This window comes from Gimesia maris (assembly GCF_008298035.1).
Lineage (GTDB): Bacteria > Planctomycetota > Planctomycetia > Planctomycetales > Planctomycetaceae > Gimesia > Gimesia maris.
Genome location: NZ_CP042910.1, coordinates 6,106,654 through 6,164,324, shown reverse-complemented (window position 1 = coordinate 6,164,324; position 57,671 = coordinate 6,106,654). Strand labels below are relative to the sequence as shown.

Here is a 57,671-nt window from a genome sequence, read left to right as displayed (position 1 = left end):
TCACCTAGTAGCTCACCCTCGCTTGAGATTACAAAATGTGGAGGTTGGATAGTTTGACGCTCTCCAGTCATTCGCCGAGTGCTCCAAGTAGTTCAAAGAACCAAAGCAGGTAACTTCTGTTCTTTTGTTAAGGTTGAGAAGTGATTGGCCCAGTCCCGATTAAGGCTGGTAAAGATTACCTGTTAAATAATCTATCGGCGTAGATTTATGTCGGTATTAAATTTCTCTAGTCTATCGGAGCAAAATGAATCTTGTTTTTGCGTTTGCCAACCGGGTCAAGGCCATGTTGGCACGGCTAGGTAATCTAGGATGAGATTTGTACGGTTCAAGAGCACATTGTTTTTTAAGTACTGGATTGCAAATTTGCGGTTTATCACATTACATGTGTGAGGTATTTACCTGCAGTAAAATCGGGCAGCCAGATTTTTATGGGGAAATTTCCCCAGTCCTGGAACACTTGTTGAGGAGTGAATAAGCCTACTCAAGTACGATCAACAGATCACCCGATTCAACCTGCACTCCAGGTTCAGCAAGGACTTCTTTGACCACCCCATCCTGTTCTGAAATAACGCTCGTCTGCATTTTCATGGCTTCCAGCATCAGCAGCTGATCACCGGCTTTCACTTTACTTCCTACTTTGATGCTCAATGAGACGATCACGCCGGGCATCACCGCACCAATCTGTTTGGGGTCGGAGGAATCAGCTTTACGTCGCGCACTGTCCTGTGGCTTCAATGCTTTATCCACAATTACGACTTCACGCGGCTGGCCGTTCAGTTCGAAGAAGACCGTGCGACAGCCATCCGTCTGTGGCTTGCCGACTGCCAGGAACTTGATGATCAACGTCTTTCCGGGAGCAATCTCAACAGCGATTTCTTCTTCCGGCTCCAGGCCATTGAAGAACGCGTAGGTCGGCAGACCGCTCGTATCGAAGTAGGCTTTCTGATGCGCGGCGAAATCTTCGAAGACTTTGGGGTATAACAGGTACGAAACTACTTCCTGATCGGTGGGCGTACGGTTAACCATCTTCTGAACCGTTTTTGCAGCATCCTCGAAGTCGGCGGGAGGCAGGATACTTCCCGGTCGTTCGGTAAGCGGCTTTTCTCCCCGTAGAATCTTTTTCTGAACATCTTCCGGGAATCCACCCGGAGTCTGTCCCATTCGGCCGCTGATCAGATCCAGTACGGATTCCGGAAATGCCAGATCGCGATCGCCGTTCACGACATCATCACAGCTCAGGTCGTTCGCAACCAGGAACAACGCCATATCACCAACCGCTTTCGAGGTGGGGGTTACTTTAACAATGTCACCCAGCAGTTGATTCACTTCTGCATACACATGACAGACTTCGATCCAGCGATCTCCCAGACCCAGTGACTGTGCCTGCTGCAGCAGGTTCGTATATTGACCGCCAGGCATTTGATGTTCATACAGATTGGCACCGGCGGGCAGAACCGGACTTTCAAAAGCGGTGTAGTAATTACGAACCGCGCGCCAGTATTCAGAAATGTCGTCCAGGTAACTGACCTGCACGGTTGGCTGGTGATCGGTGAACCGCTGGGCTTCGATGACGGTAGTCAGGTTAGGCTGTGACGTTCCACCTGACATGGAAGGCACAGCACCATCGGCAATATCCAGTCCGGCTTCTGCAGCTTTCAGAATGGCAGCCGCCTGGCCTCCACTGGTATCATGAGTATGGAAGTGAATGGGAATGCCGATTTCCTGCTTCAGAGTTTTCACGAGTAACTCAGCAGCATATGGTTTACACAATCCTGCCATATCTTTGATGGCCAGAATATGAGCACCCATCTTCTCCAGCTCTTTGGCCATGTTGACGTAATATTTCAGATCGTATTTCGACTTCGAAGCATCAAGAATATCACCCGTGTAGCAGATACTTGCTTCACAGATAGCGCCCTGCTTCTGAACTTCTTCCATCGCCACTTTCATGTTGGGCACCCAGTTCAAGGCGTCGAACACGCGGAATACATCAATGCCCGCTTGAGCGGCTTCTTTGACGAACGCACGGACGACATTGTCAGGGTAGTTGGTGTATCCCACCGCACTGGAAGCACGAATCAGCATCTGGAACAGGATGTTTGGCACCCGGGTTCGCATCTCTGCCAGACGCTGCCACGGAGATTCCTTCAGGAACCGCATGGAAGTATCGAAGGTAGCACCGCCCCACATTTCCAGTGAAAACAGTTCCGGACAATGATGGGCATAAACTTCGGCGATCTGCAGCATATCATGTGTGCGGAAGCGGGTGGCATACAATGACTGATGCGCATCGCGGAATGATGTGTCCGTCAGCAGGAGTGGCTTCTGTTCCAGAATCCATTTGCTGAATTTCTCGGCACCCAGTTCCAGCAGTTTCTGTCGCATTCCGTCTGGCGGCGAGATCTTTTTCTTATTGTAAGCGGGGACCGGCGCAGGTGTGCGACGGACCGATTTCGCACGGTCTTTCACCAGCGGGTTTCCGTTGACGACCGTTTCTGCCAGGTAGGTCAGCAGTTTCGTTGCACGGTCATGCCGCTTGGGAAACTTGAACAGTTCTGGAGTATCATCAATGAACCGGGTATAACAATCGCCGTTCAGGAATGTCGGATGTGTGATCAGTTTCAGTACGAAGGGAATGTTCGTTTTTACGCCACGAATTCGAAACTCCTGCAGACAGCGTTCCGTGCGGGCTGCCGCATCTCTAAATGTTCGTGCCCATGTGGTGACTTTCACCAGTAGTGAATCGTAATAGGGAAAGACCATCGCTCCCGAAAACGCCGTTCCCGCGTCCAGACGCACACCCATCCCGCTGGCAGACCGGTAATGCGCTACGCGTCCATAGTCGGGCATAAAGTTATTCGTCGGATCTTCAGTCGTCACGCGGCACTGCAGGGCAAAACCGTGTGTCTGCAGTTCTTCCTGGGAATTGATGCGGATTCCCGGATCATTTAATTTAGCACCTTGCGCCAGCAGGATCTGCGATTTCACAATATCCACGCCGGTCACTTCTTCCGTTACCGTATGCTCCACCTGAATTCGAGGATTGACTTCGATAAAGTAGAACTGATTCGTGTCGGCGTCCAGCAGAAACTCGACGGTTCCCGCCAGTTCGTAGTTCACACTCTGACCAATTTTCAATGCCGCTTCGCACAGTGCGTCTCTTACAGCCGGGTCTAGATTGGGAGCCGGTGCAATCTCCACTACCTTCTGATGACGTCGTTGAACCGAACAGTCGCGTTCGTAAAGATGCACCAGTCCGCCGTGCTTGTCACCCAGTAACTGCACTTCAATGTGGCGGGCGCGTGAGATAAATTTCTCAACGAATACATCTTCACTGCCAAATGCTGACAGAGATTCACTTCGTGCCAGTTCATAAGAGGCTTCGAAGTCTTCCTCTTTCTGCACCACCCGCATTCCGCGACCACCGCCGCCATGTGCTGCTTTCAGAATAATCGGGAAACCAATCTCGTTGGCTGTCTTCCGACCCGAGGCGGCATCGACTATCGCTTCGCCACTTCCCCCCAGCACGGGAACGCCGACCTGCTGAGCAATTTTGCGCGCCGAGATTTTATCACCCAGCGCTTTCAGCGTTTCGACACGCGGACCGATAAAGATGATGCCGGCATCTTCACAAGCCTGTGCGAAATCAGCATTCTCTGAGAGAAATCCGTAGCCCGGATGGATTGCGTCAATTTTCTTCTGCTTGGCCAGAGCGATAATCGCCTCGATATCCAGATAGGATTTCACAGGGTGACCCGGTTTTCCAATCTGGTATGCTTCATCTGCTTTGGTACGGTGTAAGGCGTACCGGTCTTCATGGGTATAAATGCCGACCGTGCGAATTCCTAATTCGTGTGTGCTTCGAAAAATTCGAATGGCAATTTCACTACGGTTAGCGACGAGCAACTTTTTGATTTTACCCTCAGACATGAATTTCCCTAACTCTTTGTATACTTTCGGCTTGAAGGCTGGATTGCCGGTTCATTCTAGTTGACTTTTTTATCAGTCCAATGGTCATTAGGGTACAGGCATGAGCCCGGAAAAACAATGCAGCGCAGCGCTTTAGGTAGAATCTCATTCGAACACAATCTCCTGGTCGCTCCGAGCCCCAATGTTTTTGCTAAATACCCCTCAAATACAGGTTTGGAATGATTCATCTTGACCTGATTTCATGCTCCGATTAGTGTTCACGCCAATCTGACCTGTTCTATAGCCCCCGGTTCGAGTTTCAAGGACCTGAAGCAATAGAAATCATTGAATTCTGGCGAATAAATGTGGTGAACCCAATGGAACAAAAACAGTGTGATCTGTGTGCAGGAACCGAGTTCGAACAAATTGGTGATCGGGATCGGCACGGAAATTCGTTGGAGTCTGTCATCTGTAAAGCCTGTGGTCTGGTCGCGCATGGCAAAATACCGACAGATGAGGAACTCGCCCACTACTATGCCACTGAATATCGTAAGAGCTATCATGGCGAATTGACGCCATCGGATCGCCGCGTCATGCGTGCCTGGAAAAATGGTGAACGAATTTTCCGTCAGCTGCAACCACATATCGAACCCGATGCGGGTGTTTTCGAAGTCGGAGCCGGGATTGGCTGTACTGTAAAAGTCTTCGAACTCAACGGCCATCAGTCGACAGGCATCGAGCCAGGTGAAGGTTTTCAGGATTACTCGCAGCAGCGTCTGCTGACCAATGTGGTACGCGGGGACCTGTTTGAACAACCCCGCGATCACAGCCGCGAACTGGTGCTGCTGGTCCATGTCATCGAGCATTTTAATTCGCCGCGTCGCGCCCTGGAATACATTCGAGGCATGATGGCGGAAAACGGATTGTTCTATGTCGAGTGCCCGAACATCGCGGCTCCCTTTGCCCGTCGCAGTAAAATGTTCCATTACGCTCACATTCATAATTTCACTCCGTCCAGTCTGAAAATGCTCGCGGAAAGCTGTGGATTCAAACTGGAGGTGCAGTTCGGCTCAAAAGAAGATCCCAATCTGCAAATGCTCTTTTCCTGCAGTGACAGCACTGAGCTCAATATCGATCCCGATAACTTTAAACAGACCATGCAGGTCATCGAACAGGCGACCCCCGTCCGCTATCATCTGCGGCCCTGGTATGTCTCAACACGCTTTTCTAAAGTCGCCAGCTACCTGCGCGAGCATCTGACTGCGAAGCAGTTTGTTGCCGACGTCGTACAGGAATGCCAGCAGTTCGCTTCTGATCACGAAGACGAACAACCCGCTGAATTGCGTGCTGCTGCCTGAGCAACTTCGCTAAACTATCTGGTTTATCTCGTCTATGTTTTGGTGTTGTAGAAATTGTTTCTATCTACTGGCTGACTGCACCCCGGTGGCAAATCAGCACTGCGAAAGCTCCTGTTTTTCAGGGACCAAAGTCTTCTTACTGAAAAATACGACTCTGGTTTGAGCACTATTTTCGCTTGCGCAAAACTGCGTTTTCCGTCACTTTTAGACCACTTTCTACGCAGATTTATACCTGTCTCGCGACACGCCCCGTCCCATCTTGACCATTTTCGGGCGGATTATTTCTCAGCTTCTCTGCAAGATCCAGAAACGACAGGGCAATCACATCCTACTGAAAAGTGACGGGAGCTGAGAGAGGAATATCGGACACCAGTCAAAACAACCCCGTTAATTCGCAGCCGGTTTCAGATTTCCGGGGCGGGTCAGCTTCGCTGCTGGACCCAGTGGGCGTTCTTCCTGATGGGGAAAGGCCCGGATCGTGGTCACGATCTGTTTCTGCTGTTCGAATTCTTTCCCACTGGCCAGTTTCACGGTGGTTTCCAGGAAGCGTTCGATTTTCGATTCGAGGGGCAATCCCGTTTTGCGATCGATCAGGCAGGAGCCGAACGATTTTCCTCCCCGGATGTAGAGTTGAACCGATTTCCCGTGCTGGTTGATCGGGCTGCTGATTTTCGACGCGGCAATATCACCGGCGATGTTGATGCGGGCGATATTGTCGTTTAACTCGCGGAGCGTGTATTCGGTTTTGAGAACCATCGGGATCGGTTGTGTCAGGCGGCGAGTTTTGATCCAGGTCTCTCCCACGCGGATCGCACCTCCTTTGTGATTCTCGTCAATGTTGTATGGCAGCAGGCCAATACTGTCGTCGATGAAATTGGCGACACCATCATCGCCCGACGATTCCGAAATCTTCGCCAGAACGGTTTCCCGCTGGCTGGCAGCGGTATTCTGCAGGCAGCGTTTGATAAACTCGTCAAAGCCCACCAGTTCTACGATTTTGTTATCGGGGCCAATCCAGAATGAAAACCCGTTATTCACCAGGCGTTGATATGCCTGAACTTCCGGAGGTACCGGTCCGGAAGTGTGATTAGAGTCATAGTGTACCTGTTCGCCGGCAATATCGTGCGAGTATTTTACCCCGGTATATCTCACTTTGAACCGTTTATGTCCATCTTCACGCAGTTCTTCCACCGTCAACGCCAGGATCAGCTCCAGTTTTGATGTACTGTGGATAATGCCGGCTGACGAAGCCTGGGACAGTTTCTGTTCTACGGTTTTTATCATCGGAAATCTCTGGTTGACCTCCAGGTTCAATTCCAGCACCTCCACTTTTTCATCTTTCAGCGAAGCGTTCTGCACCTGGACCGGGTTGTCCAGAGGTTTGACGAGTTCTGCTGGAGGGGGAGAGTCCTTCTCTTTAGCGACTTCTACAGCCTCCTGGCGTTTGATCCAGAAAGACCAGCCAGTCCACGCCAGTATCATAATTCCCAGCATCCAGCTGATATAACGCTTGCCCTGCATGGCGACATTGTCCAGAATAGATAAAGAAAGCTAACGAATGAAGAATTTCCAGTGATTTTGAGTTGTAAAACTTATCAGTAATACGGATTTAGTGAAAGACGAATTCGGCCCCTTAAACGCCGAATCCTCTTGAGGTGGGAGATGTCAATGTCGACTGTAATTCGCACGTTTTGGGCAGTTTTATGCCTTAGTTTCTGTGGTTTCAGCACCGCTGCTGACAAGAATGCAGACACCGGAACCACTCAACCGAACATCGTCTTCCTGCTCAGCGACGATCAGCGTCCCGATACGATCGCAGCCCTGGGCAATCCGATCATTAAAACGCCGCACCTCGATCAGTTGGTCAAAGCGGGGACCAGCTTCACCCGAGCGGTGTGTGCTAACCCGATCTGCACTCCCAGTCGAGCCGAAATACTCTCGGGTGTCAGTGGTTTTCATAACGGCTCCATGGATTTCGGCAAGCCGATCAAGAAGGAACTTCCCACCTGGTCCCAGACCCTGTCAAAAGCCGGATACAACACCTGGTACGTCGGCAAATGGCACAATGACGGTAAACCGGTCCTGCGAGGATACGATGAAACGCTGGGCCTGTTTACCGGCGGGGGAGGACGCTGGGCGGTCCCCTCGTATGATGGAAACGGTGTACTGGTTACCGGCTATCGAGGCTGGATCTTTCAGGATGATGAACGTCATTTCTTTCCCGAGAAAGGGGTCGGGCTCACTTCGAATATCAGCGAACACTTTGCCGACGCCGCAATTGAATTCGTCGAGAGAAAGCATCAAAAACCGTTTTTTCTCCATGTCTGCTTCACCGCACCCCATGATCCGCTGTTGATGCCCATTGGTTATGAGCAAAATTACGATCCCGACCAGATGCCCGTCCCCGCAAATTTTCTGCCCCAGCATCCCTTTGATCATGGCAATTTTGATGGCCGTGATGAAGCGTTACTCCCCTGGCCGCGCACGAAAGAGATCGTAAAGAACGATCTATCCCTCTATTATTCAGTCATATCACATCTGGATGCGCAGGTCGGACGAATTGTGAAAGCGTTGAAAAAAACGGGCGAGTGGGAAAATACCATCCTGATTTTCTCCAGCGATCATGGCCTGGCGATGGGCAGCCATGGCCTGCGGGGGAAACAGAACATGTATGAGCACACGGTTAATGTCCCTCTGATTATGGTCGGGCCCGGTATTCCTGCTGATACACTCTCAAATGCACAATGCTACCTCCGCGACCTGTATCCCACCAGCTGTGATCTGGCGGGGGTCCCCATTCCGAAGACGGTCGAAGGCAAGAGTCTCAAACCGGTACTCTCGGGGCAGCTGGACGCCGTTTATGATGAGGTCTACTGCTACTTCCGCAACTTCCAGCGGATGATCCGTACGGATCGTTGGAAACTCATCTACTATCCCCACCTGGATCGGGTGCAGCTGTTTGATCTCAAAAATGATCCGCTGGAGCAACACGATCTGTCAGGCGAAGCCGCACTTCAACAGGTGCGTGGCAAACTTCTGGATCAGCTGAATGACTGGCGTAAGCAGCAGAATGATCCCTCTTTAAAACAAACGGCAGAAAATTCCTGAAATTGCGTGTATGCTGCCACCAAAATGAGTGTTCCTTGAGATCATTATGATGGCGCTGTAGCGCGTTGTGCGGATTTTACAATCTTCCCTGTTGGACAGTCTGTCTGAACAGAAAAGAGGTAACTGTTTTTTATTATTGCCTTTAAGGGGTTCTGTTTTCGGTCTCTGACATCAAATCGATATAATTGGCATATTTTACGCTCTTCTCTCAAACCGTTCACATCACAACGCGGGCAGCAACGGTTTTACCAAAGGGGAGAGAGTCATGATGATCCAGAATAATGTTCGATACTTCAAACGGCCGTTTCGCATGTTACTGTCATTGGCACTAGTCGGGGGGATCTGCAGTGCTCCCCTGATGGCGGCTGATAAATCATCAGATCGTAAAAGTCGGAGTTCCAGTCGCAGCAGTCAAAGCAGTTCACGAAGTTCGTCAAAGTCCTCGCGGCCACAACGTTCCTCCAGTCGGCCACAAAGTTTGACACGCCCTCAAACTACACAACCAAAATCTTCTTCGATCTCGAAGAGACTGTCACAGCCTTCTGGAAAAAGTGTCAAAAACTTTTCAGGAAAATTCAGTCCCAAAGTGATTGACAAAGGGAGCAGTCGACCTTCGAAGTCATTCAAAGTCGCTCCTCCCACAAAGCGACCTGACTTCAAAATGCCGCAGTTCGGAAAACAGAACGGCATTAAGCTGGATACAAAAAATCTAAATCCACGGATTCCCGATCGTAAAGTACCCAATCTCAAAATTCCCGAGTACAAAAAACCAGACAGAAAAATTCCGGATCGCAAGATTCCCGGACGAAAAGTACCTGATCGTAAAATCCCGAACCTGAAGATTCCTGATCGGAAAGTCGATCCCGGTAAGTTTGTGCCGAAACCTGGCAAGGTCACAAGACCATCAAAGCCCGGTAAAGGTAACAACGTCTTTAAACCAGGAAAAGGAAAATTCGATCCGAAGCCTGGTAAAGGTAACAATGTATTCAAACCTGGAAATAATATTCAGAAGCCCGGTAAAAAACCAAACCAGATCGGCAAACTACCCAAGGGTATTGATCTGCCTGGTCACAAAGATTTTTCCAAAGGCAAAAAGTATGGTCCTTCCAAGAAATGGCTCGGTAAAAATGGCGTGCCTTTGGATAAAGATCTTTTCAAAAACCATAGCATCAAACCGCTCAAACTGAATCTGGATAAACAGTTGCAGGCCGGAAAATTTAACGCTCTGATTAACAGTAAGAACAACAAACAGTGGAAACTGAAAAAGCAGTTCGAACTGCACAAGAAAGGCGATGTCGCCCGTCAGTTGCATCTGAATCAAAACCTGCTCAAGCATGGTGGCTGGAGAAATCGAACGTTGTTCGGCAATATGGCAAATTCTTTCACTCACACTCACTTTGGTTGCTGGTACGCCGGACCTGGCATGTATCCCAGCTACTGCTGGAGCCCTCACTGGTCTGCCTGGGTTGACTGGTGCTGGTGGGACTGGTGTCACCCCATCTGTGATCCTCGTCCACTGATCTGTCGTCCCATCATCTGTGATCCTTGTGTTCCCTGGGTCTGGTATGACTGTCCTGTCTGGCAGCCACTCCCCATCGTGACCTGTGGTACCTGGGTCGATATTGAACCAATCGTAATTGACAGTGGGCTCGATCTGCAGATGCTGGCAGTCCGCTTTGTTGACTCAGGTCATCCTGAAGAAGAACTGGGACCTCGTTTCCGCGTCTGGTTCCGCAACAACAGTGTGGTTGATATCAACCAACCCTTCAATGTCATGCTGCTGGCGTCTAATTCACGCGAAGCAGTCGCCGGAGTGCCTGAAGCAGGAACACGCGTCGATAATATCCCTGCAGGACAGATTCAGTCAGTCGATATTCGTCTGCCCTTTGCTGCCAGTACTCTCTCTTTAGATGAAGAAGGAAATCAGGTGCCCTTCGAACAACTGCATGTGCTGATCGATTCACACCGGGAAATTCCGGAAGCCTTCGAAGAGAACAATGGTGCGGTCGTAGCTCGTGTTGATGTGCTGCCCGTCGATCCGGCTCTGTTCTCTGCTGATTCCGATGTTGTCTTCAGTGGTGGTATGGTCAATCTGGCTGGTGAAGGCCTGGGGCCGGAACCGGGTAAAGTCCTGATGTCTCTGAATGGCATGAACTTCGAAGCGGAGATCCATGGCTGGTACGACCTGGGTGTTCGCATCCAACTGCCCGAACTGCCGCTGCTGGACGCAGCAGATGCAACCTTCGTGATCGTGCGAGGCGATGGTGCCGCATCGAATCCGCTTGATATGCAACTGGCACCGCAGATCGCTGCTGTCAGTGCTGAGTAACGGAAGTGTGCGTGGGATGGCTTGGAGCCATTCCAGGTTCCGAACAGGGAGCAGGCAATGTGTCTGCTCCCTTTTTTTATGGAGACTTTACCGCTGTTGCAGTACAATCGGCTTCTCAATAGCAGTTCTTCAGTTCTCCCACAGGCAATGGATTGAATCTCCTGAAAACCTTCCTCCATGAATTCTGGCTATTCGGTATCAAGCAGGCGTCCGCCTGTATCTTCGGCGGGTTTCTGCTGGCGCTGATGATTATCACCCGCTTCTGGTATCCAATCGATTTTCTGTATCGCTACGACTTTCTGTTTCTGGCGGCGGTCGCTTTTCAGGTCTTCCTGCTCTGTTTCCGGCTGGAATCTCCGCGCGAAGCGGTCGTGATTCTGGTCTTTCATATTGTCGCAACCGTGATGGAGCTGTTCAAAACCTCGGATGGCATTCGTTCCTGGCAATATCCGGAACCATTTGAGATCGGAATCGGCAATGTGCCCCTGTTTGCCGGCTTCATGTACAGCGCGGTCGGCAGTTATATTGCCCGGGTCTGGCGGATCTTTGATTTCGGCTATTCCAGTTATCCGCCCTACTGGAGCACGGTCGTACTCGTGACGCTGATTTATGCCAACTTTTTTACGCATCACTATGTACTGGATATTCGCTGGGCCCTCATTGCCGCCAGCCTGTTGATGTTTGGCCGGGTGATGATCTATTTCAAAATGAACCGGGTCCATCGACGCATGCCGCTGGTGGTGGGCTGGCTGCTGGTCGCATTGTTTATCTGGTTTGCGGAAAACCTGGCGACGTACGCCAATGTCTGGATCTACCCTATGCAGAAACACCACTGGCAACTGGTTTCGCTTTCGAAACTGGTGGCCTGGTATCTGCTGATGATGCTCAGTTTTGTGCTGGTATCACTGGTGAATCGGCCTTTGAAGATCGGTGATCCGGCCAGACAAACTGGCAACCCGGACTGAGTAATGCGGATCGTCTCGAAGTCAGTCGGTCAGTTCCAGTTTGATTTCCGGGTTCGATTCCGACACCGTGATCTTGAGTGGTGTCGTCGTCGGACTGCTGTATTTGATCGGAATGGCGCTTTTCATCGAGACCCCTTCGGGTGTTGACTCATAGGCATTCACGGTCACCTGGTGTGCGCCGGGAATGGCACCGTCAGCGTTCTCAAAAGTACGCAAAGTAAATTTACCCTGGGGATCCGTTCGTCCCGTTGCCGGTTTTCGTCCCTGCAGGGGATAAAACATGATCGATGCATCGGGCACTGGCTTTCCCTGGTAAGTTACGACTCCATTCACGGCAACCGTTTCCGGCAGATCTTCATCCAGTCCGCCGCCACAACCGCTGCACCAGAGAACAAGGAGTAACAGGATTCCCGTTCGACCAGAATTGTTAGTGATCAGCATTTTTCGCTCCCGCTTGGAATGACTGAGAATTTTCAGGTGTCATATTAAGTCGTCATTCAATACGTGAAACCACCCACGGGCAGACCATCCATCGGGTGTCCCAACTGCTGGTAGGTGAGAAAATCCATGTTTTCACTGAAGAAGTGCACGCTGCCATCCACCATCAGGAAATGAGCGCCCCCTTCGTGGTAGCTGGATGCAGCGAAGCCGTCGATCCAGCCGTGGGCGCCGGAACTGATTCGAGTCTGCGCATCTCCCCAGACGGCAAACGGGTGGTTGATGGGAAAGGCAGTCGTCATCGGAGAATGCCAGGCAGCCCAGGATGACCAGGCATGGAATCCGGGAGAATTCTCACCCACAAACAGTACGTTCGACGTGCCATCGAGGACATCGCGCATCTTCATCGTCCGGTTTGGTGTAATCAGACTGTTTCCACCTCCACTGGCCTGCAGTCCCATCCGGCGGTCAAACATGCCATGCGGCATCGGGGATGCAGTCAGTGACTGGTCATACGCGCGACCATCCACTCCTTTGTAAGTGGTTACGGCAATATTATTACGCGAAGCAGCAGGACAGCTGGCCGGAAAACACCAGTTCGACCAGACCTGATTTCCGCCACTCACATTGTTCGCCGATGGATCACTGGGGCAGTGAAAGAGGCCCAGGGGGGTCTGTGCGACTTCCAGGTTGCCGGCGTCGACAATATTTCCATTGAAGTTGATCTTGTTATACAGGGGAGCCTGGTCTACGTAAGGCAGAATCATGGCCCGCCAGCCAAACGAATTTCCGGTGTCGCCGTGACTGATGGGAAATACATTGTGGCTGTCATGGTAGTTGTGAGTGGCCAGTCCCAGCTGTTTCAGATTGTTTTTACACTGGCTCCTGCGGGCAGCTTCCCTGGCTTGTTGAACCGCAGGCAATAGCAGTGCAATCAGGATCGCAATAATGGCGATCACAACCAGGAGTTCGATGAGCGTGAATCCGCGATTCTTAAAGATGGAATGTTTCATCTTTGGTCCCTCTCAAACAGTTTAAATTGACTGCACAGGCCCGCCCGGGGAGTGGCGCGAGATCAGACGTACCAAAGCCTGGCAGCGCTGGAATTAAAAAATATGATTTCAGGTTTCAATAGACTGTATTCTCTGATTCAGTGTTTCCTGGTTCGGTGGTTTTATCATTTCCGGTACCGGTCCCAGTGTCATGCCCGTATAGACTTCTGCCGGCATGATGCTGGTCTCGGGGGTTTCAATCGGAAGTTCGCCGCTGCGCATCTGGTTTAACAATTGCACTGCGCGATGTCCCAGCTGCGTTTCGTTGACGGTGACTGAAGCGATCTGCTGCTGCAGTACGCTGTGTCGAATCTGGTCGCCCACACCAATCAGGGAAATGTCGTCCGGCATCCGCAGTCCCATTTTTGTCAGATGCAGGTAAATGCGTTCCGCCATCGAATCGAAGCTGGTGAAGATGGCTGTAGGGCGATCAGGCTGACTTAATATGCGTTTCAGTGCCGCTTCGATTTCATTGTCAAGTTCCTGCATGTCAATGGTCCCGTCGGTACCGAAGTAGCAGTGATCGGCTGGCAGCTCACAATCCACGTTGGCAAGTGCTTTGCGAAAACCTTCCAGGTAAAGATCGGTTGTCTGTGTGCAGTGTGGTGCGAAAAAGGAGACGCGTCGATGCCCCTGCTTGACTAACGCTTCTCCCGCCATTCCGCCAATCTGTTCAAACGGAAGTCCCAGTAACGGTGCCGTAATCCCCTCAACAGGGCGGTGGCACAGGACGACGGGAATACCCGCTTTCTGCAACTGACGAATCTGATAGGCGGGAGTGGGGGGCGTACTGGCTGGTACGATTGCGACGCCTCCGACCTGATTGTCGATCAGTTGCAGGATCGCATTCCCCTGTTTGTCGATATTGTTTCTTGTGCAGCAGACCAGCATCTGGTTCTGCGACTGACTGGATGATTCTTCAAAGCTGTGCTGTAGAGACGGGTAGTATCCCGATAACACTTCAGGAATCACCAAAGCCAGAATATCCAGTCCGCTCGCCAGCCGTTGCCGCGCATTTTCATGCACGAACGTCCCTTTTCCCTGAACGCGGCTGACCAGTCCTTCCCGTTCGAGCATGCCCATCGCCTGGCGAATCGTACTGCGGGCACTTTCAAACAGGGTCGCCAGCTGCTGCTCGGAAGGGAGAGCCGTGCCGGGCGGAAGACTTCCTTCCAGAATCTGTTTCTTGAGATGATCCTGAATGCGTTCGTATTTCGCACGGGACGAATTTGATTCGCGACCATCGGGCAGGGAAGTTGACTCGAGTAATTCGCTGGCTGATAACAACTTGAATAGATCCCGAAAAGGAGAATGAGGTGAATAGGTACGTACAATATGGTACAACTGAATTTATGTCTGTCAAATAAAATCTTATGATATATAGACTTTAAAATAAGTGGTTTAAAAGCAGAGACGTAAATGAACGCCCGCCAGCTTTCTGAAACAAGGTCCATTCAGAGACGGGCAGGTAGGTACTATAGCCATACATCGTGGTCCTGTTTTTCAGGCGGTTCACAGGGAAGTGTGAGAAAGTCGTTGTTTCTGCAGGGAAAAGTGGAGGCTTCTGCCTATGATAGAGACAGGCTTGGTCTGTCACTGCAGTTGGTTGATATCGCTTGCGTTAAAACCATGCCCACTGCTGTTCAGTGCAGAGTCTGCGGAGTCTCTGGGAGAAAATTATTCGATCCCGATATTCATAGCGAAATCCTGCTTGCATCCCGTGAATAAACTGTTTCTACTATTTAAGTAGTGTATATTGCGAAAATTCCTGCCTTGTCTGAATCTCTGGTAAAACTCCCGTTTCTCCTTGGGTTTAGAGCAAAACTGACCCCCAGCAATTTGAATCATGCCTGACGATCTTGTCTTTATGATGGGGAATTTCGAAGCCCGAATTCCCCAGGACCGTGTTTATAGTAAATCACACCTGTGGTTTCAGCAGACCGCTGACCACTGGCGCGTGGGCTTTACTGCCTACTCGGTGCGGCTGCTGCAAGACGTCTATTTTCTGGACTGGTTTATCGATCCGTTCACGAATGTGCAGGAAAAACAGAAAATAGGTGAGATCGAAAGCTCGAAAGCACTGTCCGATCTCTATGTTCCCGCCAGTGGCAGGATTCTGGAATTTAATGGGGAATTATTAAACGATCCCTCTGCCATCAATCAGGCTGATAACTACGATAAAGGCTGGCTGTTTGAAATGGAGTCTGATGCACAATGGTTGACGCCAACGGAATATCTGCAAGTATTAGATGACGGCTGGGAACAGACCCAGCGGATTATTAAGGGACAACTCAACTAGAACTCATCACATTTAACCATAGCGTCTCTCAAACTATTATACTCGGTTCAAATGACCCTGGAGACGCTACAGTAAAACTGGACACAGTCTAGAGCGGTTCAGCATACAGTTGCTGCAGTTTCATGTTGAAAAAGGTTTACGGAATGGCTGAGAAAAAATTGACAGTGGTGATCTCGCAGGCTCAGGGAAAAAATCCCGCCAAACGTGAGCTGGAAGAATCCCTGGCAGCGGCGCTCCTGATGGAACCTGATATTGAAGTTTCTCTGGTTCCCCATCTCTACGATCTTTCCGCCGACCATACCGGAACACTGTTTCTGCAGGCACTGCGCGGCAATCTGGTGGTTCTCTCCTGGCTCTATCCCCGCGCCAATCACTGGATCCTGGATCGCCTGGGAGTCCGTGGTCAGGAAGGGGTCGTCCTGCTCAAAGAAGAAGTGGATGAAGACGAAGAGGAAGCACAGAAGGAAAAGGCACCCCCTTTCGAAAATCCCGAACGACTCAAAACGATTCCTGACCGCAAAATTTACTCGATCGATTTGCGCGTCAGCTCCAGCACTGAAGATTACCTCACGGAAATCAGACGTATTGCCAGTGATGCACAGGTTCAAACGTTTCAGCTGATGGACATGATCCAGCAGAGCCCGCGTCCCGCTCAGATTGAGAAATATCTCAAACCGCTGGATATCCTGCAGGGGCAGAAAAACAACACCATCGCGAAAGAAGAAGCACCACAACTGGAGCCCACCAAACGTCGCTGGTACCCGGTCATCGACTATGGCCTGTGCACCAATTGCATGGAGTGCATCGACTTCTGCCTGTTTGGCGTGTATGGCGTGGATCAGGGCGGTCAGATTCTGGTAGAAGAACAGGACAGTTGCAAGAAAGGCTGTCCTGCCTGCAGTCGCGTCTGTCCTGAAAACGCCATTATCTTTCCGGGACACAAAACCCCGGGGATTGCCGGCGCGGATGGTGAAGTCGCCGGCCTTAAAATTGATCTTTCCAAGCTTTTTGGGGCCCCCGACGCACTCGAGATGGCTGCCAGAGAAAGAGATGTGGAACTTGTCGCCGAGGGTCGCGATGCCGTCGGTATGTCAGTCGGCATCCCCCAACGCACTAAGATATCACAAGAGACCAGCGATGAACTGGACGAGTTGATCGACAGTCTTGATGCCCTCGACTTATAAGCGCCAAAAATAATAATCCAGACCCCGTATCCCAGAGACCTGTATGAGTGAGACCATCTCCTGCCAGCGAATTCAGGCAGCGTACCAGCGATCACGTGCGGAATTACTGTCGTTACGTAACAGCACGGGGCACTGGACGGGAGAACTTTCCACTTCCGCGCTCTCTACAGCGACTGCCATCATGGCTCTGGAAATGATCCGTCGAAAGCGACTTCCCGCGGACCTGTCCCTCAACACTTACATCGATAACGGTATCCGCTGGCTGGCGGAACATCAAAATTCCGACGGCGGCTGGGGCGATACCGTCAAAAGCTTCAGTAATATCTCAACCACGATGCTGTGTCATGCTGTCTTTCATGCGACCAAAAGTACGGAACAGTACGTTTCGCATGTTGTCAACGCCCGACAGTACATCGACCGGGTCGGAGGAGTAGAAGCGGTTGTCGCCCGTTACGGAAAAGACAAAACCTTCTCGGTTCCCATTCTGACCCATTGCGCTCTTGCCGGCCTCGTTAAGTGGAAGACGATTCCTGCACTCCCCTTCGAGCTCGCCTGTCTGCCGGCCCGATTCTATAAAACGGTGCGACTTCCGGTTGTCAGTTATGCGTTGCCCGCGCTGATTGCCATAGGGCAGGTCAGGCATCATTTCTGCAAACCGCGCAACCCGATCACCAGACTCATCCGTAAGCTGGCAGTCAAGCGCAGCCTGAAAAAACTGATTTCGATCCAGCCTTCGAACGGTGGTTTTCTGGAGGCGGCACCGCTTACCAGTTTTGTGACCATGAGTCTGGCCGGCATGGGCTTGACCGACCATCCCGTTGTGCAGAAAGGATTACAGTTTCTGCTCGACTCGGTCAGACCCGATGGCAGCTGGCCCATTGATACCAACCTCGCTACCTGGACCACCACGCTCTCTGTAAATGCCCTCGAAGGCACACTGGCGGAGTTTGAGAAAACACCGATCCGCGAATGGCTGCTCCAACAGCAATACAAAGAACTGCATCCTTACACTTCGGCAGAGCCGGGAGGCTGGGCCTGGACCGATCTGCCCGGCGGTGTACCCGATGCCGACGACACCCCCGGCGCCATCCTGGCTTTATTAAACCTTCAACCGGATGAACCCGATACGCAGCAGCCAGCTGATTTACAGGTGGCACTTCGCAATGGTGTCAAATGGCTGCTCGATCTGCAGAACAGCAACGGGGGCTGGCCAACGTTCTGTCGAGGCTGGGGTGCGCTCCCCTTTGATCAAAGTGCCGCTGATATCTCGGCGCATGTGATTCGCGCATTGCAGGCCTGGTTACAGACGGAACCTGAGTCAGCAGAGGCCGAATTACGTCTTCGAGCGGAACGTGCTGTCAGAAAATGCTTTAAGTATCTGGCGACGGTCCAGCGTCCCGATGGGTCCTGGCTCCCGCTCTGGTTCGGAAATCAGCATGTCGAAAATGATGAAAATCCGGTTTACGGTACCGCGCGGGTCCTGGCTGCCTACGCCCAGGGAGAACAATGTGGTTCAATTCAGGCAGAACAGGGCATCCTGTTTTTGAAATCCGTCCAGAATCTCGATGGAGGCTGGGGGGGCGCAACCAGTGCTCCGTCCAGCGTAGAAGAGACGGCACTTGCCGTGGATACGTTACTGGCACTGGGGTTGGAACCTGCGGACCCCGTGGTCGCTCAGGGGCTTAACTGGCTGTCAGGACGGGTTGAGAACGGTACCTATACAGAAACAACGCCGATCGGCTTTTACTTTGCGAAGTTATGGTATTTCGAACAACTTTATCCAATTATCTTTACTGTTTCAGCCCTGCATCGTGCAGAGACCGTTTTGAAAAAATCTGCGGATGACAATTTAAGATTGTCGCTTGAGGAGGAGGATTACCCTATAATGAGCGTTAAGGAAAAATAGATCCCCCCCGTTTCCAAACCAATTTGAATTCAATCCTTCAACGATCGCTCGATTGAGTTATTAACCATAGAGGAGTGTTCCGTGTCCATTGCACCTTTAGACCAGGAAAGTTCTGAAGATAAAATTGTACCCGGCTCAAGCAAAGCTGAAGTACGCTCTTCCGATAACAAAAAACCGGTCAAAAGAAAACGCCAGAGTACCAGTCATCTGAAAGCGGTACCGGAAACCTCTGCGCTGCGCGAAGAAATGAAGGCCGAAGCGGAAAAGTTCGTCGAGAAGCTCGACTGTTCCAATCCCTTCAACAAAACGACGCTGGAAGCCTGGTCGCGTGAATTGCTGGAGCATATGAATCAGCCCGAAAAGTTTCTGGGCTTCATGATGGTCCTGATCGGGAACTTTTTCTGGAAACGGCAGTTCCTGGCAATTCCCTTCGAACGCCGCCTCCTGCTGTTGCCTCACTGCCTGAAGCACGCCGAAGGCTGTCCTGCAGAATACGATGAGTTTGGTCTCGATTGTGAAAAGTGCGGCGCGTGTTCGATCGCCGACTACAAAGTCAGAGCCGAACAGTTGGGATACAAAGTACTCGTTGCCGAGGGCTCACCCGTTGTCCTCAAAATCATCGTCGGCGGTTACGTGGACGGCATCCTGGGAGTCGCCTGTCTGAACGTCCTGGAAAAATCGATTGATAAAGTGCTCATCGCCGGCGTTCCGTCCTATGCGGTTCCCCTGCATTCCGGCGACTGTAAAAATACGAAAATGGATGAACCCTGGATCTGGGAAGTCCTGGAAGAATACCGTCCTCTGGAACAGCCGCTGACACGCAGCTATCTGCCCACCATGCGGGCCGCCAATGCACTGTTTGAAGATAACTTCGATCAGATTCTACCTCCGCTGCGTACAAAAACCGAAGCCGCCGCCCGGACTCCACTGGGTAAGACAGAAGCCATTTCCTACGACTGGCTCAAGCATGGCGGAAAACGGTTCCGTCCCTTTATCACTCTGGCCGCTTACGATGCACTCATCAAAGCACAACAGGCGGATGACACAGCAGAGACCACCTATCCCCTGGGCGTGCAGAAAGCCGCCATGGCCATTGAAGTCTTCCATAAGGCTTCACTGATTCACGATGACATCGAAGACGATGACCAGTACCGATACGGTCGTGAAACCCTGCATCGTCAGCATGGCACCGGCATGGCCATTAATATCGGCGACTACCTGATCGGTGTCGGGTATCGCCTGCTCAACGAAGCCCGGGCCGATATCGGCGCTGAAGCTGCTTCCGACCTGATCGAAAAAATGTCCGCTGCCCATATCCGACTCTGCGAAGGGCAGGGGGCCGAGATGGCCTGGCAGGAAAGCGAAACCTTCGAACTGGCACCGCTTGATGCATTACAGATCTATGCACTCAAAACATCACCGGCTTTCGAAGCGGCTCTCTACGCCGGCATTCGCATGACCGGTTCGGTGGGCGAGTACGAAGAACTGATCTCTTCCTTCTCAAGGCATATCGGCGTTGGGTTCCAGATCCTGAATGACCTCAAAGACTGGCAGGGAGACGACAATAACAAGCTGATCTCCGGACAGGATGCCCTGGCGATGCGACCGACGCTGCTGTTGGCACTGGCACTCCAGACCGCCGACGATCAGCAGAAGGCCGACCTGAAAGACATTCTGCAGGGACATCCCAGCGATGGGGCTCGCATCGGTCGTCTGCGTCAAATCTATCAGGACTGCGATGTCTTTAACAAAGCCGAAGCCCTGGTCGATAAATCACGGGCCCGGGCCGAGGAACTGGCGGAAAACGTCGAGAACGAAGACTTCAAACAACTGCTGATGTTCTTCTGCGATACCGTGCTGGCCGAAGAAACTCCCGAAGCCAAACCGGAACCCCAGGTGTTGATGCCGACTGCCTGATCGATGAAAGGTACTCTCGCTGTTTCGCAATCAGCGGGTGGGCCCGAATAAAATTCGGGCCGAGCGCAGCGAGCAGGAGGTCGCAGGGAAAACGGACAATTTATTTTGCATCTCACATTTCACGTACAGAATGGCACTAGTCACCGGTAAGTGTGAAAGCATCGATTTCATCTACCGGTTTCCAACGCTTACCCACTCACAGGAAAGCAGTTCTCATGCTACAGGATTTGCTCATCAAACTGTGGTTTGTTCTGCTGATTCTTGGTGTCTCACTAGGACCGACGACTCCCCTCCTGGCGGAAGAAGGCAAGGCTGCAAAGGAAGCCGACCGCTTTCCATTTCCGGTCAAAGTCGATTCTGAAGCAGGGCAAACAGACGGCTTACCGAATCGGGTGCAGAATCCCTCTTCAGGAATGTGGTATGCGCTGGTTCCTGTCGGCACTTACACCATCGGCTCAGATCAGATTTGGGATTCGAAAAAAATCCAGATACAACTGAGCCCCTATTATATTTCTGAAACGTGCGTGACCCGGGCTCAACTGGGGCAGGGATTGCTGAAAAACCTGTTACAGAAAGAATGGTTTGGCGAAGAAATGCGCACACTGATTCGCCAGCTTCCTGAGGAACAGCAAGCCGACTTTCGGTTGTTGGATTTTATGATTAGTTTCTATACTGAACGAGATGAATGGGGCGATCTTTTGGATCTGAATCCAGAGTTAGCAAGTGCCTTCAAAGATGCCTATGACAAGTTCTTTACTGAGCCTGAAGACAGCGCAAAGTATGAAGAAGGGGAAGAACGCACCCTGGAAGAAGACATCAAGAGTATCAGGCTCACATCCCGACAGAGACAGACATTAACAAAGGTCAAAGAGGTACTCACTGCGAAACTGAAGCATCTGCCGCAAGGTCAAGCTCCCTATGTCCGTGCTTCGTACAGAAATGCAGTCTCTTATGCTGAGTGGCAAGGAGTCAATCTACCGACTGAGGCACAGTGGGAAGTGGCAGCAAGATTGTCAAGTGCTGGCAAACTCAATGTGGATAGCATGGTGGGAAACAGTCGAGAATACTGCTCAGATTCTTATGCATACGATTATTTCCAGAGAAAGAAGCACTTTAAGGATCCAACTGGCCCTCGTCGTGGAAAATTAAGTGACGAGCAACTTGAAAGAGAAACTCAAGTTTCCAGTCTCAAGGTGATCACTCAAATTGTTGCTTTAAATGCCGTTGTGATACGTGGAGAAAGTATATCGAAACGCGAGTATTCTCTCGCTCACTCGAATTCAAATAAGTCTCGGCGGATCCGGCTTGTCATTAATCCAAATTAAGTCTATTGATCAACAGGGAGCGAGTTTCTGATGTCACACAATCTCTCCGGAATTATCTTTAGGTTTTTTGGTTTCGTTATGTGCTTGGGGCTCTTCTATGTGATGTTGACTAATGCGAATGATCTGCTTGCCGAAGAACTCACACCGAAACTCGAACCCCACCCCGACGCGGTCGCCAATACCCATGCCCCAGGCGAAGTCGATAAGCCGGAACTCGTCCCCTTCATTGTGCCCGATCCTGCAAAACTGAAAGGCATCGTCGTTGATGAAACCCAGGCAAAGCTGATTGGCGTCTGGCAGTATTCGACGCACACGCCCCCCTACGTCGGTCTCGGCTACCTGCACGATCAGAAAAAAGGGAAGGGGGAGAAAGCCGTTATCTTCACACCCGATCTCCCGCAGCCCGGCCGCTACGAAGTCCGACTCTCGCACTGTTACAATATCCGCAGGTCGACCAACACCCCGGTCACGATTCACCACGCCGAGGGTGAAAAAATAATCCGCATTAACCAGCAGCAGATCCCCGCACACCACAAGCTGTTCCGCAGTCTGGGCACCTTTCGCTTCGACAAAGGGAAAGCGGGCTGGGTGAAAATTTCCACCGACGGCACCGACGGGAAATACGTGATTGCCGACGCCGTGCAGTTTCTGTTCGTCGGCGAATGAACGTTTCGTGTGGTCTCCTGTTGTCTGCGACAACCCCGGATTACATCCGGGGGCACCCTTTCTTTCACATGAGCCGTACAGAGTTGGTCGCAGTTTCTGCAGGTCGGGAGACAACCGGCGCTAACGCTCTGCGGCTAATAGAGAATGCTCTTCGGTTTATTGCACTGCCACCACCCACTTTTACTTTCGTGCTTTTCGTGGTAGTAAAAAAGAGCCAGATACAGCAAATTCACAGGCGAGTCTAGTGAAACAGAAAGACGGGCTTTTGTTGTAAATATGACAAAATGAAATAATTCCTCGATCAAAATCCTGTCTTGTACTATAACATGATGATCCGCGCGGATCCCACCTGCTCTTCTCATTGCGTTCTCTGCTTTATCAAAACTGATGTCACGGACGACTGATGTTCTTGTTACGCTTCATTTTCATCTTCTCGATCATCGGATATGGCCTTGGTATCCAGCAGAGTTTGCTTGCGCAGACTGAAACGCCGGGCCATGTTTTCCTTTCAGAACCGTCGGAAACCGTACTGGCGGGATTTCTGCCCCTTGATCGCAGCTTGCGGGTGGAAGATGGCCTTCCTCTGGATGAGGTCCTACCACCGGCGGAAGAACCATTTGAGGCAGAGAGCGATGAACCATCGATTACAGAACGACCACTTGATTTGAAATCTCTCATGAGACCGCGGTTTGACAGCTCAGCCGAATGGGAACCAGAGGTGGGCGGAGTGGGAATCAGTTCTTATGACTTGTCGATGAAGATACCCGTCTATCCGATTTTCGGGCCTCCGCCTCCGTTTCTCAATTTCGGTTATTCATTCACACAGATCGATGCCCCCGCTGCGCTGGATTTACCCCAGAGCCTGAATGAATTTTCGTTTGGGATGTCATGGATGCGCCCGATCAACGAAAAATGGATGGCCCGATATATGCTGAATGGTGCATTCGCGTCGGATATGGACAATACCAGCAGTACCGCCTGGCAGATCCGAGGCGGTATGTTTGCCATGTATCGTCCCAATGAGACCTGGAATTTTGCGTTTGGGGCGCTTGCCACCGGTCAAAGTGATCTTCCGGTTCTGCCGGTCCTGGGAGCTATCTGGCAGCCGCGTCCTTCGCTCAAAGTCGATTTAATGCTGCCTAGTCCAAGAATCTCTCTGCTCTTATCCGAGTCTGAGTCGCGTCAGCACTGGGCCTATGTTGGCGGCGGATTTTCAGGAGGCACATGGGCCTATCGGCGCGCCAACGGATTGGGAGAACGACTCAACTATCGCGAGTTTCGCTTTGTATTGGGTTGGGAAGCCACGCCCCCTAAAAAGCCGGGATCTTTTGGCTCCAGTGGCACGAGGGTCAACGCAGAGATCGGCTATGTATTCGGCCGAAAGTTTGAATTTGACAACAACGTGCCTGACATCAAGGTTGGTAACACACTCCTGCTTCGTTCCGGAATCAGCTTCTAGACTGTGTCCCGTTTTAGAGTAGCGTCTCTAAGGCTATTTGGAACAAAAATCATAGATTGAGAGTCGCTCTAATTAAATGTGAAACGCTCCATGCGGATCGATAAAGATGGGGCTCACTTCTCCTGGTCTACTTGACGGTTCAATCCACCTGAGGTGGCAGGTTCCCGTATTCCCAGGGATTATTACTGAAGGCGGGAGCCGCAGGGCGCTCAGGTAGTTTGTCGGGCGTCAGCTCTTTTGACAGTTCCACAGCAGCCTCGACCATCTGCGGGCCGGCAGTGATTTCCAGGTTACTGTAACTGGAGAGCCGGGTTTCGTATCCGCCGCCGTTTTTGTCGAAGGCTTCTTTGGTAGGCACATATCCGACACAACCGTTTGCCAGTGAAACCGGGAACGTGATCGGGAAGGGGCTGCCCTCCTTGATGTCCAGGCCGAGCTGACAGAAGAATTCGGCAGGGTCGGTTAACAGCACGACGGGTCCCAGCTGGACTGCTTGTACCTCGACGTCAGCAACAGGCTCTTTTTGCAGACGGGCATCCAGCAACACGGTCTCTTTCGCGAAGATCCAGTTGGTGGCTCCCGCTTTGCCTGGTCCTGCTTTTACCTGTTCCAGCGCTTCTTCCAGATGTTCCCTGCTCGGCTTGCGACGGGGAATCTTTAACATTTTCGTTTTACTGGCAATGGTTTCGAAATTCCCGCGCGGCATCGAGACCAGAACCTTAACTGCTTCCGCTCCTACGCGACCGCCGACAAAACGCGATGATTCTTCACTGGGGCGACGTTGAAATTTCGAGAGGTTATCGACCTGTGTTACATCTCCCGATGCCCCTGCCAGGAAAACCACGACCGTATCTTTTCCAAAGAAACCACGAATCACCTGTTCGACATAATAAATGTAATTCGCTGAGATACCACCCGGGTTGGTCGTGGCATGACATACGAAATTCACAATGCAGCCTTTGAGTTGTCCCTGCTCATCCCAGACGCCGATCACACCGACTTCGGGATCAACGGGGCCGGCCGGTTTGACGATATCCGGATTCCCAGGCCGGGGATGCGTATAGGTCAGACCGTTCCGCATGAAGAATCGGCGGTTGAAGGCCACCTGTTCTTCGATGCCCACGCCCGCTCCACATTCGGACGCGTTTCGTTTCTGATACGCTTCGCAGATTGCCTCCACACTCTGATCAACGACCGTTTCCAGATATGCAGTATCAGCCGTCGATGATTTCTCATATGCCAGTTCCTGTACGAATTTTGAAGCGTGATCGTATTCGCCGGGCAGGATCATGCCCATCGGCCCTGAAGAGTGCGAATGCGTCGCATGCAGCAGGATCGAGTTTGCTGGAATCTTGCATTTGGCTTCGACCCGCTGGCGGATTTCATCCACGGTGACCCGCCGAATAAATAATGCGTCCAGGCTCACGACCGCAACGACATTCTTCCCGTTGTCGAATACTGCCACTCGCACCTTGCAGGGATCGTGAAACGAACGATGAAACGATTTCCCGTAACCGCCCGGCTGTTCCATCCCGATCTCGGGCGTGATATCGCGTTCGGCGAAACCGACTTTGACTTGAGGCGTCTCTGCCGCCTGGAGGTTTGTTGTAGTAAGAACCAGGACACAAAGTGTGACAGCATGGCAAAGCAGGAAGCGCATCTTCATGGGAAAACTCGATCTTGATCAGGTGGGAAAACAGGAGGAACGTTTTCCTCATTGTAAACAGAATCAAAATCGGGTTGCTACTGAAGAAAGTTAAGAAATTCGAGCTGGGTTGAAATTTCTCTGAGGAAATGAAGTGATAGAGCGATCACCGTTGGACGAGCCAACGGTGCCACCCCATGTCTTCACTTCATTTTCTAACGTGAGCGTAGAACCTACGCCAGTTCGTAAGGCTTGCGGTATTCCTTCGAGAGCCATTTCGCGGCGTCTGCATCGCCTACGATGGTTTCCTGTTGCGGATCCCACTGGATCTTTTTACCGGTCCGCACGGCGATGTTACCGAGGTGGCAAACCGTGGCGGAACGATGTCCGATGCTGATGTCGGCGGCTGGTTTCTGGCGGGTCTTGATACACTCAATGAAATTGTCGACGTGCGCGATGTTCGCATCCCGGTTGACAATCTTTGGTACGTCGACTTCTTTCAACAGCTCAGGTGGATTCGCGATGATGCCGCCGCGATAGACAAACAGGCTCCCCTTGTCGCCGACGAACTCGGTTCCCTGTTTTTTACTGGGAGTGCCGGGTACCTGTCGGCAATTGAGAACAACGCCGTTGTCATACGTGTATTTGATGTTGGTGGAGTCGGGTGTTTCGTACCAGCCATCGGGATTAAAGGTCGCCGAGCCTTCCGCACTGACGGGGCCACTTTCGTCCATGCCGAGTCCCCATTGGGCGATGTCCAAATGGTGGGCACCAAAGTTGGTCTGCTGACCGCCACTGTAATCCCAGAAGAAACGGAACAGGTAGTGCACCCGGTTTTTGTTGTAGGGACGCTCTGGTGCCGGTCCCAGCCAGCGGTCAAAATCAAAGCCCTGCGGAGGGGCACTGTCGGGAACTGGTTTGCCGGCGCGTGCGATCCAGTTGGGGCCGGGCAGTGTCACGTTCACGGTATGGATCTTGCCGAGCAGACCGGACTGCACCAGTTGCGTTGCCAGGATGAATTCCTTTCCACTACGCTGCATGGTGCCTGTCTGGACGACCCGCTTGTGTTTCCGTGCCTCATCAATCATGAGGGGGCCTTCATCCACGACGAGTGTCAGTGGTTTTTCACAATAGACATCTTTGCCGGCACGGCAGGCTTCGACGGTCATCTTGGCGTGCCACTGATCGGGAACAGTGACAACGACGGCATCGAGGTCTTTGGAATCGAGCAGTCTGCGATAGTCGTCGGTCAACATTGCCGACTTGTTGGCATTTTTCTTCAGGAAGGTGTCTGCTTCTGCGAGGTAGTTCTGATCGAGATCACAAAGTGCTTCAATATTATTCAGGAAATACTTCATGTTATTCCGCGGACCACCCTGGTTGCCAACGCCAATCATACCGACCCGCACGCGTTCGCTGGGAGGGACTGCAGCAAAAGTGGAGCGATAGCTTTTGGCACTCAGCCCCATGAACAGCCCGCCATAGACAGATTTTTTCAGAAAGTTGCGGCGTGACAGATTGGACATAAACAGACTCCTCGAGCGACGAAATAAATAATATGGATGACTGGTGAAGTTCCCGTAGAAATCTCGCCTGATAGTACTTTCACGGGGCACTTATCATAGCAGCACCCGGACCTGAGTCAAACAGATTCAGATCGGACAGAACAACCGATTTTGATGCGACGAGGGGGGCGCGGCTAGTGAACTCGGGATTCTATTTTCGGGATTACTTTTTATAAAGGTTGTTCACGATTTGATTATCCTTGCCGCCGATGATCTGGACGGCTTGAGCGTCCTCACTGTCCGACAAATCGGTGCGAATCAGGCAATCGGAAACGCGGCTGTCGGACACGTTTTTCAACAAGAGTCCAATCGTGGAATAATCGAGAATCGTACAAGCGGTGATATTCATCCGCCGGGAATCACGAATTTCCAGCGCCGGTGTTTCATCACCCGTGCCATTAATCAGGTTACCGTTTAAAGAGATACCATCGCAGTCGGTCAACAGCATACCTACCTGGGCCGTCGCCCCATCGGCATAATGATAGCGGGGGCTGCGATCGAGTACATTATTCGCGATCAGAATATTATGGCAATCATGGATGCGGATGTTGTGGGTGTAACCTTTCCACATCGTATTTCCAGTGACTGTGACACCACGGGCGCTGGTGATTTCAATATTGGTCTGCACGTCGGAGAGCACGTTATCGGCGATCGTAATGTTACCATCACGGTGTTCGGTGGAATGCGGCCGGATATATGCGTTCTCATTAATGCGAATATTGGCAGAGCCCGGGGCGAAGTGATCGTGTTGAATCGTGCAACCCACGATGGCAATCTCGCCCACCATCGCACCTTCGGAATCGATCAGCACATTCGCCGTCGGTTTGGAATCTTTGTCTCCCATGTTCCCCTCGATATCACAGGTGCCAATCTGAAGATTGCGAATATCTCCCTTATTAACAACCACTCCGCCACCCGCGTTATAGGAGATGTGGCATCCCACGACATTCGACTGATGAATATTGACGTGATCATAATAGACGCCGACACCCCGGTTTTCATAAATATGACAGTTGGAAACAATCACATTCCGGTTGCGCTTTACAAAATGAATCGCATGCAGAGTACGACGGATAGTCAGTCGCGTGAGCGTGATCTGCATTGTGCCCGTCGCTTCGATTCCGCAGGCCTCCGGATGATCGCCGACAATCTCCAGGCCATCCACCATCGGGGAACGCTGATTGAGCCAGACGTTTTCCTTGACGGTGTGGGGGCTGGCAGTCCCCTCATGTGTGCCGATGAAACGAAATGCGGGGCCCGCGCCAGCCATAATGATCGTGGCGGTGCCATCCGAACTGAGTGAAGTTGGTCCCAGTTGATCCAGATCAATGTTAATCGTTTTAGTGATCCGGTAGATTCCTTTGGGAAACGTGATCTGTCCGATCTTGGAATTGATGGCCCGCTGGAGTGCGGCTGAGTCATCGGTTTTGCCATCTCCGGTTGCGCCAAACGATTTGACTGTCGTTATTTTGGATGGTTCGACAGACACAGGGCTCGTTTGTGATTTACTGTTCTCAGCAAAGTAAATCAGATAACCCAGAACAAGCAGGGTTGAAATACAAATCAGAATTCCACGCATGTGTCATCGCCTTGTTGCAGAGCAGGGGGGACTGAGAAGTTATTGTTGTTTTGATATTCTAAGCAAGTGAACCGTTGAATCACAAATGGTTCGTTATTATTCGTGGAAAGAATTCAAAAGAGAAAGAGCGGGTTTGCAGGTTTCAGCGGGAACGAGGCAACAGCGACTTTATTTCCTTTCGGTTCTGGATTATGTTGTGCAGAGATGTCCTTCCTTTTTCTGGTAGAAATGTAGCGTGATGATTGATCGACCTGATGACTCTGAAATTTCGCCCGGCGACCGTGACCTGTTGCAGTTGCATACGCGCTGGATGCGTTATGCCTACGATGAAGCCCGCGCTGCTTTTGAAGAAGATGAAGTCCCCGTCGGTGCCGTCATTGTGTACCAGGATCGGATCATCGCTGCCGCACATAATCAGCGCGAAATGTTGAGTGATCCCACGGCGCATGCGGAAATGATTGCCATTACGCAGGCTGCCGAATCACTGGGAAGCTGGCGTCTGTCAGACTGTGTGCTGTACGTGACCCTGGAACCCTGTCCCATGTGTGCAGGGGCGATTGTTCAGTCACGCCTGCCGCTGGTGATTTATGGAACCCGCGATGAAAAAGCAGGCGCCTGCCACTCCCTGTTTCAGATTACCAGCGATGCACGATTGAATCATCAGAGCACGGTGATCAGTGGTGTGATGCAGGAAGAGTGCCGCGGCATACTTCAGGAATTCTTTCGCCGTAAACGCGCAGAAGGAAAAAAATGAGCGTCTGGTTCGTGATGGTTTCATGAAGTTCATCACAAATTGAAAACAAGTTTTCTGCGACAGAATGATACACAGATAATCAAACAGGATTGAGTCTCACTCGTCCTCTGAAAGTAAAATAAAAGCGTAACTCATTTGTCAGATACGATGAAATGGATTTTGTCAAGTGAGATTCAGAGAAAAGAAACCTCATTAAAAATCGTTTCATTTTTTGATAACTTTCAGCTTGTCCTTCTGATTCGAGTTCGTCAGAATGTCCTTCACAATAACTATTCACAATTCACAGATTCAATTCTGAAATATCTTTGAGGCGAGCGAATGCATATTATCTCTCGTGGTGCGAATGAGAGTATCCTCATTGGGGAACATACCGTTGTTAAAGTACTTGAAGTATGTGAGGATCGCGTCAAACTGTCCATTGAGACACCGGGAGCGGAACCTGCCTATTGGGAGGAAACGGTGTACCTCGATCACTCTGAAGAATTAGAGTCCCTGGAAATCGGTGGCTAAGCCACTCTCTTCAAGAGACTTTCTGACCAGAGCTTTCTCTGGAGCGTTTATCCTGAATATCAGGTTCGCATTCTTTCTCTTAAGAAGCTGTGCTTTCCAGCCGCGCAGCCTTGGCGTTTGAGCCGAAATTTCTCACAATAGGCATGGCAGAATTTGAATCTGTCCACGCTGGTTGTGAAGTCAGCTGCCAGCAGGTGGAAACGTCAGTCCATTTATCTAGCAATCACTGTGAGGCTAATTGTGCCCGCCATATCGGAACAGGATGGGGAGTCGCTGGGGCTGGAGTCTCAGCAACTGCCACGTCACATCGCGATTATTATGGATGGCAATGGCCGCTGGGCTTCTCGTCGGGGATTTCCCCGCATTGAGGGACATCGCCAGGGCGTAAACAGTGTGCGCACCGTTGTGGAAGAATCCACGCGCCTGGAAATCGAACAACTCACGCTGTATTGCCTCAGCAGCGAGAACTGGAAACGTCCCGCGCTCGAACTGAATCTGCTGATGCAGCTCTTGAAAAAGTTCGTCATCGGTGAACGTGAAGAGATTATGCGGCAGAATATCCGCTTCACGACCATCGGGCGTCGTGATGATCTTCCCCGCGATGTGTTGATCGAAGTCGATAAAACGATTCGAGAGAGCCAGGATAATACCGGGATGCAGCTTTGTCTGGCGTTGAACTATGGCAGCCGTTCCGAAATTGTAGACGCCGTCAAATCAATCGTGGCCGATGTCGAACAGGGAAACCTGAAACCGGAAGCGATCAATGAAGAAGTGATCTCCGCACACCTTTATACCTCTGGCATGCCCGACCCTGATCTCGTGATTCGTACTGCGGGCGAAATGCGTGTCAGCAACTTTCTGTTGTGGCAGATCAGTTATGCCGAGTTATGGGTGACCGAAACTTACTGGCCTGACTTCAAAGTCGCCGATTACTGGCAGGCACTGCGTGACTTTGCCGCCCGTGACCGCCGCTTCGGTGGTTTGAAAGGATAAACGCAGCATGCTGGGCTGGCGGTTACTCGTTTCAGTGATCCTGATTCCTCTCCTGTTCGGTCTGTTTTATCTGGATCAGCGCGCGGGAACTACTGCTCCGTATCTGTATGGTTTGTGTTGCCTGATTATTTTTCGCGGCTGCTGGGAACTGACTCAACTGCTGACCGTACGAAATCTGAAACCCGGATACGCAATCGTCAGTCTGCTTTCATTATTGATTTGCTCGCTGGCCTGGTTGCCTTATTTCAGTGATTCCGATGCGGGCAGCGCACAAGAGAGCTCGCTGGCGCTGATGTCAGTTGGCTTTTCGATTTCAATTCTGCTCATCTTCCTGAAAGGTGCAATCCGATTTCAGGAGCCGGGACAGAGTATGGAAAACATCGGTGCAGAGATTCTCTCTGTATCCTACCTGGGATTTCTACTGGCGATACTGGCCGAACTGCGCTGGGTGGCGGGACCCGAGACCGGTTACCTGGCTTTAGGTTCCCTGATCATTAGCGCAAAAATGGGAGACATTGGCGGCTACACTTTTGGCCGATTATGGGGGAAGAAAAAACTGGTCCCACGACTCAGTCCGGGAAAAACCTGGGTGGGGGGCTTCGGGGCGATCTTTGGCGCGGCACTGGGATCACTGCTCTGGTTTCAATTCACGCCTGCTTTGTTTAATCCGCTCTGGTCTGGCAGCAGCTGGTTGTGGACGATTCTGTTTGGCGCCATCATTGGACTGGTCGGACTCGTAGGTGATCTATGCGAATCGCTCATCAAACGGGACGTCGGAAAAAAAGATTCCGCAGAACTCCTCCCCGGTTTTGGTGGTCTGCTCGATCTATTGGACAGTCCGCTTTATGCCGGTCCTGTTGCGTTTGTACTCTGGAAGCTACTGCCTCTGATTACGGTAGTTGCCGCGACCGGCAACTGATCTGTTCGCAAATTGCACCAGCGCAAAACGGGGAGCTGATCTGCAATCACAGGCAGGTAAGCATCTACGACTCCCTCGGCAGCCAGTGTCTCGACTGTAGAATCAGCGGGTAGATCCTTCGACTTCAGCAGGATCAACTCATCCGCGGGCCAGGTTAACGTCACCCACGCCGCGATGGAATCGCTGGTTATATCCCAGGAAGCAGGCAAGGGGGCGAAGTTCGCTGAGGTCGTTGCTTGCAGGTAATGTTCTGCGCAGAGAACGGGAATCTGATGCTGCTCCCAGGCTTGTTGTGCCGCATTCTGATTTGAAACCAGGCACGCGTCCGGTATTAGCTGGCACAACAGTCGTTCATTCAACTTCATCGCAGCAATCGCCAGCCAATGTGCGGTGGTAGCATCCAGTTGGTGAATTTCATCCCAGTGACGTACCAGATCGGCGGCGCTGCCACCACCACAGATCAGCAGCGGTCTGCGATCCTGTAGCTGTGCCAGAAACTCAGAGAGCCTGTCTTTCAGATCGGGGAGATCCAACAGGCTGCCTCCGAGTTTTAAGACACAAATCTTCATTCAATACAATCCAGCGAAGCAAGGGGCCAGGTACTCGCTTTACGCGCGGTTATCAGTCGATGATTTTGGAAATCTGATATTCCACGATGCCACACGCGCCCGCTGCTTTCAGTTTGGGGACGATCGTACGGACGACTGATTCTTCCATGATTGTGCTGATAGCGACCCAGTCCGGATCGGAGAGGGAAGAAACGGTCGGCTTCTGCAAGGCCGGCAGCAGGTTGAGCACTTTCTCCAGATCGGTGCGGACCACGTTCATCATTACGCAGACTTTGCCTTCCGCTGCCAGACAGGATTCCAGCATCATCGCGATGTTTTCCAGCTTTTCGCGTTTCCAGGGATCTTCATACGCCTGTTTGTTGGCGATGAACCGGGTTGTGCTCTGCATCAGTTCTTCTACAATCCGCAGGTTATTGGCCCGCAGTGAAGAACCGGTTTCGGTGACTTCGACAATCGCGTCGGCCAGCTTGGGAGGTTTGACTTCGGTCGCGCCCCAGGAAAATTCCACACTGGCTTTCACGCCATGCTTTTCCAGATAGCGTTCCGTCATGCCAACCACCTCGGTGGCAATGCGTTTACCCTCGAGGTCTTTGACCGACTGGATTGGTGAATCTTCCGGCACACAAAGTACCCAGCGGACCGGGCGGCGACTGACTTTGGAGAACTGCAGTTCACAGATTTCCTGCACGTCGGCGTTGGTTTCCAGGATCCAGTCGTAACCGGTAATCCCAGCATCCAGGATTCCCTGATCGACATAACGGGCCATCTCCTGTGCCCGGATCAGCAGGCACTCGATTTCGTCATCATCGATTGTCGGGTAGTACGAACGGGATGAAAATTTGATGACGTAACCGGCTCGTTTGAAGAGTTCAGCCGTCGATTCCTGTAAGCTTCCCGCGGGAATACCGAGTTTTAAGACCTTGTCGGACATGGTTCCTGTGTTTCTGAATTTGATGGTTTAATGCGTAATGTGTATGATATTAACAGTTTAAGTTTATGATCCATCACCAGTCGGGAATGAAATCGCAGGCAGATTCTCACCAGACGGTAAGAGAATTCTCACCCGCAAATTATCCCTTGCGCGTACTCTAACAGCTAAAAAACCGCAGTTCCAGTAGCCCGGAACGAGAATGTTCATAGAAAATCCCAATCAGTGGGCTTCCATCAAGAGTGCAGTTTCTCTAGGATCGTGCAAATACGCATTCAGGATACCCGATTCCAGCCCGATTTTCATTGCTGGAACCCGTGTGCATTCCCTGGAACGCCCCGGTATCCCTACGGAGATTTGAATCCGAACAGCCACAGAGACGTATGAATCGGCCTCTGTTCCGGCTTAAAGATAGATTTCGTTTCCACAGATATTTTTTAATGAGCAAGGAGAAATTCCTCGATGGCCGAGCAAAAAGCCACTAACGTGACCTGGCATGATCACCGTGTAACTAAAGAAGAACGCTGCAAACAAAATGGACACAAAGGCGCTGTCCTGTGGTTTACCGGTCTCAGTGGATCCGGCAAAAGTACGATCGCCAACACCGTCGATCACAAACTCTTCGAAATGGGCAAGCATACGTTTGTTCTCGATGGCGATAACATTCGCATGGGTTTGAACAAGAACCTCGGCTTCTCACCTGAAGACCGTACCGAGAACATCCGCCGCATCGGTGAAGTTTCCAAACTGTATACTGACGCCGGCATTCTCGTGATGACCGCTTTCATTTCCCCTTATCTCGAAGACCGCGATCAGGTTCGGGAAATCATGGGTGAAGGCGAGTTCATCGAAGTTTTGGTGAAAGCCTCTCTGGAAACCTGCGAAGAACGCGATCCAAAAGGACTCTACAAAAAAGCCCGCGCTGGCGAAATCAAAGGGTTCACCGGAATCGATGCTCCTTACGAAGCACCAGAAAAACCAGAACTGGTTCTGGATTCCGACGCCAAAGGCATCGACGAACTCGCTGACGAAGTCGTCGCTTACCTCGAAGCAAACGGATATCTGACCTACGCGTAAGTCGCGTTTGCAGTCAGATGCTTGAAAAACAAAAACCTCAGCCAGCGTATCATGCCGGTTGAGGTTTTTTCTATGCACATGAGACGAGTCCTATTCTTACTCGTCTTTCTTACTTTCAACTTTATAAGGACCCAGAGCCGCGTCTCGCAGGAACCAGTCTTGCGGACGGTTCTTGAGATTGTCCGAATACACGCGAATCGCCCGTTCGTCCCAGTATTGGGGAATGGAAGGATCTTCCGGGATGCGTCCTTGGTCATCGATTTCCTCCATCCAGGTATTCAAAGCAGACGCCAGTCGCTGCTTGACTTTCTGGTAGTCAGGGGAATCGGCCAGGTTGCTGGTCTCCCAGGGATCCTGTTTTAAATCATACAGCTCTTCTTCCGGTCGACTGTCCGCCATCAGTTTGAGAGACGGCCCGGTCAGTGCTCCTCTGCTGTGCAGATCTCTTAAAAGTCCAATTATCGGGTAGGACTTTTCCTTGTAGCGATTGATCTGCAGGAACGGGCGCTCGGGGTACTTGTTTCGCAGGTAGCGATATTGCTTGTCCCGTACCGTGCGAATATGGAACACCGTTTCATCGCCTCGATCCCGTCCGCCAAACAGATACTCGCGGGGGGGCTCTGCCTGTGCGCCCAGAAAGACCTGTCCCTGCATTTTTTCAGGTTTGGAGATGCCGGCGACTGCTAAAGAGGTGGCACTCAGATCGATGGAAGAAATCAGCTGCTCACTTTTTTGACCCCGCTGATACTGTGCAGGTGCAGGCAGGTTCGCGTTGCCTTCGGGCCAGTAAATGATCAGCGGAATATGCAGACCACTGTCGTAAGGCCACTGTTTGCCGCGGGGCATTGCCCGGCCATGATCGCCCAGAAAAACCACAATCGTATTCTTGTCGAGCTTGTCCCGCTTCAGTAAATCCAGAATGAAAGCAACCTTCTTATCGACAGCCATCACCGCATTCAGATACTGTGACCAGACGCCGCGGGTGACGGGGTGATCGGGATAGTAAGAAGGGATCTCAACTTTGGCAGGGTCCGCCTGGTAGCCGATGTGTTCGTGAGACGTATTCCAGGCTCCGCCTCGATGGGTTTCTGAAAAATTGATCTGGGCATAGAATGGCTGATGCTGTTTCAGTTCGTTCCAGTCCTTGAGGTCAAACGGCTGTTTGCCTTTGGGATAGGTGAAATTCCAGTCGGTCTTACCGGTTCCTTTATAGAACTTTGCCAGTTTTTTATCGTCTGTCAGATTTTTAATGTTCGCCGTCGTATAGCCGGCGGGACGGAACCAGTCGGTGATGACCCGCACGCCATCAGGCAGCGGGTTGGTGCCTTCACGGTGCGAACGATGGTTCTGCGCATCAATGGCCATCGCATACATGCCCGTCATGAATGAGGAGCGACTGGTCGAACAGACTGGGGTTACCGTGAATGCGTTCTGAAACAGCATGCCTTTTTCAGCCAGCTGATCCAGTGTCGGCGTTTTGACTTCCGGCGTTCCATAACAGCCCAGCTCGGGCCCCATGTCTTCCGCAATGATCCACAGAATGTTGGGCCGCTGGTCTGCGGCCTGCACATCATGGCTATGACAGAGGTACGAGAGAAGAACAAGACTGAGCGCGAACAGAAATCGATGCATGGATGAAACTCTTCACTACAGGAACCAGGTGAGAAGATTGAAACGATATTGTATGGTTTATCATCAGCGATCAAACAGGGATTGTCAATTATCTGCTGGCTTTAAGTGAACAGCTGCCACGCAAAGCAGCCTGAAACTGATGTTGCCCGCATCGATTGATGCAAGAAGTTCTGCCGACCCCCTGATCATTTTCGACTTGACCCCGCCACGCCAACAGCGATAAGCGTTGTTTTGGGTCGCGCGCGTGCCCAGTTTACAGAGCACTGAAACACGGGCCACTTGTTCGCAGTCATCACTATAAAACAGCCGGTTTTTTCCAGATAAGCAGTTCGCAGAACAGCACCTGTTCCGAATGTATGCCTGCGGGTCGCCGCACTTCGCAGCCTTTCACCCCGGAACCGCCACTGCTCACACCAGCATCGTCCCTGTATCAACGCAGATCGCCACCCGATTCGGTTCATCCCCCCTTGACACTCCCGCGCCTCTATAGAAAATAGTTCACCATGCAACGGTATCACAGTCACCAGACACCCCGGATAGAAAAGCAGATTGAACACTACAACAACGAACATAACTCAACGTCCTCTCATGCCGGTGGCACAGCTCGCTTGCCTGACGCTGCCCGAAAAACCAGTTCCCGCTCCTGATGCAGGGGTAAGCCCGAATATAATTCGGGCCGAGCGCAGCGAGCAGGAGGTCGCAGCTACCACGCACCACCCGGAACCGGGATTCCTATATCCATTCGGCACAGCCTCACAAGCCAGATCGTGGCTCACGGTTCCCTGACGTGATTCACCACAAATTATAAAGATCGGCTCCCACCCCCCGCAGATGAAAATCCTGCACCACTGGAAGTTTAAAAGGTGTCATTACTATTCACCGTAGAACATTCCAGATTAGCCGCAGAGCGTTAGCTCCGGTTGTCTCCCGATCTACAGAAACCGCGGCTAACGCTGTACGACTCATGTGAAAGAAAGGGTGCCCCCGGATGCAATCCGGGGTTGTCGCAGACAACAGGAAACTGTCAGTGAAATCGTACAAGCAGTTTCCAGATCACCAACCTGCCCAGCCATAGGAACGGAACCCACGTGTCCGTCTGACACGGTTCGCACCACAACGAGAACCGATGAACCTCTCGAAATCGATTTTTCTACCACGAAAAGACACGAAACCACACGAAAGTAAAGATGGGTAGTGGCTATAAAAATAAACCATAAAGCGTTCCCCATTAGCCGCAGAGCGTTAGCTCCGGTTGTCTCCCGATCTGCAGTAACCGCGGCTAACGCCGTACGGCTCATGCGAAAGAAAGGGTAGCCCCGGATGCAATCCGGGGTTGTCGCAGACAACAGGAAACTGTCAGTGAAATCGTACAATTCAGAACAACGTATCCCACCTGTTCATCATACAGCGCCCCATGTGTCCGCCTGCCTGGTGAGTATCGCCCTGGTATCACACACAATGGGAACAGCATGAAACATCTCAATCAGATTTTTCTACCACGAAAAACACGAAACCACACGAAAATAAAAGTGGGTGGTGGCTATAAAAATAAACCATAAAGCGTTCCCCATTGGCCGCAGAGCGTCAGCTCCGGTTGTCTCCCGATCTGCAGAAACCGCGGCTAACGCCGTACGGCTCATGTGAAAGAAAGGGTAGCCCCGGATGTAATCCGGGGTTGTCGCAGACAACAGGAAACTGTCAGTGAAATCGTACAATTAAGTTGCACGTCACCAACCTTCTTAACCGCAGGAACAGTCCCCACATATCCGCCCGCCTGGCAAGGTTCGCCCCCGTTTCACACCGTCATGGGAACCGATGGAACCATCGAAGTGGATGTTTCTACCACGAAAAACACGAAATGACACGAAAACAAGACAGTGGGTGAGCCCGGATGCAGTCCGGGCCGAGCACCGCGAGCAGGAGGTCGCGGCTGAAGCGTACCATTACAGGGCCGGTCTTCCGATACCTGCTCGGCACGTTCGGACACATGGGTAACACTCGTGTAAACTGCGATGTGTCTGCATTAGGGGCATAAAAAAACGCCCTGAACCAAAACTGATTCAGGGCGTTTCAAGTTGCCCGACTAGGATTCGAACCTAGACTAAGTGAGTCAGAGTCACTCGTGCTACCGTTACACTATCAGGCAAGACTTTGTGCCCGGCAATATTGACGTTGCCATTTCGTTGATAAGCTCAGTGGATAGCATCACTTGCAGCTTTCTCTGGCCATTATAGGGAATTTTTTCTGTACGCCAAGTCGATCAGGTAGAGAATTTTCTATTCTTTTCGGTCTGTTTCACACTTTCAAGCTGTTTGCGAGTATGACAGTATATAAACAGGACCGGTTCACCGGAAACGGCCTGCCAGCGTTGACTTTTCCCGGGAAGTGAAGTTTTGATGCGAAACTGGAAATTACGTAGTGGTCTCTGTTTGTGGGGCTGCCTGGTTACTTTTATGGTAACAATTCAGGCAGAGGAACTACCCGTCGATCCGAAAAAGGCTCAGGAAACAACCCGGTTACAACTCAAATTGAACCAGCTGATCGAGCAACTCACGGAGCAAATCAGCCAGCAGCCCGCAGAGACAACCCTCTATTCCCGACGCGGTGATGCCCATTTCTTCAACGGAGATTTCAAGGCAGCAGTCGCCGATTACAACAAAATGGTCGAATTGAACCCCGCCATCTCCGCCTCTCACTGGAGACGGGGAATCGCCTGTTACTATGCAAAGCAGTATACGGAAGCCGCGAAACAGTTTGAAAATTATCACTCATTTGACAACGTTGATCGCGAGAATGGCATCTGGCGGTTCTTTTCTCAATACAAGGCCAAAGGTGCCACTGCGGCGCAACAGGGCCTGCTCAAATATGAAAAAGATGACCGGGAACCCTTTCCCGATCTGTATCGGATGTTTCAGGGCCAGACGACGCCCGAAACCGTCTTGAAAAATATAGAGACGGCGGAGATCGATGCGCAAGAACGCAGCAAACGTTATTTTTATGCGTATCTCTATATCGGCTTAAATGAATCGCTGCTCGGTCATCATGATCAGGCTCGGTTGTATCTCAAAAAGTCTGTTGAGAATGACTGGGGCCCGGCTGCCGGTTTTGGCCCCAATTATATGTGGCATACCGGACGGCTCGAGTTACAATTGCTGTCAGAACAAAACCGGAAATAAGTCCAGAAGAGTCAGCTCTGTCTGTTGTCTTAACCAGAGTGATTCAACGCCAGAATTGCAAAGTACTTGAAGGGATCCCGTCGCGATGAAATGGAACCTGTCTACCCGCTGTCTGAATCTTTCTCTGGCGATTTTGATTGTCCTGTTGCTGCATTCCGATGTTTGTCTGGCGCAAGATGTCAAGCCGGAAACTCCGTCTGCCGAGACGCTGGAAAAACGAAAACAAGCATTGGCCCATGCCCAGCAGGGGCAGGCATTGCTCAAGCAGAAAGACTGGAAAAGTGCGATTACCGAATTCGAAAAATCAATAGAATTGCAGCCGGAAAACAGCATGCTGCATTACCTGCTGAGCGTCGCCTTTCTGGAGGATTCCCAGGCCAGCAGGAGTTGGATTGAGATCCGCAAAGCGGTGCTGCTCGATGCCGAAAACAAACGGGCCGCTCAGGACTTCCTCAAATTCTGGAGCTTTTTCGATCGCAAGGGAATTCTGAATGTGGGGACACCCGAAGTGGAAGTGCTCAAACTTCTCGGGAAACCTGACAGCCAGCGCGAGAAAAAGGACGAAACCCAGTTGGTTTATGGTTTCATGTGGCTCAACTTTCGCAATGCCAGCCTGTACGCCGTGATTGATACACGGAAATTATCGGCGAAAGATATGGTCGCAGAGAAGTCAATGAAATTTCACCTGGGAGATCCCTGGCGAGAGGGGTATCGCATGATGAATTCAACGAATGCATTGACCGAATTTGTAATTCCCCCTGAAACGGTCCAGAACTATCAGCAACTGTTCTCCACGCAACGACTGTTCAAACTCGGCGAGCAGTTATCAGCCAGGGATTTCATGAACCGGATGAAGTCCCTGGTTGAAAAGTCTTACCAGTTGGAAGAGTGGAATGTGATAGAGGATGGCGAGGATGATATCCTGTATGAATGGCGGGTCGCAAAAGGTGACAAAACGCCCGCACAACATGAAATCAGCAGAGTCGTGCGCGGCAGCCGTGACATGCACCGACTGGCATATGTCATTCGAAAGCAGCCGCTCAAATCAGCCGATCGTGAGCAGTGGATCAACAGGTTGAAGTCAGCGCAACTTATTTTGGCTCATCCTGAAACTGCAAAACTGACGGCTACTCAGAAACAGGAACTGGCAGATCAGCTCAAACAGAAATCGAGAGAAATTATCGAGAAGCAATTGCAGTATATCCTTGACGGGGATGTGGCGGCGATGAAGCCTTATTTTACGGAACGGGTCAGAAAGTTCATCACAAAAGCATCACTCAAACAGGCTACTGAACAGGCTGAATCCGCCAAACCAGATGAACTTGTCCACGACATCGAAATTCTGGAAATCGACGGATCGCTGCAGGCAAAAATCAAAATGAAAAACGGTCGCACTCTGACAACCCTGCTTCCCGTCAACGGAAGATGGGAGGCTGACACAATCTGGTTTGAGTGAAATTTACTGTCGATCGTAAAGTCCCTAAGTTTACTAAGTTGTGCCGAACGGTGAATCGCTACCAGAGATGGTGTTCGTAATTTCATTTGTTGATCGCTGGTAACCACGTTTTTCGCCCTAAAATTATTGATTAATTTTTTAATCAGAATCCTCTCGGCCCTGCCTCTCAAGGGCTCGCTTAAAAAATCTATAAATCCTTGAATCATATGTGCTTGCGCTTTGTTAAGGACGGCGTGATTTGAGTTCTTCCCCTCTGCGTTTTCTAACCGTACTTGCGATTAGCATATTTCGTCTCAACTTCACAATGCGATTATTCCGAAAGATCAGAATAACCGCTTGTACCCGGATAATCGGAATAGCTTTACAGCCGACCGGGGATGAGTGGCAGAATGGACCGGGTTTCACCCGCCCGTTCGCTTCGACCGGTTTTGCACACTAAAGGATCAGATATCCTGAGAGTGGCAGATCGGAAGAGGATAAGGAACGAAGTTGATCGTCTGAAATCGTAAGAGACGAGTTATACATCGACGTTGGAGCATTCGATGAAGAAATTAAGTGTCAGCCTGGCCTGCTTCTTTTTAGCCTCTCAGTACGTACTGGTGTCTGCTTTTGCAGATCCAGCCCCCGCTGAAGGTAATCAAACAGAGGGACATGCGACGATTGGTGAGCCAGCAGGTTCTGCTATCGTGGGGAACGTTTCTTCCGGTGTGTTCAGGCATGATTTTATTCCTGCGAACACAGTCCAGAGAAATGATGTTCCCGGTTTTACTAACATGAAGGATGTCAGTTACCAGGACGAATTACAGGGGTATGCTCCTTACAGATATCCTGATCCCCGCACCATGGAAGTGAATGAATTCGTCGATAACGGGACCGGCTATCAGCCTGTGGACGTCGATGAGTTCCATCCCCTCTTCCGCCTGGATAAAGGCATTGGTGGTGGTATCGGTTACGACGATGGTTATTCAAACCTGGGCGTCTTAATGCCTTTCACGATCAATCCTGAGCAGAGCATGCTCTTCCTTGATCTGCGGGCCATGGTGACAGACCAGGGTGCCGGCGGTGTCAACCTGGGTGCTGGCTGGCGTGCTTACAACGACAATCTGGATAAAATCTTCACGGTCGCCGGCTGGTATGACTATGATGACGGGCACTATCAGGATTACCATCAGCTTGGTCTGAGTGGTGAAGTCATCGGCCAGTATCTGACAACACGCGTGAACGGTTATTTTCCCATCAATAATAACGAGATCATCATCTCGAACAATCTGTCAGGCAGTGCCTACTTCCAGACAGATCGAATTTATCTGAATCGCACACGACGTTCTGAATCGTCATACGGCGGTGTCGATGCCGAAGTCGGCGGTCCGCTGCCAGTCCTCGGGAAATTCGGCATTGATGGCTATGTCGGCGGTTACTATTACAACTCAGATCACGACAAAAGCGCCGCAGGTGCCAAGTTCCGTGCAGAAGCCAATATTAATGACTGGTGGCAGATGAGCGTCAGCTATGCCAAGGATTCCGTATTCGGTTCCAACGCATGGATGAATGTGACGCTCTCCATTCCAGAAGGTCGTTCCGACAAGTGGATGCGGCCAAAAACTCTGCAGCAACGTATGTATCAGCCTATGAATCGTAATTACCGCGTCGTGGCAAACGTGAAACAGACAACGACCAATGAACTGGCGATCAATCCTGATGATGGCCTGCCATACACCGTAGCACACATCGACCCGGATTTCGGTGCCGCCGGCGATGGTACTTATGAAACACCATACGGTTCAGTGGCCGCCTACAACGCGTCACCGCCTACTGCAGCAACAGATATCATCTTCGTGCAGGACGGTAACGAACTGAACCTGAATGGTCAGATTACTCTGCTGGACAACGGCGGGGGAATCGGTGGAACTACCGGTCAGCGTCTGTTGAGTGAAGCAGTCGTGCACAGCTTCAATACACTCGACAACGATGGAAATGTCGTCAGTATCACTCTGCCAGGTTACAATCCTGCTGCCAGTCTTCCCACACTTACCAACCTGAGTGGGGCTGGTGGATCAGCGGGCGCAGTGGTCGTCGGACAGGGAGGCGCCTGGGAAGTATCCGGTTTCAACATCAGCGGTGTGCGAACGGGTGGTTTACCGCATAACTACGGTATCTATTCAGCGGGAACACGTGGTTTTGATATCAACCGCAATACCTTCGTGCTGTATAACCGCGGTGTGGATGTTGTCAATACGGCCAGTGAAACCGGTGTACTCTCCAGTAACACCTTCACAGGTGACGGTGCCAATTCCTTACACGGTGCCCGCATCACACAAACAGCAGGGACCATGGAACTGGCATTCCATGACAATACGGCCACGAATAATCTGGGAGTTGTTCCGCCAGGAACAGGAACCGGGTTCGAAATCATTGCAAATGGCGGAAGCTCGATTGATGGCGTAGGGACTGCCGCCGATGGAGTGACCACCCTGGGTATCACCGGTAATACTGCGACCAGCAACGGTACCGGCATGATCATGACTGCCGATGGCGGGGCGACAATCAACACTGATTTTGCCCGAAACACCTTCAGTAACAATACGAACGCCACCACAAGTGGTTTAGTAGTCAATTCCAATGCAAGTACCGTTACATTTAACAGCTTTGATACAGTCACAGCCAGTAACAATGCCGGAAATGGTATTGCCTTCAATACCACTGCAGGTGGTACGTTGTCTGCTTTATCAGATGGCGGAGACAACCTGGGAATGACAAACATCAACGCCAGCAACAACGGTGTTGACGGCTTTGTCGCCACATCGGATGGAGCTGGATCTGCCATCAATCTGAATATCGGTAATGCCAACTCAACCACCAACGTCTTCAGCAGTAACACCCAGAACGGTATCAGCCTGAATACAACAAACGATGGTGCCATCGGCGGGAGTATCATCAATAACTCCGCGACCGGCAATACGCAGGATGGTCTGGCATTTACTTTGACCACCGGTTCGATTGACCTGACCGGCTTTGGTTCACCTTCCATCGGCAGCAATAACTTCACCGGCAACACCCGACACGGGATGAGCATTGTGAACAACACCGGCGGTGTCTTCACGACCTCGCTGATCTCTGAGAATGACTTCAGCAATAATACCGAAGCCGGGATGTTTATCGGGGGAGCCGCCCTGGGCGGAACCGATACTGCCGTCAATACGCTGGGTACCATTGATTCAAACAACTTCAATCGTACTACGACTGGAACGGCTGGTATCCTGTTTGGTTCCAGCGATGTCCGCACGACGGCATCCATCTACAGAAATACCTTTATCGGTCGCGCTCCGGATTTACCAGATGATGACGGTGCCAGCTTTGGTGTCGGTGGTACCGTCGATGGTACAACGACTGTCGGAGGTAATGGCGGTGTGACCCTGTCGTTTGGAGACCTGGCAGCCATTGATAACTCTCTGACCAATACGTTCCAGGACAACGGCGATGCCCATATCGGACTGCTGTTAATCGGGAACACAACCAACCGGGTTGACATTGATCAGCACAACTTTAATACCACTTATGACACCACTTTAAACAGTGAGTTTACCGGCGAGGGTGTCGGATTTATCGTGCGGGATACTGCCACCTTAACGAACAGCACCATTCAACGCAGCATCATCCAGAACAGTGCTGCATCCGGTCTGTTGATGACCGTCACCGGGAATAATCTGGGTGACTTCGGTACCATCAACAACATCACAATCGGTGGCAGCACATCTGACTACGGAAACCTGTTTACAACCAATGCAGGCCACGGTATTGAGATGGCGCGGACCTCTGATGCTGTGATGACCAATATCAATATCAGGTACAATACATCCACAGCAAACACATTGAATGGTATCGATCTGACCGCCTCTGCAGCGAATAAGACCGACACCTATACCGTTAATAACAACACCGTTACAAACAATGGTCAGTCGGGGATTGATCTCCGGGTCGAAGCGGATGCTATTCTGTCTGCCAACATGGACAGCAATACGATCACGGGTAACACTCTGCATGGTATTATGACAACAGAGCTTACCAATTCCGTATTTGACACACGTGGAATAACCGGAGCCTGGACCCGCAACTACATTGCTGAAAACGGCGGAGACGGTATCCACCTCGAAGCGGCTACCGACTCACTCGTCATCGGGGATGCGGCAGATTCTTCGCTGGGTAACGTGATTGTGGACAACGGTGTAGACGGTATCGCTGTTGAAGATGCCGGAACACTTACAATCGCCCGCAACTACATCGCAGAGAACACGGTCGCCGGTATCGATCTGGACCTGCTGGGTTATAATAACACGACGATCGCGAACAACGATATCACCCGGAACGGGGGAGACGGTATCGAATTCATGAATGTCCTGTCAGGTACTTTTGACCTGAATATTGATGGTAACATCATCGACTTCAACGGCGGGCGTGGCTTCGATGTTCTGGCCCGACCTGGTTTAGGTGGCTCAGCTTCGACCATCAACATCGACTTTAACAATAACATCGTGAATGAAAACCGCCTCGAAGGGGTGTATGTGGTCTACACGGCATCGCTCACACAGAATCAGACGGATCCTTCTACCACGACCCTGGCTTCGGACGGAAGTCTCTTCCAGGATGTCTATCTGAGAATGGATATGGATAATAACCAGATCATCGACAACGGTCGCGACAGTGGCTTTGGTACCACTGGTCTGGTCGTCCGCGTCGGTACGACTCGTTCCTTCACCGGAACTGGTGGTTCGCAATACGGCGGGGGCTTTGCCAGCGATGGTGCGGGTAACTTTGTTACATCAGGTGTGATCATGTCTGTCACAAATACCACCTTGACGGGTAACCTGGGTGATGATGTCTACTTTGAATCATTTACCTCTACGGTTGATCCCGCTGCAACAGCCGGAACCTGGGGAGCGACGACAGATCCGACCGTCATCAATACTTTCCAGTCAGATGCGCTCGCTCGACTGGACCTGTTGTGGGATAATAACACGATCATCTCATCCGATACAACAAATGTCGGTGCCTTCTATGCTAATGCTGATACCTTCAAATCTCGTTTGAATACGACCAGTGTTCCGTTCGACGGGCCATTTACTTCGACAACACGTCGTCGTAATGCTCAACGTCTGGCTGCCCGTATTCCAAACCTGAACGATCCGGGGGCAGGAAACTTCCTCTACTCCGGTACTGGAGCCAGCACCTTCCGTGTTGACAGCTCGGGAGACACTTCGATCTTCACACTGGACGGGAATCCTTACACGACTACCGGCGACGCCAATGGTATCTACTATCCCGGTATCATTGTCGGCGAACTGCCTTACGGCTGGGGACAGTACTAAGATCACAACCTCTGGTCTAATCTGAGTATCAGTGAAAACAAAAACACCATCCTGAGGAATCGGGATGGTGTTTTTTTATGGTGTCAGATTAAATCATCTGATGATTAAGCGGGTGACAGGAACTGCTCGATGCGATCCAGGCCGGCTTCCAGTGTTTTCAGATCCGTCGCAAACGACAGGCGGACATAACCGGGTGCGCCAAAGGCATCGCCGGTTACCAGCGCCACGTGTGCTTCTTCCAGTAACGCGGTACAGAACTCGCTGGAGTCGGTGACGACTTTGCCGCCTCCCAGTGGTTTGTTGAAGTGGGCACTCACATTGAAGAAGGCGTAAAACGCACCCCCTGGTTCGGCGAAGCTGATGTCCGGGAATTTACGCAGGCGTTCGAGGACATAAGCCCGGCGTTCTTTGAACGCGGTCAACATGTCGGCGACGCTTTCCTGGGGACCGCTCAACGCGGCAATCGTCGCGGCCTGGCTGATACTGCAGGGATTGGAGGTTTCCTGGCTCTGCAGCTTGGTCATCGCGGCGGTGAGTTCGGGGCTCGACAGTGTCCAGCCGATACGCCAGCCAGTCATCGCGTAAGCTTTGCTGACGCCACTGACAATAATGGTTCGTTCTGCGACTTCCGGACCGAAGGAAGCGAAGCTGCGGAATTCAGAACCTTCGTAGATCAGTTTTTCATAGATCTCGTCTGAGAGCACCGCCACATCTTTTTCCACGGCGACTTTCGCCAGTGCTTCCAGTGTTTCCACCGGGTAGGCGGCTCCGGTCGGGTTGCAGGGATTGTTGAGCATCATCAGTTTGGTTTTGGGAGTGATGGCGGCAGCGAACTGTTCCGCGTTCATGCAGAAACCGCTCTCTTCTGATGTTTCCACCATCACGGGAGTCGCACCGGTCAGTTCGACCAGGGCACTATAGCTGACCCAGTAGGGAGTCGGGATGATGACTTCATCCCCGGGGCCACACAAGGCGGTCAGCACATTATGAATCGAATGCTTGGCACCATTAGAAACGACCACCTGATTTGGTTGATAGCTCAAACCATAATCGCGCTGGTAAGCATCGCAGATTGCCTGTTTGACTTCGAGAGTACCCGCTGCCGGGGTGTAATGCGTCTGGCCGGCGTCCATGGCGTCTTTTGCCGCCTGGCAGATATGAGCGGGGGTGGTGAAGTCTGGCTCTCCCAGGGTGAACTCATACACTTTGACGCCGGTACTTTTCAATTCCTTGGCTTTTGCTGCAGCGGCAATGGTCGCGGATGGCTTGAGTTTCTGAACAGTAGCTGAGAGCTGCATCGACATAATGGTGATCTTTGTTCTCTGAATGAATAAAAGTAGATGGATCTGAAAACCGATATCAGATCTCGAAAGTTCCCCCACGCAGACACGCGGGAAGCAAAGATGTTCGTAAACATCTGATTCTTTTCACCTGTGAGGACAGCGTCAAGTCTCGGGTGGCATAGTTTGCAAATCGAACAGGAATCCGGCCTGAAATCGGGTCAGGCAGAACAGGGCAGCGTCAATCTGGGGTGGGGCCGCCCGTGTTCAGCGAGAAGCCGGCAGTTCGCTCTCGGCGTTCTTACCCACTTCGTGAGCTGACATGTTCACCTGAATCAGGGATGTCTGCTTGAACTCGGTGCGAGGCCGGGTTCCCCCCTTTGTTTCGCGGGTAATCACAACCGACCATTTGGCGATGCCGAACGGAATTTCGGAAGTACGCCAGATTTTCCCTTCGTTTTTTGAGCGGGTTGTGGTGCTTTCACTGATGAAGGTCCCCTGGTACTCCCGCGCGGAGACAGTTGCAGCCGGTGTTTCCACGCTGCCAGGCTCTCCGACAGAATCCCATTGGGTATAGTGTTCCAGCATCGTGATCATGGGGTAGAAACGCAGTACATTGGTTTTGAGTGGTTCGACAGGTCGGTCACCGGTTTTGCGATAGCCGCGGACGATCGGCAGAAATGTAATGGGCAGTTCATTTTTGCCAATCGTTTCTTTGATGTCACCGCTGATCGCTTTTTCAGGAACCAGCACTTTATAAATGCGCGGGCCGGAAACCCCGGGAGCCACACCCGATTCCGTTGATTTTCCGGTGATGCATTTAAATTCCAGCCAGCGACAGGCGGTCTGTGCGCCTTCGTATTCTGCCATCTCAGAGCCTACAGAACTGATGACCAGATGTCGCGTCCACTGCAGTTTGATGTTCAAATCGTTCGATTCCGGCCCTGGCATCTCTTTTTCATAGGTCCCTTCAAAGCGGACCCAGGAGCCATCAGCGGGCAGTTCCCAGATCAGTCCCTGTGCAGAAAGAGAACTCGAGAGTGAAACAACGCAGATCAGTGACAGCAGAAAAGTACGTACGGACATGTTTGTAAAACCACAGTGAGTACAGGGAACGGAGCAGTGACCAGAGATCACGCGAGAAACCAGCGGTTCCAGTGTGACAAATCAAGCATCCTCTGACAACACTTTTTGGTTTTTCCCGCAGGAATTTTCTGAAGCAATCACATTTCAGTGCGTATAACGGGAGCATCAGTCAACTCTTTCTTGACCGTAGCCTGTTGTTCCACTTAGACTGCTTATAGCGGTTAATCCGAATTTAACGTTTTCCAGAGTGATCTCTCCTGCTGCATCACAACGATTCTGGTTCTGCAAACAATACATACGTCCCTGTTCTGGAGATTTCTGATGTCGATGCCTGTTCATAAAAGTCGCTGGTTCCTCGTGGCATTGCTTCTTGGCTGTGCGCTGATTCTCACTCAAAATTCTGTTTCTGCTGCAGAAGAAGAGGAAGCCAAGCCGACCCGTGAAAACTGGGCCCATATGGTCATCAAAGGGTCCTATCCCGAAGGACCGCAGATGCCCGGCCTGTTTGGCGATGTCACCGAGTCACTCTCCAAAGTCGTTTCCCGGCTGGAAAAGGCGTCGGAAGATAAATCGCTGACCGGCGTTGTACTGCATTTCAAAGGCACCGAACTTGGTTGGGCCAAGCTGAACGAACTGCGACAGGCGATTCAGAAAGTCCGCAAGAGCGACAAGAAGGTCTTTGCCTGGATTGAAACGGGCATGACCAAAGATTACCTGATCGCGTCTGCCTGTGATCAGATCGTGATGCCCGAGTCGGCTTCACTGATCCTGCTGGGACTGCGTGCGGAAGTCAGTTTCTATAAGAACCTGTTCGACATCCTCGATATCAAACCGGATATCCTGCGGGTCGGAAAATACAAGTCGGCTGCCGAACCCTATACACGTACCGAAATGAGCGAAGCCTTTCGCGAAGAAATGGAAGCACTGCTCGATAATTACTTCGGACAGATCACCGGTATGATTTCCGCATCCCGGGGGTTATCCGCTGAAAAAGTCGAGGCGGCCATCAACGGCGGTCCATATATGGCTGCCGAAGCAAAGAAACTCGGACTGATTGATCACATTGCCTATGAAGATCAACTCCCCAAACTGCTCACGGGAGAGGACAGTAAAAACGAAGTCAAGCTGATCAAAAAATATGCGAAAAAACGGGCCGACACCGATTTCTCAGGCATCGCGGGACTGATCAAACTGATGGACCTGCTGGCCGGCATCGATTCCTCACAGCGCATCGGCTCCGGACCGCGGATCGCCGTCATCTATGCCACGGGGGCCATCATGTCCGGTTCCTCTGCACAGGGAAGTCTGCTGGGAGGCAACGTTCTGGGCTCGGATACCTTTATCAAAGCCGTTCATAAAGCAGCCGACGATGACCAGGTCAAAGCGATCGTGGTCCGCGTCGACAGCCCGGGAGGCAGCGCCCTGGCCAGCGATCTGATGTGGCGGGCACTCGAAGAAGCCGGCAAACCGATCGTCGTCAGCATGGGTGATGTCGCCGCCAGCGGAGGCTACTACATCTCCATGGGCGCAGAACGCATCTTTGCCGAACCGGGGACCCTGACGGGGTCGATTGGCGTTGTTGGCGGCAAACTGGCGATTGAAGGTCTCTATAAGAAAATCGGGATTACGACCAGCGTCATTTCACGTGGCAGCAACAGTGGAACCTTCAGCCCGCTGAATGGTTTTACGGAATCGGAACGCGTCGCCGTCACGGGCATGCTGAACGCGATCTACAAACAGTTTACCGAAAAAGCCGCCGCTGGTCGCAAAATGGATTACAACAAACTGGAAGCCCTCGCACGAGGTCGGGTCTATACTGGAGAGATGGCGCTGAAACTCGGCCTGGTAGACCAGTTGGGAACACTCGATGAAGCCATCGATCATGCCCGCAAACTGGGGAAAATCAAAGAAGGCGAGAAGTTCGAAAAACTGATTCTCCCCCGACCGACCAGTCCGTTCGAGCAGATTTTCGGCCCTGTGGACGGCGATACGCAACAACATCAGCAGATCTCCCGCATGCTGGATTCCCTGGCTCCGGGGTTGTCTGAACAATTGAAAAAAATGGACCTGATCAATTTACTGGCACGGGAAAAGTCACTCACAATTATGCCTTTCGAGATTCGCGTCCAGTAATGATTCTGGTTATGCTGATCGAAACTCACAGGCAAACTTGAAAATTCAACTCGCCGCAGTTTGGAAATACCGCAAGGAGACAGGATGTTAATCGGCTCAAGCAAATCAATCAGAATGCTCTGCCTGACAATGCTGGCAGTCTATTGTATCGCAGGTGCACAACCGCCTGTTTACGCAGAGGATAAAGCGAAGCTGGGAGATTCTTACGGCTTTAAACCACTGGAACTCTTCAAGCTCTCCGACCGGTCCGCCAATATGCTGGCACAGGATCTGAACGGAGATGGGCTGAATGATCTGATTCTGATTGACAACAGCAACAGCCGCATTGATGTCCTGCAGCAACGTGCTCCCGGCGAAAAAGTCTCTCCCGATGAAATGACAGACGAAGTCAATGGGATTCCCAGTGATGCACGTTTAAAACACATCAAAATTCCCGTCGATGTCTCCATTTCAGCACTGACAGTGGGTGACTTCAATGGAGACGGGCTCAATGATCTGGCCTACCTGGCCCTGCCGGACCGACTGATCATTCGCTATCAGACCAAAACAGGAGAGTGGTCCGACCGCAAACGTATCCGGCTGGCAGATCTGCAGTCGACGCAGTGGACTATTGCCGCCGGCGATCTGAACCACGATCAGAAAACCGATTTGATCGTTCTGGGAACGAACCATACTTATGTCATTCTGCAGGATCAGAACGGCGTATTGAAAACGCCGCGTCCGATTCTGAATACATCACCCAAGCTCGGGCTCGCGGCCATCGCCGATCTGAATGGGGATGGACGCAACGATTTTACTTATGCCACACGCGACGGCAAAGATCAGATGCTCTGTGCCCGTCTGCAAAAACCAGATGGCAACCTGGGACCGGAAATCCGGTTTGAACTATCCAATCCCCGCTCGGTCACTTTAGCAGATATCGATGGCAAAGCAGGTTCAGAAATTCTCACCATCGATTCGCAGACCGGCAGAATGAGAATTCAGCAGCTGGAAAAATCGTCGACGCAAAATGGAGACCTTTCCAAGCGACTGACGATGTACGGTTTCGGTGAAGAAGGATCGGGACGGAATCGCGGCTTCGATCTGGGAGACATTAACGGCGACGGAATTACCGATGTCGTTGTCTCCGACCCGGAAACCGCACAGATGCTGGTCTACCTGCAGGCCAAAGATCGTGGCCTGGACCTGGGGCAGACCTACCCGGGACTTCTCGGAGTAGAACAGTTACGCGTTGAAGACGTCAACGGCGACGGACGGGCAGAAGTGTTCGTCCTCAGCGAACGGGAAAAGATTATCGGCGTCAGTTCGTTTGAAAATCAGCGACTCTCGTTTCCCAAAATTCTCCCGGTGAAAGGGGAGCCGGTTGCCTTTGAAATGGCCGACCTGGACGGCAACCAGTCACCCGAATTAATCTATATCTCCAGGGTGGACTCCAATCAGTATAAACTCCAGGCATTGAAACTGAATCCGGATGGAACCTGGGCCGATTATTCTTTTCCCAGCAATCCGCCCAACCTGGAAAACCCGAAATCATTAGTCAAACTCGATGCCAACGGCGATGGGGTTTTTGAACTGATGGCCTTTTATGGGCTCTCTCGTTCTCCCAAAATGATCACCCTCACACCTAAACAGACGCCGCAGCTGATTACCCCCTCCGGGGGAATCAACCTGGATGAGATCAAGCCGGAATCCATTTTTATCGGCGGCCCGAAACGGGACTGGATTCTGACCGCGCAGAACAATTTTGCCCGCAGACTGGTTTTGAATTCCGATAATCAGTGGCAGGTGCTCGATCAGTTTAATGCCCCCGAAAGCAAAGCCCGCGTGGTCGGAGCCGTCAACATTAACCTGGATGGCGAACCCGGAGATGAAATCGTGCTGATCGATCTGGGAGTGCAGAAACTGCGCATCCTGCGAAAAGAAGCCAATGTTTATCGTCCCTGGAAGGAAGTGGAAATCGGCGAGTTTCCCTTCCTGTCCGCGCATGTCGCTGACCTGAATGGAGATCAACTGCCTGATCTCGTGTTGTTTGGTCGCGGCCAGTTCGGAATCCTCTACTCAGGTCAGACGCCTCCCACCCTGAAAGATGTCGCCTCATACGAATCCAAAATTCCGCAGGCCTATTTCACCGACTCCGTGGCCGGCGATCTGAACAGCGACGGGCAGTCAGATATCGTCATCCTGGATCTACGCACGCATCAGGTGGAAATTCTGAACTTCCAGGAACAGGCAGGCCTGAAGCACGCTTTGAACTTCAAAGTGTTCGAAGAGAAAACATTTTCCCGATCCAACCGGTCGGGCTCAGATCCACGTGAGGCAGTCATCGCCGACCTGACCGGTGACAATCGAAAAGATCTGATCCTGTTATGCCATGATCGCGTGCTACTCTACCCCCAGGATGACGGCAAAAAGTAATCGCGAGTCGATCAGAGTTCGGACGTTCCGTGCATCGCATATTTTTGAGAGAGATAATCCAGCCCCCAGATTAAAATGGCGGCGACGATGATTAACACAATTGATGTCCAGAACTGACCGTCGAATGCTGCGGGCCAGACATTTTCATAGATCCGATGTTTGAACGGAACCATTTCCGGAGTCTGGTCGGCAGTGTAGGGAGTCACATCCACCTTAAATGGCCAGATTCGTCTGAGCGAGCCCACCATCAGGCCGCACAACACCGCCATCGTCAATGTATGATAGTTGTGCAACAGCCAGCGCAATACCTTGCTGAACAGAATCAGTCCGATCAGGCAGCCCAGAACAAATACAAATACCGTTACCAGGCCACTCCAGTCGATGTTTCCCTTGAGCAATTCTTTCGGGATCGTTTTCAGCAGGCCTGTGACATCATGATATTTTCCCAGCAGGATCAGAATCAGGGCACCGCTGATCCCCGGCAGGATCATGGCACAGATGGCAATCATCCCACAGAAAAAGACGTACAGGTTCCCCTCGGGAGGCTGAATCGAATGTTCGCCGACCAGGATATAGACGCCCGCCAGCGATGCCAGAAACGCCAGCACATTTAAAACCGTCCAGCGTTTGACCATCTGTGCGACCAGGTAACTTGAAGCCAGGATCAGGCCGAAGAACACAGACAGCGTCAACTGCAGATGATAATCGAGCAGATAATGCATCAGGCTGGCCAGGCTGACCACACCCGTCAGAATTCCCACACCCAGCGGGAGCACAAACCGCAGATCCAGATGCACTGCGACGTCAGACCATTGTCGTTTCGCCAGCAACTGAAACAGCCGGGCGTCGCAGTGGCTGATCGCGGTCACCAGACGTTGATAGATCCCCAGGATCAGAGCTACGGTCCCCCCGGATACACCGGGAATGATGTCGGCGCCTCCCATTAACAGTCCGCGACCGACCTGGATCAGATCCGATTTCGCAGGAAACTTAGGTGTCGTTTGTGTGACGGGCTGTTCGGAGTGGGACATCAATAAACCTTGATTTAATGAACAAACGAATTTTCGCTGCAATTATTTTCACGTCAGCAATTGAACCGGGCATACGGGATCAGCTATCTTTAGAAGTGACGAGAGTGTAATGTAGTCAGGCAATTCTGAAAAGTGTTGATTTCTGGACCTCCAGCAGCAAAGCGAAAAGTACTATGAAAGGCCCCGGATTAAAGCTGGATCTTGATGTCAGACGGCTCTGGAAATGCCCCCAGACCGGACAGACGATCCGCCTGAGCGGAAACGTAGTTGCAAAATCGGTTGAAGTGGACGGCAAAACCGTCTTTATGCAACTGGTCGAAGAGCAACGCAGCCGGTATCGGGATCCGTTCCATTTCGAATACTATGAGCCGTCTGCACACGATCAGTCCTCGTCCGAACGTGCCGCTGCTGCTGCCCGCTCAATTGAGGAGTCGGATACGGCGCCCGTTGAGACACCCGTCGATCAGCCGGTTGACAATGTTGCCGATCACTCTATAACTGAAGTGGCTTCAATAACTCCCACTGAGGAGCCAGAAGCAGCGCCCCCGACTCCCGCGGAAGCAGAGCTCCCGCAGCCCGCTGAAGAAGAGGAAGACACATTCGGCGGCGGGTTGCTGTAACCCGGTTTTGAATGCCATGCGTTCGATTTGATTTCATTCCACCAGCGATTTTCAGCGCGGCATCAGCCGATTGGTATAACGCGGTCCATGTCACAAAAAGATATTATTATTACCGGTGCCCGTGAGCACAATCTGCAGAATGTCAGTGTGCGCCTCCCCCGCAATCAGCTGATCGTCATGACCGGCGTGAGTGGCTCCGGTAAAAGTTCACTCGCCTTTGATACGCTCTATGCAGAAGGTCAAAGGCGCTACGTCGAATCACTGTCCAGTTACGCACGCCAGTTTCTCGGGCAGATGCCCAAACCCGAAGTCGATGCGATTTCCGGGCTGGCACCCTCGATTTCCATTCAGCAGAAAATGAGCGGACGCAATCCCCGCAGTACCGTGGGGACGATCACCGAAATTTACGATTACCTCCGCGTCCTGTTTGCCCGCGTCGGGCAGGGCTTCTGCGAAAATTGCGGCAAACCAATCAGCTCGCAGAGCAGTGAACGCATTATCGATTCGATCGCGGTACTCCCCGATAAGACCCGGTATTCCATTCTCGCGCCGCTGATTCAGCAGCAGAAGGGGGAATACAAAGACCTCTTCGAAGACCTGCTCAAACAGGGCTTTCTGCGGGCCCGCGTGGATGGTCGCATTATTCAACTTTCAGACCAGTTGCAGCTCGACCGCCAGATGCGTCATACGATCGAAGTGGTGATCGACCGTCTCGTTGCCGGCAAAGTCAGCCGGGCCCGCCTGGCGGAGTCCGTGGAACTCGCCTTGAAACTGGCGAACGGCACCCTGATTATCGCCACGGAAGTCTCAAAGAAAACAGAGAGCAGCGACAGCGAAGAAAGCCTGCAGGACAAACTCTACAGTTCCCGCTATGCCTGCACCGATTGTGGCATCAGTTACGAACCACCCACGCCGCAGCTGTTCAGCTTCAACAGTCCCCTCGGGATGTGCGGTGAATGTAACGGGCTGGGCATGCGGTATGATTTTCCGCTCGATGCGTTGATCTCCAAAGAGACCGTGTCGATTCAAAAAGGAGCTTTCGAACTGCTGGGCCCGCTCAGCAAAGTCGGTAAGTGGCGCCGTCACATTTATAATGGCGTGGCCCGTTCGATTGAAAACGATCTGAATCTGCCTGAAGACAGCTTCCTGAAAACTCCCTGGAACGAACTGCCTGCCGCCGCTCAACAGCAGTTTCTGTACGGTACCGGCGATCGTAATATCACCTTCAGCTGGCGGCATTCGGGGGGCATCTGGAAACATGGGGGCACGTGGGACGGCTATGTCGAAGAACTGCTGGAAAGTTATCGCAAAACCAGTAATCCCATGCGGCGGAAACAGCTCGAAAAATACATGGACTTTGTCGAATGCTCGAGCTGTCAGGGCACGCGTCTGAATTCGCAGGCCCGGCACGTGCGCATCACCTCTCTCAGTGATGCATACTCCAGCAAACAGACACACAGTTCAAAAACGCTGCCCGAGGTCTGTGCTTTCAGTATTGAAGAAGCCGCCGGTTTCTTTGAAACACTGGACCTGGACGAAACCGGTTTACTGATCGCCGACGAAGTCCTCAAAGAGATTCGTGGCCGACTCGGGTTTCTGCTGCGTTGCGGCTTGAATTACCTGACGCTGGATCGCACCGCGCCCACACTTTCCGGCGGTGAAAGTCAGCGAATTCGCCTCGCCGGGCAGATTGGCTGTGGCCTGGTGGGGGTCGTCTACATTCTGGATGAACCTTCGATTGGCCTGCATCCCCGCGACAATACGATGCTGCTGGAAAGTCTCTGTGACCTGCGCGATCAGGGCAATACCGTCATCGTTGTCGAACACGATGAAGAAACGATGCGCGCCGCCGATCACATTGTGGACTTCGGACCCGGCCCTGGTGTGCGTGGCGGTTACATCGTTGCAGAAGGCTCGTATCAGAAAATTCTCAAAGCAAAAGAGAGCGTCACCGGACAGTTTCTCGCCGGTAAAGAGAAGATCGAGATCCCTGAACAGCGGCGGTCGCTCGTCAAAAAAGATTCGATTGTGATTAAAGGGGCGAAACATCATAACCTCAAAGACATCACCACCCGCATCCCCACCAAGGGGCTGATCTGTGTAACGGGCGTGAGCGGGTCCGGGAAAAGTTCTCTCATCAATGATATTCTCTGGCCGGTTCTGAATCAGAAAGTCAACAAAGGCAAAGGCGATCCCGGGTCGCATCAGAGTGTGACCGGACTGGAACTGATCGATAAAGCCATCGACATCGATCAGTCCCCCATCGGCCGCACACCCCGATCCAATCCGGCGACTTACGTGAAGGTATTCGATCTGATTCGGGACCTGTATACGAAGCTCCCCGATTCCCGGATGCGGGGTTATAAAGCGGGGCGTTTCAGTTTCAATGTTCCCGGCGGTCGCTGTGAAGCCTGTGAAGGACACGGCGCTAATAAACTGGAGATGGACTTTCTCGCGGATGTCTGGGTCCCCTGTCCGGTGTGCGAAGGCCGCCGCTTTCATCATGAGACACTCGAGATCCGCTATAAAGGTGCGAACATCGCTGAAGTGCTCGAGATGGACATTCAGCAGGCGATCGAACATTTTCAGAACGTCCCCAAAATCTTAAAGCTGCTCGAATCTCTGCATGATGTGGGGTTGGATTATCTGAAACTCGGACAACCCTCGCCAACCCTCTCCGGCGGAGAAGCCCAGCGGGTGAAACTGGCCCGCGAACTGGGGAAACGTTCCACAGGCAGTACCTTTTATCTGCTGGATGAGCCGACGACCGGGTTGCATTTTGCCGATGTGAAGCTGCTGCTCAAGGTTCTGCATCACCTGGCGGACGCCGGCAATACGGTGCTTGTGGTCGAACATCATCTGGATGTGATTAAAACCGCCGACTGGGTGATTGATCTCGGCCCCGAAGGAGGCGAAGGGGGAGGCACCATTCTGGTCGAAGGCACGCCGGAAGAAGTTGCCGCCTGTCCCTGGTCCTATACTGGACTGGCACTCAAAGAACAGACTGATCTGGTTCCCGCAAAAA

General features: G+C 51.7%; 38 protein-coding genes and 1 tRNA gene (2 of these 39 only partly in view). 23 read left to right on the top strand and 16 right to left on the bottom strand.

The genetic code is table 11. From position 1 onward, the window contains the following. Together GmarT_RS22785 and GmarT_RS22780 are read right to left on the bottom strand one after the other, a co-directional pair. Positions 1–71, bottom strand: the beginning of a protein-coding gene (locus GmarT_RS22785) for a hypothetical protein (RefSeq protein ID WP_149303266.1). 217 nt of this gene lie to the left of the window's left edge; only the first 71 of its 288 coding nucleotides appear in the window; its start codon is at positions 69–71; its stop codon lies off the left edge, out of view. Between the two features lie 406 nt (positions 72–477). Beyond that, positions 478–3,930, bottom strand: a complete 3,453-nt coding sequence (locus tag GmarT_RS22780; protein ID WP_002646963.1) for a pyruvate carboxylase — start codon at positions 3,928–3,930, stop codon at positions 478–480. A gap of 356 nt (positions 3,931–4,286) precedes the next feature. On the opposite strand from GmarT_RS22780, the gene GmarT_RS22775 reads away from it, so the two are divergent. After that, on the top strand, positions 4,287–5,267 hold the full coding sequence (locus tag GmarT_RS22775) for a class I SAM-dependent methyltransferase (RefSeq protein WP_002646964.1): 981 nt from the start codon (positions 4,287–4,289) through the stop codon (positions 5,265–5,267). Between the two features lie 387 nt (positions 5,268–5,654). On the opposite strand, the gene GmarT_RS22770 is transcribed toward GmarT_RS22775, so the two are convergent. Beyond that, positions 5,655–6,788, bottom strand: coding sequence for a DUF6263 family protein (locus GmarT_RS22770; RefSeq protein ID WP_002646965.1), 1,134 nt, complete (start codon positions 6,786–6,788; stop codon positions 5,655–5,657). Positions 6,789–6,935: 147 nt separating this feature from the next. Here GmarT_RS22770 and GmarT_RS22765 point away from each other — a divergent pair, with 147 nt between their 5' ends. From GmarT_RS22765 to GmarT_RS22755, 3 genes are all read left to right on the top strand, one after another. Beyond that, positions 6,936–8,375 (top strand): sulfatase family protein, encoded by a 1,440-nt coding sequence (locus GmarT_RS22765; RefSeq protein WP_002646966.1) that lies wholly within the window; start codon positions 6,936–6,938, stop codon positions 8,373–8,375. 265 nt (positions 8,376–8,640) lie between these two features. Beyond that, positions 8,641–10,704, top strand: coding sequence for a hypothetical protein (locus GmarT_RS22760; protein WP_002646967.1), 2,064 nt, complete (start codon positions 8,641–8,643; stop codon positions 10,702–10,704). Positions 10,705–10,856: 152 nt separating this feature from the next. After that, the gene (locus GmarT_RS22755) at positions 10,857–11,669 is read left to right on the top strand and encodes a DUF817 domain-containing protein (RefSeq protein ID WP_002646968.1); all 813 of its coding nucleotides are present in this window, start codon (positions 10,857–10,859) and stop codon (positions 11,667–11,669) included. A gap of 21 nt (positions 11,670–11,690) precedes the next feature. On the opposite strand, the gene GmarT_RS22750 is transcribed toward GmarT_RS22755, so the two are convergent. The 3 genes from GmarT_RS22750 to GmarT_RS22740 all read right to left on the bottom strand — a co-directional run bounded on the left by GmarT_RS22750 (position 11,691) and on the right by GmarT_RS22740 (position 14,446). Beyond that, positions 11,691–12,110, bottom strand: coding sequence for a carboxypeptidase-like regulatory domain-containing protein (locus GmarT_RS22750; protein WP_002646969.1), 420 nt, complete (start codon positions 12,108–12,110; stop codon positions 11,691–11,693). 56 nt (positions 12,111–12,166) lie between these two features. Continuing rightward, complete coding sequence (locus GmarT_RS22745; protein ID WP_002646970.1) at positions 12,167–13,120, bottom strand: DUF1559 domain-containing protein; 954 nt, start codon at positions 13,118–13,120, stop codon at positions 12,167–12,169. 108 nt (positions 13,121–13,228) lie between these two features. Next, on the bottom strand, positions 13,229–14,446 hold the full coding sequence (locus GmarT_RS22740; RefSeq protein WP_002646971.1) for a GntR family transcriptional regulator: 1,218 nt from the start codon (positions 14,444–14,446) through the stop codon (positions 13,229–13,231). A 559-nt stretch (positions 14,447–15,005) separates the two neighbouring features. Between GmarT_RS22740 and GmarT_RS22735 the strand changes: the two genes are divergently transcribed. The 7 genes from GmarT_RS22735 (at position 15,006) to GmarT_RS22705 (ending at position 23,915) form a co-directional block, all read left to right on the top strand. After that, on the top strand, positions 15,006–15,458 hold the full coding sequence (locus GmarT_RS22735) for a glycine cleavage system protein H (protein ID WP_002646973.1): 453 nt from the start codon (positions 15,006–15,008) through the stop codon (positions 15,456–15,458). A gap of 143 nt (positions 15,459–15,601) precedes the next feature. Then, positions 15,602–16,642 (top strand): ATP-binding protein, encoded by a 1,041-nt coding sequence (locus GmarT_RS22730; RefSeq protein ID WP_044238383.1) that lies wholly within the window; start codon positions 15,602–15,604, stop codon positions 16,640–16,642. A 43-nt stretch (positions 16,643–16,685) separates the two neighbouring features. Further along, positions 16,686–18,548, top strand: coding sequence for a prenyltransferase/squalene oxidase repeat-containing protein (locus GmarT_RS22725; RefSeq protein ID WP_002646975.1), 1,863 nt, complete (start codon positions 16,686–16,688; stop codon positions 18,546–18,548). Positions 18,549–18,629: 81 nt separating this feature from the next. Beyond that, on the top strand, positions 18,630–20,465 hold the full coding sequence (locus GmarT_RS22720) for a polyprenyl synthetase family protein (protein ID WP_002646976.1): 1,836 nt from the start codon (positions 18,630–18,632) through the stop codon (positions 20,463–20,465). A gap of 413 nt (positions 20,466–20,878) precedes the next feature. Continuing rightward, on the top strand, positions 20,879–21,790 hold the full coding sequence (locus tag GmarT_RS22715) for an SUMF1/EgtB/PvdO family nonheme iron enzyme (protein WP_187782314.1): 912 nt from the start codon (positions 20,879–20,881) through the stop codon (positions 21,788–21,790). A gap of 102 nt (positions 21,791–21,892) precedes the next feature. Continuing rightward, positions 21,893–22,456 (top strand): golvesin C-terminal-like domain-containing protein, encoded by a 564-nt coding sequence (locus GmarT_RS22710; RefSeq protein WP_198139421.1) that lies wholly within the window; start codon positions 21,893–21,895, stop codon positions 22,454–22,456. A gap of 403 nt (positions 22,457–22,859) precedes the next feature. After that, positions 22,860–23,915: a DUF6268 family outer membrane beta-barrel protein gene (locus tag GmarT_RS22705; protein WP_002646980.1), complete on the top strand. Its 1,056-nt coding sequence runs from the start codon at positions 22,860–22,862 to the stop codon at positions 23,913–23,915. A gap of 139 nt (positions 23,916–24,054) precedes the next feature. Here GmarT_RS22705 and GmarT_RS22700 read toward each other — a convergent pair whose 3' ends face one another. The 3 genes from GmarT_RS22700 to GmarT_RS22690 all read right to left on the bottom strand — a co-directional run bounded on the left by GmarT_RS22700 (position 24,055) and on the right by GmarT_RS22690 (position 28,704). Next, the gene (locus GmarT_RS22700; RefSeq protein ID WP_002646981.1) at positions 24,055–25,581 is read right to left on the bottom strand and encodes a hypothetical protein; all 1,527 of its coding nucleotides are present in this window, start codon (positions 25,579–25,581) and stop codon (positions 24,055–24,057) included. Between the two features lie 212 nt (positions 25,582–25,793). Further along, the gene (locus GmarT_RS22695) at positions 25,794–27,086 is read right to left on the bottom strand and encodes a Gfo/Idh/MocA family protein (RefSeq protein WP_002646983.1); all 1,293 of its coding nucleotides are present in this window, start codon (positions 27,084–27,086) and stop codon (positions 25,794–25,796) included. Positions 27,087–27,288: 202 nt separating this feature from the next. After that, complete coding sequence (locus GmarT_RS22690; protein ID WP_002646984.1) at positions 27,289–28,704, bottom strand: right-handed parallel beta-helix repeat-containing protein; 1,416 nt, start codon at positions 28,702–28,704, stop codon at positions 27,289–27,291. Positions 28,705–28,942: 238 nt separating this feature from the next. On the opposite strand from GmarT_RS22690, the gene tadA reads away from it, so the two are divergent. The 4 genes from tadA to GmarT_RS22670 all read left to right on the top strand — a co-directional run bounded on the left by tadA (position 28,943) and on the right by GmarT_RS22670 (position 31,880). After that, on the top strand, positions 28,943–29,458 hold the full coding sequence (tadA, locus tag GmarT_RS22685) for a tRNA adenosine(34) deaminase TadA (protein ID WP_002646985.1): 516 nt from the start codon (positions 28,943–28,945) through the stop codon (positions 29,456–29,458). A gap of 318 nt (positions 29,459–29,776) precedes the next feature. After that, complete coding sequence (locus GmarT_RS22680) at positions 29,777–29,968, top strand: carbon storage regulator (protein ID WP_002646987.1); 192 nt, start codon at positions 29,777–29,779, stop codon at positions 29,966–29,968. Between the two features lie 240 nt (positions 29,969–30,208). After that, positions 30,209–30,961 (top strand): undecaprenyl pyrophosphate synthase, encoded by a 753-nt coding sequence (uppS, locus tag GmarT_RS22675; RefSeq protein WP_002646988.1) that lies wholly within the window; start codon positions 30,209–30,211, stop codon positions 30,959–30,961. A gap of 7 nt (positions 30,962–30,968) precedes the next feature. Beyond that, on the top strand, positions 30,969–31,880 hold the full coding sequence (locus GmarT_RS22670; protein WP_002646989.1) for a phosphatidate cytidylyltransferase: 912 nt from the start codon (positions 30,969–30,971) through the stop codon (positions 31,878–31,880). Here GmarT_RS22670 and GmarT_RS22665 read toward each other — a convergent pair. Together GmarT_RS22665 and hisG are read right to left on the bottom strand one after the other, a co-directional pair. Beyond that, positions 31,805–32,449, bottom strand: a complete 645-nt coding sequence (locus tag GmarT_RS22665) for an amino acid kinase family protein (RefSeq protein ID WP_052301256.1) — start codon at positions 32,447–32,449, stop codon at positions 31,805–31,807. The genes GmarT_RS22670 and GmarT_RS22665 overlap by 76 nt on opposite strands. Positions 32,450–32,501: 52 nt before the next feature. Beyond that, a complete protein-coding gene (gene hisG, locus GmarT_RS22660; RefSeq protein WP_002646992.1) occupies positions 32,502–33,380 on the bottom strand; it encodes an ATP phosphoribosyltransferase in 879 nt (292 codons plus the stop codon). 459 nt (positions 33,381–33,839) lie between these two features. On the opposite strand from hisG, the gene cysC reads away from it, so the two are divergent. Further along, positions 33,840–34,454: an adenylyl-sulfate kinase gene (gene cysC, locus GmarT_RS22655; protein ID WP_002646993.1), complete on the top strand. Its 615-nt coding sequence runs from the start codon at positions 33,840–33,842 to the stop codon at positions 34,452–34,454. A gap of 96 nt (positions 34,455–34,550) precedes the next feature. On the opposite strand, the gene GmarT_RS22650 is transcribed toward cysC, so the two are convergent. After that, the gene (locus GmarT_RS22650) at positions 34,551–36,086 is read right to left on the bottom strand and encodes an arylsulfatase (protein WP_002646994.1); all 1,536 of its coding nucleotides are present in this window, start codon (positions 36,084–36,086) and stop codon (positions 34,551–34,553) included. A 2,075-nt stretch (positions 36,087–38,161) separates the two neighbouring features. After that, a tRNA-Gln gene (locus GmarT_RS22645) sits at positions 38,162–38,232 on the bottom strand. 250 nt (positions 38,233–38,482) lie between these two features. Between GmarT_RS22645 and GmarT_RS22640 the strand changes: the two genes are divergently transcribed. The 3 genes from GmarT_RS22640 to GmarT_RS22630 all read left to right on the top strand — a co-directional run bounded on the left by GmarT_RS22640 (position 38,483) and on the right by GmarT_RS22630 (position 46,081). After that, entirely contained in the window at positions 38,483–39,262 is a 780-nt protein-coding gene (locus tag GmarT_RS22640; RefSeq protein WP_230682435.1) for a hypothetical protein, read from the top strand. An 85-nt stretch (positions 39,263–39,347) separates the two neighbouring features. Then, a complete protein-coding gene (locus tag GmarT_RS22635) occupies positions 39,348–40,718 on the top strand; it encodes a tetratricopeptide repeat protein (RefSeq protein WP_002646997.1) in 1,371 nt (456 codons plus the stop codon). Positions 40,719–41,260: 542 nt separating this feature from the next. Continuing rightward, positions 41,261–46,081, top strand: coding sequence for a right-handed parallel beta-helix repeat-containing protein (locus GmarT_RS22630; protein ID WP_002646998.1), 4,821 nt, complete (start codon positions 41,261–41,263; stop codon positions 46,079–46,081). A gap of 104 nt (positions 46,082–46,185) precedes the next feature. Here GmarT_RS22630 and GmarT_RS22625 read toward each other — a convergent pair whose 3' ends face one another. Continuing rightward, positions 46,186–47,385, bottom strand: a complete 1,200-nt coding sequence (locus GmarT_RS22625; protein WP_002646999.1) for a pyridoxal phosphate-dependent aminotransferase — start codon at positions 47,383–47,385, stop codon at positions 46,186–46,188. 243 nt (positions 47,386–47,628) lie between these two features. Further along, positions 47,629–48,447: a hypothetical protein gene (locus GmarT_RS22620; protein WP_002647000.1), complete on the bottom strand. Its 819-nt coding sequence runs from the start codon at positions 48,445–48,447 to the stop codon at positions 47,629–47,631. A gap of 321 nt (positions 48,448–48,768) precedes the next feature. Between GmarT_RS22620 and sppA the strand changes: the two genes are divergently transcribed. Both sppA and GmarT_RS22610 read left to right on the top strand, forming a co-directional pair. After that, on the top strand, positions 48,769–50,580 hold the full coding sequence (gene sppA / locus GmarT_RS22615) for a signal peptide peptidase SppA (protein ID WP_002647001.1): 1,812 nt from the start codon (positions 48,769–48,771) through the stop codon (positions 50,578–50,580). A gap of 84 nt (positions 50,581–50,664) precedes the next feature. Then, positions 50,665–52,995: an FG-GAP repeat domain-containing protein gene (locus GmarT_RS22610; RefSeq protein ID WP_002647002.1), complete on the top strand. Its 2,331-nt coding sequence runs from the start codon at positions 50,665–50,667 to the stop codon at positions 52,993–52,995. A gap of 11 nt (positions 52,996–53,006) precedes the next feature. Here GmarT_RS22610 and GmarT_RS22605 read toward each other — a convergent pair whose 3' ends face one another. Next, positions 53,007–54,026, bottom strand: a complete 1,020-nt coding sequence (locus tag GmarT_RS22605; RefSeq protein ID WP_002647003.1) for a DUF368 domain-containing protein — start codon at positions 54,024–54,026, stop codon at positions 53,007–53,009. Positions 54,027–54,199: 173 nt separating this feature from the next. On the opposite strand from GmarT_RS22605, the gene GmarT_RS22600 reads away from it, so the two are divergent. Continuing rightward, the gene (locus GmarT_RS22600; protein WP_002647004.1) at positions 54,200–54,646 is read left to right on the top strand and encodes a hypothetical protein; all 447 of its coding nucleotides are present in this window, start codon (positions 54,200–54,202) and stop codon (positions 54,644–54,646) included. Between the two features lie 87 nt (positions 54,647–54,733). Further along, a protein-coding gene (uvrA, locus tag GmarT_RS22595; RefSeq protein ID WP_002647005.1) for an excinuclease ABC subunit UvrA crosses the window boundary here: on the top strand, positions 54,734–57,671 show its start. It continues 4,022 nt past the right edge of the window; only the first 2,938 of its 6,960 coding nucleotides appear in the window; the start codon lies at positions 54,734–54,736; its stop codon lies off the right edge, out of view.

Coding starts and splice junctions, on each gene's coding strand:
- sppA (WP_002647001.1), top strand. CDS start 48,769: ATGTCGATGCCTGTTCATAAAAGTCGCTGGTTCCTCGTGGCATTGCTT.
- GmarT_RS22620 (WP_002647000.1), bottom strand. CDS start 48,447: ATGTCCGTACGTACTTTTCTGCTGTCACTGATCTGCGTTGTTTCACTC.
- GmarT_RS22705 (WP_002646980.1), top strand. CDS start 22,860: ATGTTCTTGTTACGCTTCATTTTCATCTTCTCGATCATCGGATATGGC.
- GmarT_RS22605 (WP_002647003.1), bottom strand. CDS start 54,026: ATGTCCCACTCCGAACAGCCCGTCACACAAACGACACCTAAGTTTCCT.
- GmarT_RS22770 (WP_002646965.1), bottom strand. CDS start 6,788: ATGCAGGGCAAGCGTTATATCAGCTGGATGCTGGGAATTATGATACTG.
- GmarT_RS22635 (WP_002646997.1), top strand. CDS start 39,348: ATGAAATGGAACCTGTCTACCCGCTGTCTGAATCTTTCTCTGGCGATT.
- GmarT_RS22650 (WP_002646994.1), bottom strand. CDS start 36,086: ATGCATCGATTTCTGTTCGCGCTCAGTCTTGTTCTTCTCTCGTACCTC.
- GmarT_RS22745 (WP_002646970.1), bottom strand. CDS start 13,120: ATGAAACATTCCATCTTTAAGAATCGCGGATTCACGCTCATCGAACTC.
- tadA (WP_002646985.1), top strand. CDS start 28,943: ATGATTGATCGACCTGATGACTCTGAAATTTCGCCCGGCGACCGTGAC.
- GmarT_RS22695 (WP_002646983.1), bottom strand. CDS start 27,086: ATGTCCAATCTGTCACGCCGCAACTTTCTGAAAAAATCTGTCTATGGC.
- GmarT_RS22665 (WP_052301256.1), bottom strand. CDS start 32,449: ATGAAGATTTGTGTCTTAAAACTCGGAGGCAGCCTGTTGGATCTCCCC.
- GmarT_RS22710 (WP_198139421.1), top strand. CDS start 21,893: ATGTTGACTAATGCGAATGATCTGCTTGCCGAAGAACTCACACCGAAA.
- GmarT_RS22730 (WP_044238383.1), top strand. CDS start 15,602: ATGGCTGAGAAAAAATTGACAGTGGTGATCTCGCAGGCTCAGGGAAAA.
- GmarT_RS22680 (WP_002646987.1), top strand. CDS start 29,777: ATGCATATTATCTCTCGTGGTGCGAATGAGAGTATCCTCATTGGGGAA.
- GmarT_RS22600 (WP_002647004.1), top strand. CDS start 54,200: ATGAAAGGCCCCGGATTAAAGCTGGATCTTGATGTCAGACGGCTCTGG.
- GmarT_RS22750 (WP_002646969.1), bottom strand. CDS start 12,110: ATGCTGATCACTAACAATTCTGGTCGAACGGGAATCCTGTTACTCCTT.
- GmarT_RS22735 (WP_002646973.1), top strand. CDS start 15,006: ATGCCTGACGATCTTGTCTTTATGATGGGGAATTTCGAAGCCCGAATT.
- cysC (WP_002646993.1), top strand. CDS start 33,840: ATGGCCGAGCAAAAAGCCACTAACGTGACCTGGCATGATCACCGTGTA.
- GmarT_RS22670 (WP_002646989.1), top strand. CDS start 30,969: ATGCTGGGCTGGCGGTTACTCGTTTCAGTGATCCTGATTCCTCTCCTG.
- GmarT_RS22760 (WP_002646967.1), top strand. CDS start 8,641: ATGATGATCCAGAATAATGTTCGATACTTCAAACGGCCGTTTCGCATG.
- GmarT_RS22765 (WP_002646966.1), top strand. CDS start 6,936: ATGTCGACTGTAATTCGCACGTTTTGGGCAGTTTTATGCCTTAGTTTC.
- GmarT_RS22630 (WP_002646998.1), top strand. CDS start 41,261: ATGAAGAAATTAAGTGTCAGCCTGGCCTGCTTCTTTTTAGCCTCTCAG.
- GmarT_RS22610 (WP_002647002.1), top strand. CDS start 50,665: ATGTTAATCGGCTCAAGCAAATCAATCAGAATGCTCTGCCTGACAATG.
- GmarT_RS22725 (WP_002646975.1), top strand. CDS start 16,686: ATGAGTGAGACCATCTCCTGCCAGCGAATTCAGGCAGCGTACCAGCGA.
- GmarT_RS22640 (WP_230682435.1), top strand. CDS start 38,483: ATGCGAAACTGGAAATTACGTAGTGGTCTCTGTTTGTGGGGCTGCCTG.
- hisG (WP_002646992.1), bottom strand. CDS start 33,380: ATGTCCGACAAGGTCTTAAAACTCGGTATTCCCGCGGGAAGCTTACAG.
- GmarT_RS22775 (WP_002646964.1), top strand. CDS start 4,287: ATGGAACAAAAACAGTGTGATCTGTGTGCAGGAACCGAGTTCGAACAA.
- GmarT_RS22700 (WP_002646981.1), bottom strand. CDS start 25,581: ATGAAGATGCGCTTCCTGCTTTGCCATGCTGTCACACTTTGTGTCCTG.
- GmarT_RS22715 (WP_187782314.1), top strand. CDS start 20,879: ATGTGGTATGCGCTGGTTCCTGTCGGCACTTACACCATCGGCTCAGAT.
- GmarT_RS22690 (WP_002646984.1), bottom strand. CDS start 28,704: ATGCGTGGAATTCTGATTTGTATTTCAACCCTGCTTGTTCTGGGTTAT.
- GmarT_RS22780 (WP_002646963.1), bottom strand. CDS start 3,930: ATGTCTGAGGGTAAAATCAAAAAGTTGCTCGTCGCTAACCGTAGTGAA.
- GmarT_RS22625 (WP_002646999.1), bottom strand. CDS start 47,385: ATGTCGATGCAGCTCTCAGCTACTGTTCAGAAACTCAAGCCATCCGCG.